Origin of the sequence: Burkholderia sp. Bp9012 (genome assembly GCF_003853825.1) — a bacterium.
Classification (GTDB): Bacteria; Pseudomonadota; Gammaproteobacteria; order Burkholderiales; family Burkholderiaceae; genus Burkholderia; species Burkholderia diffusa.
Map to the genome: position 1 here is coordinate 57,672 of NZ_QTQA01000023.1, position 55,301 is coordinate 112,972.

Consider the following 55,301-nt stretch of genomic DNA (forward strand, 5'->3'; position numbering starts at 1 on the left):
TGTTGCGCGAATAGCATCTTTATTCGATGGCCAAGCCGGCAGCATTCGCCCGCCGTGCAACCGCATCGGACGTCTGCGACGGCACGGGCGTACCGCCGCGACGACGATCCCGACGCCACGGCGGCACTCCCCCGGACCGTCCGGATTTCTCCCACTTCCTGCTCTGTCTCTGGAGGCAACCATGGCAAGCGAACCGATTCGCGATCCCGCGAACGACCACCTGCTCACCCCGCAGAACGCGGCGTTCATCGTCATCGATTACCAGCCGGTCCAGGTGAACTCCATCGCGTCGATGGATCGCCAGCTGCTGATCAACAACATCGTCGGCGCATCGAAGGCCGCGGTCGCGTACAACCTGCCGATCGTCCACTCGACCGTCAACGTGAAGACCGGCCTGAACAAGCCGCCGATCCCGCAGTTGCGCGCCGCGCTCGAAGGCTATCCGACCTACGACCGCACCAGCATCAACTCGTGGGAAGACGTCGAGTTCCGCAAGGCCGTCGAGGCCACCGGCCGCAAGAAACTGATCATGACCGCGCTGTGGACCGAGGCATGCCTGACCTTCCCGGCACTCGACGCGCTGAAGGCCGGCTATGAAGTCTATGTGGTCGTCGACGCGGTCGGCGGCACGTCGGTCGCCGCGCACGAAGCCGCGCTGCGTCGCATCGAGCAGGCCGGCGGCCAGATGATCAGCGTCGCGCAGCTGTTCTGCGAGCTGCAGCGCGACTGGGCGCGCAGTGAAACCGTTCCCGCGTTCATGAAACTGTTCATCGAAACCGGCGGCACCGCGGGCATCCAGTTCGCGTACGACAAGAGCTGATTCCGGCGCGGACCCGATACGCGTCGCGGCCGCAAGCGCGCGTTGCGTAACTTGACCCGCCCGAGCCGGTCGGCCCGGGCGGGTAGCTCGCTGATGGGGAAGCCGTCTCCAGCGCGGCCCCGAGATCCGCGTCTGACGCCGTGCCCGCCCTCCCAGGCACCTTCGATGCCGCACCGCGCGCTTCACTCGCGACGACACGGCCAGCCGCGTTCGCGGATACGTGCTTCAATGTCGTTCGAACCGGCGTCGCGCGTTGCCACCCCGCCGCGCATCGCCTCCCCCGACCGACCTGCACGGAATCCCATGACGAACCCTGCCGACATCAAGGCGCTCGTTTTCGACGTGTTCGGAACGATCGTCGACTGGAGAAACGGCGTCGCGCGCGAAGCTGCCACGTTCCTGGCGCGCCATGCGCCGGATCGCGATCCGTTCGAATTCGCCGATACATGGCGCCGCGAATATTCGCCGTCGATGGAGGAAATCCGCAGCGGGCGCAGGCGCTACGTGCGGCTCGACGTACTGCATCGCGAGAACCTCGTGCGCACGCTCGACCGCTACGGGATCGACGGCGTGCCCGACGCGGAGATCGACGCGCTCAACCTCGCGTGGCACCGGCTCGATCCATGGCCCGATTCCGTCGCCGCGCTGCAGCGGCTGAAACAGCGCTACATGATCGCGCCGCTGTCGAACGGCAACATCCGGCTGATGGTCGACGTCGCGAAACACGGCGGGCTGCCGTGGGACGCGATTCTCGGCGCCGAAGTCGCGCACGCATACAAGCCGTCGCCGAAGGTCTATACCGAAGCGGTCGAGATTCTCGGCGTCGCGCCGGCCGAGCTGTGCCTGGTCGCCGCGCACAACGGCGATCTGGCCGCCGCGCGGCAACTGGGGCTCGCGACCGCGTTCGTGCTGCGGCCGACTGAACACGGGCCGAACCAGACGACGGATCTGAAAGCCGACGGCGCGTGGGATTTCGACGTCAAGGACCTGCACGAACTCGCGGACCGGCTCGGTTGTCCGGGTTGACGCACGGCCACGTGCCCGGATGGCGTTCGCGACGTGAGCGTGCAAGCGTCACCGCGGCCCGGGTACGTTCGTCGTCGTAGCTGCTCGACACGGAACGGATCGCCCGTGACGCACCGCCGCGCTCAATCCCCGATGAATCGCAATTGCTCCGACTCTCCCATCAGCAATGCCCGATTCGCGTCCGCCGCCGCGCGCAGGTAATCCCACAGCGCCGTCACGCGCCGCAGCTTGCGCAGGTCCTCGCGACACGTCAGCCAGAAGCACCGCGTGACCACCACGTCGTCCGGCAGCACCGGCACCAGCGCCGGCTGCGTGGCCGCCATGAAGCACGGCAGGATCGCGAGCGCGCCGCCCTGCAACGCCGCGAACACCTGCGCGATCACGCTCGTCGTGCGCAATCCGGCGGTCGCGCCGGGCACGGCGCGCTCCAGGTACAGCAGCTCGCTGCTGAACGCGAGATCGTCGACGTAGCTGATGAACGCATGGTGCGCGAGATCGTCGGTGCAGGTAATCGGCGCGTGGTTCGCCAGATAGTCGCGCGTCGCATAGAGCCGCAACTGGTAGTCGCACAGCTTCGTGACCACGTAAGGCCCGCGTTCGGGCCGCTCGAGCGTGATCGCCAGGTCGGCCTCGCGCTTCGGCAGGTTGACGAAATGCGGGACCGGCAGCAGATCGACCGTCACGTGCGGGTGCTCGACGCGAAACCGCGCAAGCTGCGGCGCAAGGAAAAAGCAGCCGAACCCTTCGGTCGACCCGATCCGCACGTGGCCCGACAACGCCTCGCCGGTATTCGCGACCTGGTCGCACGCGGACTGCACGGTCGTCTCCATCGCATCCGCATACGCGACGAGCCGCTGCCCCTCGGCCGTCAGCGTGAAACCGCCGGAGCGTGACTTGTCGAACAGCAGCGTGCCCATCGCGGCCTCGAGCGCGCGAATGCGCCGCGCGACGGTCGTGTAGTCGACGCCGAGACGCTTCGCCGCCCCGCTCGCGCGCTGCGTGCGGGCGACTTCGAGGAAGAAGCGCAGGTCGTCCCAGTTCAGGTTGCCGGAAACCGGCTCGGTGGCGTGTCGCATCTGCGGGAAAAAGGGCAGGAATCTCCGGGCCGGCCGTCGATATGCATAAATGCACATCCAACCGGTTTTCTTGTCGGTACATTGTGGATCTGCGCATAACTATACTCGACCGTGACCTGCGGACCATGAGCCGCGGGCAAAAAATACGGAGACACCATGCAGACACGATCCACCCTCGATGAGCATGCAGCCGTCGCGACGCCGGCCCCCGCCCGCACCGCGAGGCACTACCTGCTGGCCGGCTGGGCCAGCATGGCCGGCACCACGATCGAGTGGTACGACTTCTTCCTCTACGGCACCGCCGCCGCGCTGGTGTTCAACCGCATCTTCTTCCCGTCGCTGGACCCCGTCGTCGGCACGCTCGCCGCGTTCGGCACGTTCGCGGTCGGCTTCATCGGGCGGCCGATGGGCGGCATCGTATTCGGCCACTTCGGCGACCGCATCGGCCGCAAGTCGATGCTGATGATCACGCTGCTGCTGATGGGCGTGCCGAGCATGATCATCGGGCTGATCCCGTCGTACGACCGCATCGGCTACTGGGCCGCCGCCTTGCTGATCGCGATGCGCTTCCTGCAGGGGATGGCGGTCGGCGGCGAATGGGGCGGCGCGGTGCTGATGGCCGTCGAACACGCGCCGAAGGGTCGCAAGGGGCTGTTCGGCAGCCTGCCGCAAACGGGCGTCGGGCTCGGGCTGATCCTCTCGTCGGTCGCGATGGCCGCGGTGGCCGCGCTGCCGGAAGCCGACATGCTGTCGTGGGGCTGGCGCGTGCCGTTCCTCGCGAGCATCGCGCTCGTCGGCCTCGGCTGGTTCATCCGCGCGAAGGTGCCCGAGTCGCCGGACTTCGAGAAGATGCAGCGCCAGGGCAAGGCCGAGAAGTCGCCGGTGACGGCCGCGCTGCGTCGCCATCCGCGCGAGGTGCTGACGATCGTCGGCGCGCGTGCCGCCGAGAACACGTGGTTCTACATGGTCGTCACGTTCGCGCTCGCCTATGCAACGCAGCAGTTGCATCTGCCGAAGGCCGAAATGCTGCACGCGATCACGGCCGGCGCGGGGCTGTCGCTCGTCACGATGCCGCTGTGCGGACATCTCAGCGACCGCATCGGCCAGCGCCGGATGTTCGCGATCGGCCTCGTGCTGATGTGCGCGTTCGCGGCACCGTTCTTCATGATGCTCGGCACGCAGCAGACGTCGTACGCATGGTGGGCGATCGTGCTCGGCCTCGGCGTCGTGTTCCCGATTCTTTATGCACCGGAGTCGCTGCTGTTCGCGCAGCAGTTCCCCGCGGAGATCCGCTACAGCGGCATCTCGCTGTCGGTGCAGCTCGCCGGCGTGATCGGCGGCGGCTTCGCGCCGATGATCGCGACGTCGCTGCTCAAGGCCGGCGGCGGCCAGCCGCACTACGTGATCGCGTACCTCGTCGGCTTCGGTGTGTTCGCGCTCGTGTGTACCGCACTGATGCGGCCGGCACGTCCTTGACGCATCGACATACGCCGGCCCGTCTTTACCCGGTTTTCCATACGACTTGCCGTCCGCCGTGGCTACACGCGCGACGGACGCAAGCCACCCCTTTTTCGTCGCACCATCGTTTCCCGGAGAGTTCCATGAACGCCGCAGTTCCCCAGACCACCCTCGCCCTGCCCACCGCCAAGCTGCTGATCGACGGCGCGTTCGTCGATTCGCAAAGCGCCGAATGGGGCGACATCGTCAACCCCGCGACGCAGGAAGTGATCGGCCGCGTGCCGTACGCGACGCTCGACGAGGTCGATGCCGCGATCGCGTCCGCGCAGCGCGCTTTCCAGACCTGGAAGACGACGCCGATCGGCGCGCGGCTGCGCATCATGCTGAAGTTCCAGGATCTGGTGCGCCGCAATCTCGAACGGATCGCGCACACGCTGACGGCCGAGCAGGGCAAGACGCTGCCCGATGCGCAGGGCGACATCTTCCGCGGCCTCGAAGTGGTCGAGCACGCATGCTCGATCGGCACGCTGCAGCAAGGCGAATTCGCGGAGAACGTCGCGGGCGGCGTCGACACCTACACGCTGCGCCAGCCGATCGGCGTGTGCGCGGGCATCACGCCGTTCAACTTCCCCGGCATGATCCCGCTGTGGATGTTCCCGATGGCGATCGTGTGCGGCAACACGTTCGTGCTGAAGCCGTCCGAACAGGATCCGCTGTCGACGATGCAGCTCGTCGAGCTCGCGATCGAAGCCGGCGTGCCGCAAGGTGTACTGAACGTCGTGCACGGCGGCAAGACAGTGGTCGATCGCCTCTGCACGCACCCGGACATCAAGGCGATCTCGTTCGTCGGCTCGACGCGCGTCGGCACGCACGTGTACAACCTCGGCAGCCAGCACGGCAAGCGCGTGCAGTCGATGATGGGCGCGAAGAACCACGCGGTCGTGTTGCCGGATGCGCATCGCGAGCAGTCGATCAACGCGCTGGTCGGCGCGGGCTTCGGCGCGGCCGGTCAGCGCTGCATGGCGACGTCGGTCGTCGTGCTGGTCGGCCGCGCGCGCGACTGGCTGCCCGATCTGGTCGAGAAGGCGAAGGCGCTGAAGGTCAACGCCGGCGCCGAAGCCGGCACGGACGTCGGCCCGGTCGTGTCGAAGGCGGCGAAGGCGCGCGTCCTGTCGCTGATCGACGCGGGCGTGAAGGAAGGCGCGACGCTGCTGCTCGACGGCCGCGACGTGAAGGTGCCGGGCTACGAGCAAGGCAACTTCGTCGGCCCGACGATCTTCTCGGGCGTGACGACCGACATGTCGATCTACACGGAAGAAATCTTCGGGCCAGTGGTGGTCGTGATGGAAGTCGACACGCTCGACGAAGCGATCGCGCTCGTGAACCGCAACCCGATGGGCAACGGCGTCGGCCTCTTCACGCAGAGCGGCGCGGCCGCGCGCAAGTTCCAGAGCGAGATCGACGTCGGCCAGGTCGGCATCAACATCCCGATCCCGGTGCCGGTCCCCTACTTCAGCTTCACCGGCTCGCGCGGCTCGAAGCTCGGCGATCTCGGCCCGTACGGCAAGCAGGTCGTGCAGTTCTATACGCAGACGAAGACGGTCACCGCGCGCTGGTTCGACGACGACGCGACGGCCGGCGGCGTGAACACGACGATCGCGCTGCGCTGATTGCGAAGCATGGGACCGGGCGAAGCGCTTAAGCGTCTAGTTCGGTTGATCGTGAAGCATGGGACCGGGCCAAGCGCCAAAGCGTCAAGTTCGGTTGATCGCGAAGCATGGGACCGGACCAAGCGCTGAAGCACCAAGTCCGGTCGACCGCGAAGCATGGGACCGGGCCAAGCGCCAAAGCGTCAAGTTCGGTTGATCGCGAAGCATGGGACCGGACCAAGCGCTGAAGCGTCAAGTTCGGTTGATCGCGAAGCATGGGACCGGACTAGGCGCTGAAGCGTCAAGTCCGGTCGACCGCGAAGCATGGGACCGGACTAGGCGCTAAAGCGCCAAGTCCGGTCGACACTGGAGCCTGTACATGGAAATTGCATTCATCGGACTCGGCAACATGGGCGGCCCCATGGCCGCCAACCTGCTCAAGGCCGGACACGCCCTGACGGTGTTCGACCTCGACGCGAACGCAGTCGACGCCGCGACGCGCGCGGGCGCGACGGCGGCCGCGTCGCCGCGTGACGCGGCCGCCCGCGCGTCGCTGGTGATCACGATGCTGCCGGCCGCGCAGCACGTGCGCGCGGTTTATCTCGGCGACGACGGCGTCCTGGCCGGCGCGCGCGCCGGCGCAACGTTCGTCGACTGCAGCACGATCGATCCGGGCACCGTGCGCGCAGTGGCCGACGCCGCCGCGCAACGCGACTTCCCGCTCGCCGATGCGCCAGTGTCGGGCGGCACCGGCGGCGCTCAGGCAGGCACGCTGACCTTCATGGTCGGCGCGGAAGGCGCGCTGTTCGAGCGCATCCGCCCGGTACTGCTCGACATGGGGAAGAACGTCGTGCACTGCGGCGGCACCGGCACCGGGCAGATCGCGAAGATCTGCAACAACCTGCTGCTCGGGATCTCGATGATGGGCGTGTCGGAATCGATGGCACTCGGCGCCGCGCTCGGCATCGATCCGGCCGTGCTGGCCGGCATCATCAACACGTCGACCGGCCGCTGCTGGAGCTCGGACGCATATAACCCGTACCCGGGCGTGAACGACGCGGCGCCCGCCGCGCGCGGCTACTCGGGCGGTTTCGCCGCAAACCTGATGCTGAAGGATCTCGGGCTCGCGACCGAAGCCGCGCGCAGCGCACGGCAGCCGGTGTGGATGGGCGCGCTCGCGCAGCAGCTTTATCAGTCGATGAGCCAGCAGGGGCTCGGCACGCTCGACTTCTCCGCTTGCGTGAAGCTGTACGAAGCGCACCCCGCGTAACGCGGCCGACGGACGTGCGCCGACCCGCGATGCCCATCAACGGCATCGCGGGTCGATTCACTTCCGGAGCAACGCGGGCGCGCAGGCCGCGGCCGCACGGGCGACGCGGCGCTTATCCGCGCGGGTTCGACGCCGTCTCGAAGGTCGGATGGCACTCGAACGCGAGTTCCGAGCGCGCGTCGACGCGGCGGCCGCCGGTCACGGACTCCTGCTTCAGGCTCGCGCGCATGCCGCGCTGCGTGCAATAGTTGGTCGCTTCGTTGACAGCTTTTTCATGGGCGTCGGCCCACGTCGTCGACACGCCGAGCGTGCGCGTCGTCACGGTGAAGACGTTCGGGTTCGACGTCGTGGTCACGTCGGAAGCGGTCGAACACGCGGCGAGCAAGCATGCAGCGGCCGCGATGGTCAACCCTCGCAGGGATCGAAAAGGTACAGGGATGGACATGGGAGGCAAGCGCACGTCGATTCGACGGCATTGAGCAACATAGGCGACAGTATGCCTGCCCGATTGCCGGAGATCATGCCCTTTTCGGTGAACACATTGTTTCGAATGGTTAAACGATGGGTGATCCAGGCAAGATTTACGGGCCGCGTCGCGCCTGGCGTTGCCCCGTGAGTCGCTTTTCCCGGCCGCCGTGCGCCTTCTTCACGTACGCCGGTTAGTGCAAGCGCGCCTGCCGGATTCTCGCCGAGGCCTCCTCCAGGTTTTGCCACGCCGGTTGACCGGGCGCGTAGCGCGCGCGGATATATGCGGCGAGCTCGGCCATCTGCCGGTCGTCGAACGCGTCGCGGAAGCCCGGCATGTAGCCGAGCGCGTCGGTGGCCGGATGGTCGATCCCGTCGTGCAGCACACGCAGCAGGTTGTCGGGCGCCGCCTGGCTGACGCTCGTGTTGAGCCCCATCAGCGGACGCACGCCGAAATGCCCGACCCCGCCCGATTCCGCGTGACACACCGCGCACGCGGCATCGAACGCACGCCGGCCGCTCTCGAGGCCGAGCGTCGCGACGGCTTCCGCACCGTGCGCACGGCGGGTCGCCGCGTCGGCCGCCATGGCCGCATCGACGGGCGGTGACAGCGACGTCAGGTAATGCGCGATCGCCCGAACGTCCGATTCGGGCAGCGCCGCGAGCCCCGTGACGACCGGCGCCATCGGCCCGGCCGCGACGCCGTGCTGGGCGGAGAAACCGGTGCGGAGGTAGTCGAACAGCGCGCCTTCGGTCCACGGCACCGGCGACGCCGGCGACGCGATGAGCGGCGGCGCGACCCATCCCTCGGCCTCGCCGCCGGCCAGGTACGCGCGCCCGCCCTGTTCCGCACCGAGCGCGTTGCGCGGCGTGTGGCACGCGCCGCAGTGCCCGGCGCCGTCGACCAGATACTTGCCGCGATTCCACGTCGCGGAGCGCGCCGGGTCCGGTGCTAACGGCCGCGCATCGTGAAACAGCCAGTTCCATCCGGCGACGAGGCGCCGCTGGTCGAGCGGGAACGGCAGCTTCGTTTCCGGCGGTGCATGCGTCACCGGCGGCTGCGACATCAGATAGGCATAGAGCGCGAGCAGGTCGGGCTCGCTCAGCTTCGCGAATGCGGTGTACGGAAACGCCGGATACAGATGCGATCCGTCGCGGCCGATGCCTTCGCGCATCGCACGCGCGAACGCCGGATACGACCATGCGCCGATGCCGGTTTCCGGATCGGGCGTGATGTTGGTCGTGTAGATCATGCCGAACGGCGTGTCGAGCGCGAGACCACCCGCGTTGGGCGCCCCGCCGGGCGCGGTATGACAGACCGCGCAATCGCCGGCGAGCGCAATCAGGCGGCCGCGTTCGAGCGTCGCCGCGCTCCACATCGCGCCCTCCGCACCGCCCGTCGCAATCGGCGCAATCGGCGCCGGGCCCGGCAGGATCGCGCACGCGAGCCCGATCAGCCCGCCGACCACCCCGCCCGCGCCGCCACCGGCCAGCCAGCGGCGCCAGCGCGATGACGCACGACGCGGCGTGCCGGAATGGCTCTCACCTGAATCGACCGGCACCGGCCGGGCCAGCGCCTCGCGAATGCGCGCGGCATCGAACGGCGGCGCGCGAAAACGCACGCCCGTCGCGTCATGCAGCGCGTTCGCGATCGCAGCCGCGGCCGGCGCAGCGGCCTGCTCGATCCGTTGTGCATCGTATGCCGACAGCGAACGGATGCGATCCGCGCCCGGCGCGGCATCGTCGAACGCAACGAGTTCATGCGCGATCGCATCCGGCGCGACATCGCCGCCGGTCTCGTCATGCGCCGGCCGTGCGGACAGCCGCGCGCCCATCACGCGCGAAATCGCCGCCTCGATCTGCCATGCGGGCAAGCCCGCCATCGACGCCTGCCCGGGTTCGCCCGCGCCCTGCCCGGCGACGACGCGGCGCACCGCGACGTCGCCCGTCGCGCGATCGACGTCGAGATCGACGACCCACGCGGACCAGTGGGGAGCCTTGTCACCGCCCGCATCGGTTTGCGGGTTTTCGTCCGCGGACAATGCATCGGGCGCACCCGCACCGTCGAACGCAAAACCGCGTCCGCTCAAGCGGTCAGGCATGCGCGCCGTCGCCGGTTCGCCCCATGCGGCGCGTTCGCTGACCATCCGGATAATCTCGCGCGGCCCTGCATCGCGCGACGCATCGAGATGCTGCAGACGCAATGCGACCGGATCGCGCTTCAGCGCACCGGCCAGCTCGTCGACGAACGATTCGCGCGCGAATGCGTGCGCGTGGCCGGGAATCGTGTGGTGGGTGTCGGCCATCTCGATCAACGTCTGCGCATGTCGATAGACGAACGGCGACGATGGCGTCGACGCCCCGCCCTCCGCCGTCGTCCGCCGCGCGTCCGCCACCGTGCCGGCCTGCGCGCGATAGCGCCACGTCGTCATCCTGCCGTCGGCGGCGGTCCGTGTTTCGACATCGAACGACGCCTGCGCGCGCGCATCGCCGATCGGCCACTCGTAACGCGCGCGATGCATGCGCGCCGCGTCGTCCGCACGCCGCGCCGAACCGGCCGCCACTTCATCGCATCGCACATCGCCTGCATCGGTTTCGGGCTGCGCGAGCACGCTCGGGTCATGCTTCATCGCCGTCGTCCCGCAGATAGCGCGCGGCCCGATGCACCGCGCGGATGATCTCCAGGTGCGTGCCGCAGCGGCAAAGATTGAAGCGCAGTGCGTCGCGGATCGCTGCATCGTCCGGCGACGGATTGCGGTCGAGCAGCGCTTTCGTGCTCATGATCATCCCGTTGAGGCAATAGCCGCACTGTGCGGCCTGCTCGTCGATGAAGGCGCGCTGGATCGGATGCGGCGCCTCGCGCGCGCCGAGCCCTTCGAGCGTCGTCACGTCGCGCCCGTGCGCGGCGGCGGCCGGCACGACGCACGCGCGTGTGGCCTGCCCGTCGACCAGCACCGTGCACGCGCCGCACTGCCCGAATCCGCAGCCGTACTTCGGGCCGTTGAGCGCGCAGTCGTTGCGCAGGATCAGCAGAAGCGGCGCGTCGGGCGCGGCTGCGTCGAACGTGTGCGGCATGCCGTTCACGCGAAAAGCGAGCGGCCGCGACGGGGAAGCGGGATGGGACATGAACGGGTCCGGAATGGGGGCGCGGGCCGGAAGACCGGCGGGCCGATGCCTGGGGCCGGCGGCGGGCACGGCCGCCGGCTCGCGATGGCCGGCGTCGCGCACAGCGCTCAGGTATAACACGCCGAAATGCGCGCGTATCGCCGCATCGATCGACGATGCGGCGGCGTTGCATCCGGCTCGGACACGGCGCGTGTCAGGCGACGGCCGCCACGTTGCCACGCGACGGCGACGGCGACACGAGCGGCACGTCGAACACGTCGTAGCCGAACACCCACGACGGATCCTCGTTCGTGCGCAGCCACGTGTTGTTGTGCGACACGAGCTGCACCTTCGACGCGCGTGCCGCGCGATTCGCCTCGTACAGCGCGAACGCGCCTGCGTGATCGCCGATGCCGACTTCGTCGAGACAGCGCGCGAGCATCGCCGCATCCTCGATCGCCATCGCCGCGCCCTGCGCCATGTGCGGCTTCATCGGATGACACGCATCGCCGAGCAGCACGAGACGGCCTCGGCTCCACAACGGAAGCGGGTCGCGTTCGAGCAGCGGCCACTTGGTGATCGACGGCGACACGTCGATCAGATGCTGGATGTCGGCATGGAAACCCGCGAACGCCTCGCGCATTTCATCGCGGCTGCTGTCGACCATCGACACGCCTTCCGGCCACTCGGCCTGCGGCACGCCCGTCACGTAGTAGTACTCGTCGCGCTTCTCGGTCACGTAGTAGACCATCATGTGACGATCCTCCGACCACCACTTCACGCACGTGTCGTACGGCTTGTTGCCGAGCAGCGATGCCGGGAACACCGCGCGATGCGCAACGTAGCCCGTATAGCGCGGTGGTTCCGCGCCAAGCAGATGCTCGCGGATCCGCGAATTCACGCCGTCCGCGCCAATGACGATGTCGGCCGTCTCGACGCTGCCGTCGGTGAATGTCAGGCGCACCGCGTCGCCGGTGTCCTCCACCGACGCGAGCCGCTTGCCGAAGCGGATCGTGCCGGGCGTCACCGCCTGCGTCATCAACGCATGGAAATCGCCGCGATGCACGGTCAGGTAGCTCGCGCCATAGGTCGTGCGCGCGTAGTCGCCGAGCGGAATTTTCGACAGCACGTCGGCCGTCCGCCAGTCGCGGCTGTACCAGCAATCCGGATGGGAACCCATCTTCTCCAGCGCGTCTTCGCAGCCGATGCGCCGCATGATCTTCATCACATTCGGGCCGAGATGAATGCCCGCGCCGAGGCGCGAGAACGCCGGCGCCTGCTCGTAAAGCGCGACATCGTAGCCGCGGCGCTGCAGCAGTGCCGCGGCGGCCGTGCCGCCGAGACCGGCGCCGATGATTGCGATACGGGGTTTGCTCATGCGGATCTCCTGATCGTGAGCCCGTCGCCGAACGCGGGACGAGAACGGGCGGATTGAATGGCGTGCATGTAGCGTACACACTTAATTTATTCAGGACAAGCGGATTGTTTTTGGCAATCCCGTTATCCGGGAAAACACCAATAAATTCACGAATTCATGCAGTCATTAACGATGACCGCCGGACGGAAATCTTTTTGATCCATTGTCATTTTCAAATGTACACACTAGACTTTGCTCGAAACCAGGCGATCTCGCGCCAGCGTGCCGCCCCACTCTTACCGACACGGAGCCTCCCGTCATGAACAAGACCTACCGCATCGGCCAGATCGTGCCGAGTTCCAACACGACGATGGAAACCGAGATTCCCGCGATGTTGCGGTTGCGCGAGGCGATCCGGCCCGAGCGCTTCACGTATCACTCGAGCCGGATGCGGATGAAGAAGGTCGTCAAGGAAGAACTCGCGGCGATGGATGCCGAATCCGACCGCTGCGCGGTGGAGCTGAGCGATGCGCGCGTCGACGTGCTCGGCTACGCGTGCCTCGTCGCGATCATGGCGATGGGCCACGGCTATCACCACGTGTCTCAGGCGCGCCTCACGAAGCACACGGCGGACAACGGCGCGCAGGCGCCCGTGCTGACGAGCGCGGGCGCGCTCGTCGACGCATTGAAGGTGATCGGCGCGAAGCGCATCGTGGTGGTCGCGCCGTACATGCTGCCGCTGACCGAACTCGTGGTCGACTACATCCGCAACGAAGGCTACGAAGTGATCGCGTACCGCGCGCTCGAGATTCCCGACAACCTCGAAGTCGGCCGCCACGACCCGGCACGCCTGCCGGACATCGTGAAGACGCTGCCGTATCAGGAGGCCGATGCGATCGTCCTGTCTGCGTGCGTGCAGATGCCGTCGCTGCCGGCGGTCGCGAAGGTCGAGGCGATGACGGGCAAACCCGTGATCACGGCCGCGATCGCGACGACCTACGCGATGCTGCGCGAACTCGATCTCGAACCGGTCGTACCCGGGGCCGGCGCGCTGCTGTCCGGCGCGTACTGAGCATCCCGCCACTTCGGAGCCTCTCCATGCCCTCGACTTTCCTGTACGGCGCGAACGTCCGCGCGAACGGCATCCGCCAGCACTATCTGCGCTACGGCGGCGCGACGGGCGCACGCGCGTCGCGCCCCGCGATCGTGCTGATTCCCGGCATCACGAGCCCCGCGATCACGTGGGGCTTCGTCGGCGACGTGTTCGGCGCGGCGTTCGACACCTATGTGCTCGACGTGCGCGGCCGCGGGCTGTCCGACGCGTCGCCGTCGCTCGACTACGGCCTCGACGCGCAGGCCGACGACCTCGCGGCGCTCGTCGCCGCGCTCGGCCTGCCGCGCACGAGCCTCGTCGGCCATTCGATGGGCGCGCGGATCGCCGCGCGCGCGGCGCTGCGCGGCATCGGCGGGCTCGAGTCGGTCGTACTCGTCGATCCCCCGGTGTCGGGCCCGAACCGCCGCGACTATCCGGGCAAGCTGCCGTGGTACATCGACTCGATGGCGCTCGCGCGCGCCGGCACCGACGCCGAAGGGATGCGCGCGTTCTGCCCGACCTGGACCGATGCCGAACTGCAACTGCGCGCCGAATGGCTGCATACCTGCGACGAGCGCGCGGTGCGCACGTCATACGAAGGCTTCCACACCGACGACTTCCACGCGGATGCCGCGCGACTGACCGTGCCGTCGCTGCTGATCACGGCCGAGCGCGGCGACGTGGTGCGCGACGACGACGTCGCCGAACTGCAGCGCGCGACGCCGTCGATGCGGCACGTGCGCGTGCCCGATGCCGGCCACATGATTCCGTGGGACAACGCGGCGGGCTTCTACGCGGCGTTCGGCGATTTCCTCGGCGCGCCGCTCGCGGCCTGATCGCGCGGCGCCCGCCCATTTCTCTCACGCCTTTACCGGAGCCGACGATGCCAGTCAGCGATACCCAACTGATCGACGCGTGGAAGCAGGTCCTCACGCTGTCGCGCCTCGAACCGGGCCAGACCGTCACGATCCTGACGAGCGCGGCCACCCATCCGCAGACGCTGTCGTGCGCGCTGATCGCGACGCAATCGATGGGCGCGATCGTCAACCGGCTCGACCTGCCGCCCGTCAATGGCGACAAAGCGTTCAGCCGGGACCCGCTCGCGTATCTCGGCACGACGCCGCTGACCGGCAACAAGGCCGCGATCGCCGCGCTGCGCGAGAGCGACCTCGTGCTCGACCTGATGACGCTGCTGTTCTCGCCCGAACAGCACGACATCCTGAAAGCGGGCACGAAGATCCTGCTCGCGGTCGAGCCGCCCGAGGTGCTGGTGCGCATGGTGCCGACGCTGGCCGACCGTACGCGAGTGCTTGCCGCTGCGAAAAAAATCGCTGCCGCGCGCGAGATGCGCGTGACGTCGGCCGCCGGCACCGCGCTGGTATGCCCGCTCGGCGAGTTTCCGCCGACGGCCGAATACGGCTTCGTCGACGCGCCGGGCCGCTGGGATCACTGGCCGAGCGGCTTCGCGCTGACCTACCCGAACGACCGCACCGCGCGCGGCACGATCGTGATCGACCGCGGCGACATCCTGCTGCCTCAGAAGCACTACGTGAGCGAGCCGATCGCGCTGACCGTCGAAGGCGGTTACGCAACGCGCATCGAAGGCGGCGTCGACGCCGACCTGCTGCGCGACTACATGGAAACCTTCGCCGACCCCGAAGGCTATGCGATCTCGCACATCGGCTGGGGGTTGCAGCCGCGCGCCCGCTGGTCGACGCTCGGCCTGTACGACCGCGAGGCGACGATCGGGATGGATGCGCGCGCGTTCGAGGGCAACTTCCTGTTCTCGCTCGGCCCGAACAACGAAGGCGGCGGCAGCCGCACGACGACCTGCCATATCGACATCCCGCTGCGCCGCTGCACGGTCGAGCTCGACGGCGAGACCGTCGTGCGCGAGGGCCGCGTGACCGATCAACCCGCCTGACAGACGAGTGCCCGACACCATGACCGATCTTTCCCACCACGCCGAAGCGAACGTCTACCGCCAGCAGGGTTTCGGCACGCCGCTGCCGCCGCACGGCAACATAGGGCTGCTGATCGTCGACTTCGTGGTCGGCTTCGCCGATCCCGCGACGTTCGGCGGCGGCAACATCGCGCCGGCGATCGCGCGCACGACGCGGGCGCTCGCGCTCGCGCGCGAACGCGGCTGGCCGGTCGCGCACAGCCGCATCGTGTATGCGGACGACGGCAGCGACGACAACGTGTTTTCGCTGAAGGTGCCGGGCATGGCGACGCTGACCGAGCACCATCCGAACAGCGCGATCGTGCCCGAACTCACGCCCGCCGCCGGCGAACTCGTCGTGCGCAAGACCGTGCCGTCGGCGTTCTTCGGCACGCAGCTCGCACCCTGGCTCGCGCAGCGTGCGGTACAAACGCTGCTCGTTGCCGGCGCGGTGACGAGCGGTTGCGTGCGCGCGAGCGTGGTCGACGCGATGTCGCACGGGTTCCGTCCGCTCGTACTCGCAGATTGCGTCGGCGATCGCGCGATCGCGCCGCATGACGCGAACCTGTTCGACATGCAGCAGAAATACGCGGCCGTGATGCCGCTCGACGATGCGATCGCGGCAATCGATGCCGTGCACGCGCGCTGAGCCGCCGCGCCGCGCGGGCGGCGGCCCGGCCGTCGCCCGCACCCACCCGCCCGTGATTGACGTTGAGGTTTTGGCGACCTAGATTGACCGCGTGCGCCGTCGCGCAAGCCCAGGCCGTCACCCCGCGCGCGGCACGCCGCGTCCGCGCACCAAAGCCCGCGCGCCCGCCGACCGCCCCTCCCCGACAGGACACCTCGATCGTGAACCGCTCCGAACTGCTTGCGCGCGACGGCTGCCTGACCGTGATCCGGCAACCCACGCCGCCCGTCAAGCCGGCGCCCGGCCAACCGGGCAGCCTGTCGTCGTACGTGCCGGCGCTGCCCGAGGTGTTCGTCGCGATTCTCGACGACGGACGCATCCTCGCGTTCAACGGCCACGTCGATCTCGGCACCGGCATTCGCACGTCGCTCGCGCAGATCGTTGCCGAGGAACTCGACGTGCCGCCCGCGCGCGTGACGATGGTGCTCGGAGATACGGCCGCGACACCGAACCAGGGTCCGACCATCGCGAGCGCGACAATCCAGATTTCCGCGACGCCGCTGCGTTGCGCGGCCGCGCAGGCACGGCACGCATTGCTGGCGCTGGCCGCCGAGCGTTTCGCCGTCGACCTCGCGCAGTTGAGCATCGACGACGGAACGATCTCCGCACCGGCACACGGGCACGCCGCGACGTTCGCCGCGCTCGTCGCGGGGCACCGCGTCACGCTGACGCTCGATCCGAGCGCCCGCACGAAGGACCCCGCCCACTACCGGATCGTCGGCCGATCGTCGCCGCGCGTCGACCTGCCGGCGAAAGCAACGGGCCAGCTCACGTTCGTGCATGACATGCGCGTGCCGGGCATGCTGCATGGCCGCGTCGTGCGGCCGCCGTATGCGGGCCACGACAGCGGCGCGTTCGTCGGCACGTCGCTGGTCGACGTCGATCGCGCGTCGGTCGCCGACGTGCCGGGGCTCGTCGCGGTCGTCGCGATCGGTGATTTCGTCGGCGTCGTCGCCGAGCGCGAGGAACACGCGATCCGCGCGGCGCGCCAGCTGCGCGTCACGTGGCGGCCGCATCCCGCGCTGCCGCCGCTCGATACGCCCGCAGCCGCGATCGCCGCCGCACCCGCGCAACGCCGCGTGCTGCTCGACGAAGGCGACGTCGACGCGGCACGCACGCAACCCGACACGATCACGGTGTCGCGCACCTATGCATGGCCGTTCCAGATGCACGGCTCGATCGGCCCGTCGTGCGCGCTCGCCGACTATCGCGCGCCGGGCGACGGCCGGATCACCGTATGGTCCGGCACGCAGAACCCCGTATCGCTGCGCTACGACCTCGCGACGCTCGTGGCGCGCGACGAGGCCGATTTCGACATCGTGCGAATGGAAGCAGCCGGCTGCTACGGCCGCAACGGCGCGGACGACGTATGCGGCGACGCGTTGCTGCTGTCGCGCGCGGTCGGCCGTCCGGTGCGCGTGCAACTGTCACGCGCGGACGAACATCTGTGGGAACCGAAGGGCGCCGGGCAATTGATGCGGGTGACGGGCACCGTGACGCGCGACGGCCGCCTGCTGGGCTACGACTTCACGACGCGCTATCCGTCGAACGACGCGCCGCTCCTCGCGACGCTCCTGACCGGCGCGATCGCGCCCGAGCCGCGCGTATTCGAGATGGGCGACCGCACGGCCGTGTCGCCGTATGAAAGCCCGAACCGTCGCATAGTCTGCGAGGATCTCGCGCCGCTCGTGCGCGCATCGTGGCTGCGTGGCGTGTCGGCGTTGCCGAACTCGTTCGCGCACGACGCGTTCGTCGACGAATGCGCGGCGCTGGCCGACATCGATCCGCTCGCGTTCCGGCTTCGGCATCTCAAGGACACGCGCGCGCGCGAACTGCTGCAGGCCGTGGCCGATCGCGCGGGCTGGACGCCGCGTGCGGGCCGCAACCATGAACACGACGGATCGCACGTCGTGCGCGGACGCGGCGTCGCGTATGCGCGCTACGTGCACAGTCGCTTCCCCGGTTTCGGCGCGGCATGGTCCGCATGGATCGTCGACCTGAGCGTCGATCGCGTGTCCGGCGAAATCCGCATCGAACGCGTGACGGTCGGCCAGGACACCGGCACGATGATCAACCCGGACGGCGTGCGCCACCAGATTCACGGCAACGTGATCCAGGTATTGAGCCGCACGCTGAAGGAGCGTGTGCGGTTTGCCGAAGGCAAGGTCGCGTCGCGGGAATGGGCAAGCTATCCGATCCTGACGTTCGACGAAGTGCCGGAGGTCGACGTGGTGCTGATGCCGCGGCAAGGCGAGCCGCCGCTCGGCGCGGGCGAATCGGCGTCGGTGCCAGGGCCCGCCGCGGTCGCGAACGCGCTGTTCGACGCGACCGGCGTGCGCTTCTACGCGCCGCCGTTCACGCCCGAGACGGTGCGCGCCGCGCTTCGCGAGGCCGGCCGGCTTCCCGGTATGAAAGCGCCTGTCCCAGCACGCGCCGTGTAAGGGTGGTATGCGTCGAGGGCCGCGCCGCGCGTCACGCGTCGCCGTCGGCCTCCATCATCTTGCGCAGCAGGTACTGCAATGCGACGCGCTCGCCCGGATTGAGCGGCCCGTACGTGCGCTCGGTCACCTGCCGCGCGAACGGCACCGTGCGGTCGATCAGCGCGAGGCCTGCCGCGGTCGCGCGCACGATCAGCTTGCGGCCGTCGTTCGGGTCGGGCAGCACCTCGATCAGCGCGCGCGTCTTCAACCGATCGACGACGCCGCGGATCGTCGCCTGGTCGATCGCGGTCGCCTTGACGATGTCGTTCAGCGAACACGCCTGCTTTTCCTTGACCGCGCACAGCGCGACGAACTGCGCGGCCGTCAGGTCCGAATCGGGGATCGCCTCCTGGAAGATCGCAACGTGCCGCTGGTAGGCGCGGCGCAGCAGGTGCCCGACCTGGTCGTGAAAGTCGTAGGAATCCTTGGAAGACGCCATGAAGATGAAGGCCCGCGCGGCATGAATGAGAAAGGCAAGCAGTGTACACCCTCGAATCGGCACGATCGTTCGCGCGCCGGCCGCTTCGTTGCGGTACGTCAGGTTCGTCGCGCCCTTTCCGTCTTTCACCTGACGATTGCCCGACCGTGCAGGCCCGCTCACGAACATCGCACCGCGGGGCCAGCCATTCGCGCCGTTCGGCGGATTGCCGGATGCACGAAGCCGGGCGCACGTATGCGCAGCGCCGGAGCACTTGCGTGCATACACTTCACTTTTGAGTGCACACGCACGAATTTCGTGCATCCGGACCCGTTCACGACGCTCACCGAGATACGTGCATTTTTCCGAATAATTCCCCGAAAAACATGAGGTTTATCCGGCCCATCGAGCGATCTTTATCCGTCCGTTTTCGTGCCTGTGCGATTCCGTATTTTCTAGTGTGTACGCTATGTAATTGGCGTGCTATACAGACTCCAGCGCGCGGTGAATCTTCGCTCGCGTCGAACGGCCACCCACTTCATCCGTCACATTCGAACAGGGGCAATCCCATGTCTACCGCACACCCGAGCGCCGCCGTCTCCGCCGACGACACGCTGCACGGCGCGCTCTACCGCAAGGTCACGCTGCGCCTGATCACGCTGTTCTGCCTGTGCTATTTCGCGGCCTATCTCGACCGCATCAACATCGGGCTCGCGAAGCTGCAGATGCTCGACGCGCTGAAGTTCAGCGACACCGTGTACGGGCTCGGCGCCGGCCTGTTCTTCGGCGGCTACATCCTGTTCGAAGTCCCGAGCAACCTGGTGCTGCAGCGCGTCGGCGCGAAGCTGTGGATTGCGCGGATCATGATCACGTGGGGCTTGCTGTCGGGCGCGACGATGTTCGTGCAGACGCCGATGCAGTTCTACGTCGTGCGCTTCCTGCTCGGTGCCGCCGAAGCCGGCTTCCTGCCCGGCGTGCTGTTGTACCTGACGCAGTGGTATCCCGATGCGCGCCGCGCGCGGATCGTCGCGCTGTTCATGGTCGGCCTGCCGCTGTCGAGCATGATCGGCAGCCCGATTTCCGGCTGGATCATGCGCGCGTTCGACGGCGCACACGGGCTCGGCGGCTGGCAGTGGCTGTTCCTGCTCGAGGCATTGCCGTCGGTGCTGCTCGGCTTCGCGGTACTGCGCTGGCTGCCCAACGGCATCGAAACCGCGCACTGGCTGAACGCCGACGAGAAGCGCGCGCTGCGCGCGAACCTCGACGCCGACCCGTCCGGCAACAAGAGCCATGCGCTCGGCCGTGCATTCACCGACCCGAAGGTGTGGGCGCTCGGCCTCATCGACCTGTGCGTGCTGCTCGGGCTGTATGCGGTGAGCTTCTGGCTGCCGACGATCCTGCGCGACACCGGCGTGAAGGACGCGTATCACATCGGCTGGCTGATGGTGATCCCCAATGCCGCGGCCGTTCTCGCGACGCTATATTGCGGCGCGAGCTCCGACCGTGCGCGTGAGCGCCGCTGGCATATCGTCGTGCCGTTCCTGGTGTCGGCCGTCGCGCTCGCACTTGCCGCCGCGTCGTCGCACGGCACGCTCGCGACCGTGCTGCTGTTCTCGTTGATCAACGCGGGCGCGGCCGCCGCGATGCCGGTCGTCTGGGCGTTGCCGTCCACGTTCCTGAAGGGCTCGGCCGCGGCCGGCGGGATCGCGTTCGCATGCTCGATCGCGAACCTCGGCGGCTTCGGCAGCACTTACTTCATCGGCTGGCTGCGCGACACGTTCCATTCGCAAAGCGCCGGACTGTATGCCTTCGCCGCATGCATGCTGGTCGGTTGCGCGCTCGCGCTCGCGTATCCGGCGAGGCTCGTGAATCGCTGATGCACATCACGCGCGCGGCGCCGCCAGGTCGTCGCGCGACCGCACGATTCTCCTCATATCGATGCGCACGCAACGATATGAGGAGAATCGTCGCCCGCAGCGCACAACGGACGACGTTTGAAACGCCCTTGCGGCGCGCGTCACTCTCTCGCTGGTTGCATCGCCTTTTTACAAGCATGCAACCCGGACTCGCACGATCCGGCACGGCACGCCACTGCACTGCGTGCCACACCTTCGCCATACGGGCGCGCGCGCCGATTCCGTCGCGCGGGCACGTCGCTTGCGACATCCGTGCGCCCGCCACCCCGGCGGACGGCAATTCCTTCCTTCAATCCGGCGCTGCGTACCGCGCGATGCCTCGCGCGGCAACACCGCATCGCAATCAGGCTCCCTGAACGAGAGGACGACAATGAAATCCATTCGAACGATAGTGGCCCTGTGCTCGGTCATTTCCGTGCTCGCGGCATGCGGCGGAGACGGCAACGACGTCGGCACCGAACTCGGCATCTCGAAACCGCAGGCGCGCTTCATCAACGCGGTGCCGGCCGGCCCGAATCTCGATTACTACCTGAATGCGAAGGTCGACGCGTCGGGTGTCGCGTACAAGGGCGTGACCCGCTATCACGACATCGACTCGGGAACGACGACCGCAAGCTACGACATCTCGGGCACGACCGCGACGGTCGCGTCGCAATCCTTCGGCGCGGCGAACGGCCATCACTACACCACGATCGCGTTGCCCAGCACGTCGTCGGCGATTTCGGTGATCGACGATCCGTTCGACAAGAAGCTCCTGTCCGACAAGGCGCGCGTGCGCAGCTTCAACGCGTCGCCGAACGCGCAGAACGTCGACGTGTACGTCGTGCCTCCCGGCACCGACATCAACGCGCAAAGCCCGACGCTGGCGGGCGCGGCGTATCAGAACGCCGTGCCGGCCTCCGGACAGGATTCGATCTACCTGAACGGCGGCAGCTACCAGGTGATCGTCACGACGGCCGGTAGCAAGACGCCGATCCTGAAGACCGCGCCCGTGAGCATCAACAACAACGCCGACTGGCTGCTGGTGACGATTCCGTCGGGCGGCATCGGCGACGTGACACCGAACGACATCCACGTGCTCGTCGCGCAAGGCAACGATGCGGACACGTCCGCGCAGGAACTCGGCCCGCAGTAATGGCCATCGGCGGACCGCCGGCCGGCGGTCCGCCCGGCACCCGTCGATACGTCAGTCGGTCCGCTCGAGGCGGATCACGTGCTCGGCCCGCGTGCTGTCGCCATGCTCGACATCGACGTCGCCGACATACCGGACGCGCCAGCCCGGCCGCGTCGCGATCTGCGGCACGTTGCCGCCCGGCCGGCTCTCGATCCCGCCGAGCCCTTCGTCGGGCGTGTCGACCGCGTCGTCGAGCGACGCGTTCGAATAGATCACGTTGTCGTGCCACTCGGTCGCGCCTGCGCGCGCCTCCAGGCCCTTGCCGTCGACGTCGACCGTGTTGTCCGTCATCGCCATGTTGGCGTTGTCGAGCGTGACGATCCGGCCGGCCGCGCGACGCACGGGGTCGCCGCTGTCGACCGCATGTGCGTCGACGTCGATCGGCGGCAGGCCGGTCGGCATTTTCGCCGCGACCGCCTCCGGCGTCAGCGGCCGCTTCGCGACCTCGGCAGCCTGGGTCGCCGCATCCGGCATGTCGCCGGCCGCCGGCGTCTTCACCGGGCTCTTCTCGATCTGTTCTCGCTGCTGTTCCGGGGTTGGATTCGATTCCGCGTTCTGCATCGCACCTCCTGCTCCCGACGGCGTGCGCCGGCATGACGCATGCCGGCGCCGCGCCGGGAATCGCTACAACGGTCCTTGCAAATCTTTCACGCGCGGCGCACTGTCCGCGCGTCCTGGGACGCACGGACCGAGCCGCAATGCCGTCACGGCGGCACGGGCAACCTGCCCGCGCACGCCGCGCGCACCCGCCGATCAGCCGCCGCTTGCGCCCGTTGGCGCGGATGCCGCGCCCGGCATGCTCGCCTCGCCGCCGGCCGCGCCGCTGCCCGGCATGCCCGACGGTGCGGTGGACGGCGCCGGCGCCATGCCGCCGGTGGCGCTCGTGTCCGAACTCGCGCCGGTGCCCGTGTCGCTCTTTTTCTGACAACCCGCACCCGCTGCCAGACCGGCGATCAGGATGCCGGCGAAGACGGCCCGCGATACGTGACGAATGGAATATCGCTGCATGACACCTCCGCTGATGTCGATGTGGATGGAACCCGCCGATACGCAATTCGCATGCCTCGCCGCCGATCCAGCCCCATTCATTTTTCAAATGACGCCTACCCGAATATTTAATTTCCCATCGCCGTGCCCGCCGCCCATACTCGCGAACAAATCCGAGACATAACGTCCACGGCGGCCGGGCCCGCGCTGCGTGCACACGCTGCCGGTTCGCGCCCCGCACATGGAAGGAGACAAGGCGTGCAACTGGAAGCCACCCACCGCGCGGGCATCGTGCCCGGCGCGGACGACGCATTGCATCGAACCGATACGGCCACGCGCGATCCCGCGCTGAGCCCGCGACTACACAATGCCGACCTTGCGCCCACCAAGGCCGAGGGCCGCACCTGGGGCCGCTACAGCATCTTCGCGCTGTGGACCAACGACGTGCACAACATCGCGAACTACTCGTTCGCGATCGGCCTGTTCGCGCTCGGCCTGTCGGGCTGGCAGATGCTCGCGTCGCTCGCGATCGGCGCCGTGCTCGTGTATTGCTTCATGAACCTCACCGGCTACATGGGCCAGAAGACCGGCGTGCCGTTCCCGGTGATCAGCCGGATGAGCTTCGGCATCTACGGTGCGCTCTTGCCCGCGATGATCCGCGCGGTGATCGCGATCGCATGGTTCGGAATCCAGACCTATCTCGCATCGGTCGTGCTGCGCGTGCTGCTCACCGCGATCTGGCCAGGCCTCGCCGCCTTCGACCAGGATGCGATCCTCGGGCTGTCCACGCTCGGCTGGATCACGTTCGTCGCGATCTGGCTGGTGCAGATCGGCATCCTCGCTTACGGGATGGAGATGGTCCGCAAGTACGAGGGGCTCGCCGGCCCGGTCATTCTCGTCACGACGCTGTCGCTCGCCGCATGGATGTTCAGCCGCACCGGCGGCCATCTTGCAATGTCGATCGGCAAGCCGATGACCGGCCTGAAGATGTGGATCGAGGTGTTCGCGGGCGGCTCGCTGTGGCTCGCGATCTACGGCACGCTGGTGCTCAACTTCTGCGATTTCGCGCGCTCGTCGCCGAGTGCGAAGACGGTGCGGGTCGGCAACTTCTGGGGCCTGCCGGTGAACATCCTGGTGTTCGCGGCGATCAGCTTCGTGCTCGCGGGCGCGCAGTTCAAGCTGAACGGCCAGATCATCCACAGCCCGACGGAAATCATCGCGACGGTGCCGAACAAGCTGTTCCTCGTGCTCGGCTGCCTCGCCTTCCTTATCGTGACGGTCGCGGTGAACATCATGGCGAACTTCGTCGCGCCGGCCTTCGTGCTGACGAGCCTCGCGCCCCACCGCCTGACGTTCCGCCGCGCGGGCCTGATCAGCGCGACGGTCGCGGTGCTGATCCTGCCGTGGAACCTGTACAACAGCCCGGTCGTGATCGTCTATTTCCTGTCCGGCCTCGGCGCGCTGCTCGGCCCGCTGTACGGCATCATCACGGTCGACTACTGGCTCGTGCGCAAGCAGCGCGTGAACGTGCCCGATCTCTATACCGAAGCGCCGACCGGCGCCTATTTCCATACGCGCGGCGTGAACCGCAAGGCGCTTGCGGCCCTCGTGCCGTCCGCGCTGATCTCGATCACGCTCGCCGTCGTGCCGGCCTTCAGCGCGATGACGCCGTTCTCCTGGCTGCTCGGCGCGGCCATCGCGGGCAGCGTGTACTGGCTGACGGCCGATCGCAAACGGCAATACGAGGAGCGCTCGGGCGAACACATCGCGGTCGCCTGCGCCCGACACTGAACGCAGCATACGGAGTGCACCGATGAGAATACTGGTAGTCAACGTCAACACGACCGAATCGATCACCGACGCCATCGCCGCGCAAGCGCGCGCCGCCGCATCGCCCGGCACGGAGATCGTCGGGCTGACGCCGCGCTTCGGCGCGGAGTCGGTCGAGGGCAACTTCGAGAGCTACCTCGCGGCGATCGCCGTGATGGACCGCGTGTTGAGCTACGACGAGCCATACGACGCGGTGATCCAGGCCGGCTACGGCGAACACGGCCGCGAAGGGCTGCAGGAACTGCTGACGGTGCCCGTCGTCGACATCACCGAAGCGGCCGCGAGCGTCGCGATGCTGCTCGGCCACCGCTATTCGGTCGTCACGACGCTCGACCGCACGGTGCCGCTGATCGAGGATCGCCTGAAGCTCGCCGGACTCGATGCGCGTTGCGCATCGGTGCGCGCGAGCGGTCTCGCGGTGCTCGAACTCGAGGAGAACCCGGCCCGCGCGATCGAGTCGATCGTCGACCAGGCCGCGCGCGCGGTGAAGGACGATCACGCGGAAGTGATCTGCCTCGGCTGCGGCGGGATGGCCGGCCTCGACCGGCAGATCGAGGAATGCACGGGCGTGCCCGTCGTCGACGGCGTGTCGGCCGCGGTCGCCCTCGCCGAGTCGCTGGTGCGACTGAAGCTGAAGACGTCGAAGGTGCGCACGTATGCGCCGCCGCGTCCGAAGCGGATCGTCGGCTGGCCGGGCACCTTCGCCAGATGACGGGCCGCGCAAACGCGTAGCGACATGCGGGACGCACCGGAGCCGAACGGCCTTGCCCTCGACGCGTCCGACGCAACGGGCGCGCTCGACGTGCTGGACGCGCGGCTGATGCGCATCCTGCTCGTGCTGCTCACCGAGCGCACCGTGTCGCGCGCAGCCGTGCGGCTGAACATGTCGCAGCCGGCGACGAGCGCCGCGCTCAAGCGTCTGCGCACGCTGCTCGGCGATCCGCTGCTAGTGCGCAGCCGCTACGGGATGGTGCCGACCGAGTTCGGCGCGCGGCTGACCGAGCCGCTGCGCAACGCGCTGCGCGTGATCGACTTCATCCGCATCCAGCAGCCGACCTTCGACGCGCGCACGTCGGTGCGCACCTACCGGATCGGCTGCCCCGACTACCTGAACGTGCTGTTCGTGCCGAAGCTCGTCGCGCTGTTCCGCGAACGCGCACCGAACGCGCAGCTCGTGTTCCATCCGCTCGGCGACGGCTTCGACGACGAACGGGCACTCGCCGATGGCGAGCTCGACGTCGTGATCGACAACCGCCCCGCCCGCTCGTCGCGGTTCCGGCAGGACGACCTGTTCGACGATCGCGTCGTGTGCCTGATGCGCGCGACGCATCCGCTCGCGCGGCGCGGCGCGATGACGGCCGCCGAATTCGCGCAGGCGCCGCAGCTGTGCCCGACGCCGTCGTGGCTCGAAGCATCCGGCGCGATCGACCGGCAGCTCGAACGCGTCGGCCTGCAGCGGCGGATCGTCGTCACGCTGCCGCACTTCGAACTCGCCGCGCATGCGCTGGTGCGCTCCGACCTGATCCTGACCACCACGTACCGGCTCGCGCGCCACTACGCGAAGCTGCTGCCGCTCGGCGCGGTTGCGCTGCCGGCCGAGCCGCCCGACATCGTGTACCGGATGACGTGGAACGAAGCGGGATCGTGCGTCGACGGCGTGCGCTGGCTGCGCGCACTGATCGCCGAAGCGACGCGCAGCTGGCTCGACGCGGACGCCGCACAGCCGTCCGTTGCGGCGGTCGCCGCGAACGTGGACGCGGATGCGGACACGCGAACGAACGCGCCGATCGCCGATGCCCCGCCCGAACCGACGCGGCGCACACGCCGCCGGCAGGCGACGCATTGCGGTACATCGCAGCGATCGCGCGTCGCGCGCGCGGCGCGCATCCATCGCCTCGCGACGAAGCCGCGCTGAATCGCACGCTCGATGGCTCGGCGCCGTCGCGTGCAACGGGTGGTGCGCGCATCGCGGCATGCGTCACGCATCGCGCATCGGTTGCGCAAGCAATTTGCATGCAATGGCGGCGGCAGCGAGCACGCCGCTCGCCGTCAGCGCGGCGGCGAATCCGCGCGCAAAGGCCACGGGTGCCGCATTCGCGAGCGTGCGCGCGGCCGACGGCGGCACATGCGCAAGCGCCTGCGCGAGATCGCCGGCCAGCAGGCTCGACATGAACGGCACCGTAGCGGCCGCGGCCTTGGCCTCTCCCCGCCGCCATGCACCGCACTCACGCGAATAAACGAATAAGCATTTCGCGATTCGATGTTTGCCGGCGCGAAACCGATTCCGTAACCTGCCCGGCAGCCGCGCGGCGTGCGCGCGGATCACCGAGGACCCGCCGTCGATGACTTCTTCCCCCGCCCCGGCCCGCCGCCGCGCCCTGCTGCGCGTGGCCGCCCTGGCCGCCGCACCGCTGCTCGGCAGCGCCGCACTGCCCGTGCGCGCGGCCGACCCCAACCTGTCGAACGTCACCCTGGTGCTCGGCGATCAGGCCGGCGGCCTGCGCGCGCTGGCCGACGCCTCACGCGTGCTCGACGGCGTGCCGTACCGGTTTCGCTGGGCGAATTTCCAGGGCGCGGCACCGTTGTTCGAAGCGCAGCGCGCGGGCGCGATCGATCTCGCGCCGGCCGGCGACCTGCCCGTCCTGACGGCCGCGCTCGGCGATCCGGCGTTGCGGATCGTCGCGACGCGCGTCGGCTCACCGGCGTCGCTCGGCATCGTCGTGCAGCCCGATTCGCCGGTGCGCACCGTCGCCGACCTGAAGGGGCGCACCGTCGTCGTGTCGTCGGCGCGCGGCAGCATCTCGCAATACCAGCTGTACGGCGCGCTCCGCGAACATGGCCTGGCACCAGGCGACGTCGACGTGCGCTTCGTGCTGCCGGTCGATGCGTTCGCCGCGTTCGAGGCGAAGCAGATCGGCATCTGGGCGACCTTCGATCCGTATTACGGGCACGTGGTGCGGCGCGGTGCGCGCATCGTGCGCGACGGCAGCGGGATCAATTCGGGGCTCGCGTTCCTCACGTCGCCGGTCGACACGCTCGACGATCGATCGAAGCGCGCGGCGCTGTCGGACGTGCTTGCGCGGCTGGCGCGCGCCGGCCAGTGGGCCTTGTCGCACCCTGTCGATTACGCGGCCGTCTATGCGTCGCTCACGCGCCTGCCGCGCGATGCGGCCGCCGACATCGTGCGCCGGGCGGCGCTCGCGCAGCGCGGCGTCACCGGCGCGGACATCGACGTGCTGCAGCGTGTCGCCGACCGTGCAGCCGCGGACGCGATCCTGCCAAAGCGCGTCGACGTCGCGTCGATCGCGGTACGCAACCTGTCGGCCGCATGACCGGCTTCACGCGCGCTCAACGCGGCTTCGACATGTCGAGATCCGGCACGTCGTCGCCGAACGTCGACGCGACCAGCGTGCGCATCGCGGCGACCAGCAGCGTCGGCCCCGACTGGTTGAACGTGCAGCGCTCGCCCGCCGCCGGCACGGCCCGATGCAGCACCGCGCGCCACGCGCCGTGCCCGCCGTCGCGCTCGAACGCGCCGAACGGCAAGCGCTCGACCAGCGGACCGCCGTCCGCCCACGACGACGACGGCGCGTACGGCACCGGCATGCCACCCGGTTCGTGAATGACCGTGCACCCCGCGGCGTCGACGCGCGGCGCGCCGAGGTCTTCCGCCATCGCCACCCAGAAATCGAGCGACGCACCGGCCAGGTCCTGAACCTGCATCGCGCCCTCCAGCGGTCTCGAAAACGTCATCCTAGCGCCACCGCGCGCGATTCGCAGACAACCGCCGTCCGATGTCTTCCCCGGTGAACCAGTCCGGCGCGCAAATCAACCGATACGTGTTACGAATCGGCGATTCCTGCCTACAATGAACGCAACGCCTGTCGCCCGCTACGCAGTGGACGAGCAGGCCGGAACCGACTTCACGCCGAACCGGGCCGCGCGCGTTCGGCAAACGACAACCGGAATCATACGGTGCAGCGCCGGCCGGATCTCTCGGGGGACCGCAGCATGTCCACGCACGCCAGGAAGCCGCTGATATCGCTCGTCGTGCCGTTTCACGACGAAGAGGAAACGATCGACGCATTCTTTGCAGAAACGCTGCCCGTTCTCGAGTCGATCGCCGGGGTCCGCTTCGAGATCGTCTGCATCAACGACGGCAGCCGCGATCGCACGCTCGACCGGCTGGTCACGGTCGCCGGCCGCGACCCGCGCGTGCACGTCGTGGATCTCACGCGCCGCTTCGGCAAGGAAGCGGCGCTCACCGCGGGCCTCGACGAGGCCGCCGGCGCCGCGGTGATCCTGATCGACGCCGACCTGCAGGACCCTCCCGCGCTGATTCCCGCGATGATCGAACACTGGCGCGGCGGCGCCGAAGTCGTCGCCGCGAAACGCACCGACCGGATGTGCGATCCGTACCTGCAGCGCGCGGCGGCGACGCTCTACTATCGCGTGCACAATGCGCTGTCCGAAGTCGAAATGCCGGAAAACGTCGGCGATTTCCGCCTGATGGATCGCGAGGTCGTCGATGCGCTGCGCGCGCTGCCGGAGCGGCGGCGGTTCATGAAGGGGCTGTTCGCGTGGGTCGGCTTTCGCACCGCGATCGTCGAATACACGCGCGCGCCGCGCAGTGGCGGCCGCTCGAAGTTCTCCGGATGGCGCCGCTGGAACTTCGCGCTCGAGGGCATCACGAGCTTCAGCACCGTTCCGCTGCGCGTATGGACCTACGTCGGCCTCACGTTCGCGATGCTGTCACTCGTGTATGGCACCTTCATCGTGGTGCGAACGCTGCTGTTCGGCAATCCGGTGCATGGCTACCCGTCGCTGATTTCCGTCGTGCTGTTCGTCGGCGGCATCCAGCTGATCGGCATCGGCGTGATCGGCGAATACCTCGGCCGGATCTATCACGAGTCCAAGCAGCGCCCCGTCTATCTCGTGAGGCGACGCTACCGTGCCGAGCGCGATGCCGCCGGGCAGCCGGCATCGAAGCTGCTGCAGTTCCCGATGAAGCGTGCAAACTCGGCACGTCGCCGGACGGCGCTGCCGGCGGCAACCGGCGCCGCCGCTCGCAAAGCGTCGTTCAAGTAGAACCGGGCGGCGGCAATTGGACATTCCCCGGCAATCATTGCGCTCGGCGGAGCGCCCGGTCGTCGCGTGGCTCACACCGCGACGCGTCGTCCTGTACAGCATGCTGATGCTGGCGTTGTCCGCGCTGTTCATCGCGATCTGGATATCCGTCGTGCGTCATGCACATGGCGGCGTCCTGTCACGCGCCGGCGCCGACTTCTCGGTGTTCTGGTCCGCGTCGTACGTCATGCTGCACGGCTCGCCTTCGCAGGCATACGATTTCTCGGTATTCTCGCGGCTGTCGGCCGAGCTGTTCCCCAACCTTCGTCGCGACGCCTTCGCCCCGTGGCTGTACCCGCCCACTTATCTGCTGCTCGTGACGCCGCTGGCGCTGCTGCGCTTCGCACTCGGTTATCCGCTGTTCGTCGCGTTCGGCGTCGCCGTGCTCGGTCTCACCGCGTGGCGCGTATCCCGTCTCGGCATGATTCCCGGCGCATGGCGCGCCGGCATGGTTGCGCTGCCCGTCGCGCCGTGCGTGTTCGTCACCGCGGCGCTCGGGCAAAACACGTTCCTGACAGCATCGTGCGCGGCGCTGGCCGTCCACTGGGCCGAGCGGCGGCCGATGTTGGCGGGGCTTTGCATCGGACTGCTGTCCGTCAAGCCGCAGATGGCGCTGCTGTTCCCGTTCGTGCTGGTGGCGACACGCGCATGGCGCACGATCGCGTGGGCTGCGCTCGCCACCGGCACGTTCGTCGCGCTGAGCGTCCTGGTCTGCGGCATCGAGTCGTGGCGCCAGTTCGTCGCCAGCGCGGGCCTCGCACGCTCGATCGTTCTCGAACACGGTGTCGTGTTCTGGCTCGCGTCGCCGACGCCGTTCGCGGCGTTCCGGCTCTCGGGCGTGCCGCTCGGCGCCGCGTATACGGCACATGCATGCATCGCCGCGATTACGATCGCGGCCGCCTGCATCGCATGGACGCAGTCGCGCGACACCCGCGTGCGCGCGGCCGTGCTGACGGTCGCGACGCTCGTGGCCAACCCGTACCTGTGGCACTACGAACTCACATGGCTCGCCATCGCGATCGCCTGCATGCTGTCGATCGGCTGGCGCGAAGGCTGGCTGCGCGGCGAACAGACCGCGATCGCGCTGATGTGGGCGCTGCCGATCGCCGAATACCTGAACCCGTGGCTGCAACTGCCGCAGATCGGCCCGGCCGTGACGCTCTTCGCGCTGCTCGTGCTGCTGCGCCGCGCGCGCCACGACGCTCACAGCGCGAGCCGCGGCGGCACGTATACACCGTAGTACGGCCCGACGCCCGTCGCAACGCCGGTCATTTTCACGCCGGCGACGAAGTGCCCCTGGATGTACTTGTATGTGCCTCCGAGCGACACGTCGATGTGGAACGCCGCGAACGCGACGATCGGCACGTAGGTGCTGCTCGCCGTCTGCGTAACGACCGGCAGCACGACCGTCGTGCCGACCGGCACCGACGTGTAGAGCGTCGCCTTCACGCCGGTCGCGAGATAAATGCTGTCGCCAATATTGAGCGTCGTCGGATTGCCGGTCACCATCAGGCCGCCCATCGTCGTCGTGTCGCTCGCGGTCGACTGGAACGACGTCCACTGGCCGCCCATGCACAGCGAGCCATAAGTCTGGCCGTTCGTGATCGTAAACTCGTACGGCAAACCCGTCAGCGGATTGATCAGCGGCTGATTGGTCAGCGTGTTCCAGTACTGGTTGTACACGCACTGGTCGATCGCGACCGGAAAGAGCCCACCCGCCGCGACCCCGCCCGGCGCGGCGAGCACCGCGATCGCGGTCGCGCTGCCGGACGCGCCGGCAATGCCGAGCAGCCCGCCGAGCAGCAGCGGAATCGAGCCGCCGTTCACACCCGGCGCGCGCGATACCGTGACCTGCACCGCCGGCACGTCGTACGAGCCGGGCGTGATCGTGGTCGGCTGCATCGTTGCGGGACTGCGCGTCACGTTCCAGTACCCGGTCGTCACCGCGCCGGTCGCCAGCGGTGCGCCGGCCGCCGCGTTCTGCGCGATCACACCGTTCGCAGCCGGCGCGGCCTGCGACCAGTTCAGCGCGCCGCCGCTCGGCGACATCATCGCGTCGGCCGCCGCAAGTGCGGCCGCGTCGGCGGCGTTCTGCAGCTGGTTGCGTACCGTGGCTACCCACGCGATGTCGATCGCCAGCGCGCCGAACGAGAGCAGCGGAATCAGGAACATCAGGAAGAACAGCGCGACGGAACCGCGCTCACGCACTGCGCCGATCCCCGGCGTGTCGGCTGCGTCATTCATAGAGCATCACCGAGCTGGCCGAGATCGTCACCGGGCCGGTCAGCGCACTGAATGCCGAACCCAGCACCAGCCCCGAATATGTGTAGGTCACCGTCACCGTCAGTGCGGTGCCCGACGTCGTGCCGTTCGCCTGCGTCACGGTCACCGTCGGCGTCGTCGCGGTGCCGCCGGTGATCAAGCTGTTCTGCGTGTAGCTCGATGCGACGCTTGCGATCTGCGCCGTGGTCAGCATCGGCACGCGCAGCACGACGCCGGCACGCGCGGCTTCGCGGCTCGCGTTCGTGATGACGGCCTTGTCGCATAGCAGCAGGCTCGTGTCGATGATGCCGATCAGCACCATCAACAGGAACGGCAGCATCAGCACGAATTCGAGCGATACGACGCCGCGCGCGCGGCGCGCGCCCATCGCCCCGCGTGTCATTTTCCAGCCTCCGCGGTGTGCGGCACCGCGCGCGGCTCGAGCACGGCGCCCGTCGACGGTCGTGCGGCGGCGGACGCAGGGCGCGACGCGAGTTGCGCGCGCACTGCCTGATACACGCGCAGATTGTCAGCCACCGCCGAAGCGGGCAGATCCGCGGCCAGCAGCTTCTTCGCCGAATCGGTGTTGCCGAGCACGCCATACGCGAACGCGAGATTCTGGCGCGCCTGCCACGGCGCATCGGGCAGCCCGGCCACGTCGAGCAACACGTTCACACCCTCGCGCGGCCGGTTGCCCAGCACGAGCGAAAGCCCGAGGTCGACGCGCAGCCCCTGCGCGTCCGGATGCGCGCGCAGCGCATCCCGGTACACGGCCTGCGCGTCCTCGTGGCGGCCCTGAAGATCGAGCACCGTGCCGAGCCCTTCCGCCGCGAGCGGAAGGTTCGGCTGCGCGGCCAGCAGGTCACGGTAGCGCCGTGCGGCCTCGTCGAGCCGACGCTGCCGCAACGCGACCCGCGCAAGCCCGATCTGCGGCCCGAGTTCGGCGGGTGCCTGCTGCCGTGCCTGCTCGTAGAGAATTCGCGCGCGCTCCAGATCGCCGGCGCGGTAGTTGACGTCGCCGAGCCCCAGGCGCGCCGGGAGCGAATCGGGATGCCGGGCAAGCACCTTCTCGTACAGCGTCGACGCGAGATCGACGTTGCCGCCGGCAAGCGCGCTATCGGCAATGCGCAATTCGGCCTGCGGGTCGTCGCTCTTGTGCGACAGCGCCGGCCGCGTCTGGATGCCCGGCGCGCAGCCGCCGGCCAGCACCGGCAACGCGGCCGCGAACGCGAACGCACGGATGGCGGATCGTGTCATTTGAATACCTCGAGCAGGCGGATCGCCGCCGGGCCCGCCGCGATCAGGCCGACCGTCGGCAGAATGAACAGCATCATCGGCAGCGTGATCTTCGGCGCGAGCTTCGCGGCCTGTTCCTCGAGCGCGACGATCTGCTCGGTCCGCTCGCTGCGCGACAGCGTCCGCAACGCCTGCGTGATCGGCGTGCCGAATCGCTGCGATTGCGTGAGCGTCGTGGCAAGCGAACGCGCCGACGCGAAGTCGACGCGCATCGCAAAGTGCGTGAGCGCTTCGGCTACGTTGCCGCTCAGCGTCAGCTCGTCCGCGCACACCTTCAGCTCGTCGGCGAGCGGCGGGCAAATGCGCTCGAGTTCGCGCGCGACACGCCGTACGCCCGATACGAGGCTGTTGCCGGCCATCGTGCAGATCACGAGCAGGTCGAGCGCATCCGGAAAGCACGCGGAGATGATGCGCCGGCGCCGTCGGATCATCGCGCCGAGCACGTATTCGGGCACGATCACGCCGATCACGAACGCGGCGACCATCGCCAGCGCCCGGATCACGAAGTATTCGCCGAAGCGTGGAATGTACGGGCTGAACACGATCGCGACGCCGGCGAACAGCACGCCGCAACTCAGCTTGATGCCGATCATCGACGACACCGCACGCCGCTCGCGAAAACCCGCGCGCGTCAGTTGCAGCCCGAGCTTCACGCGCTGCATCGGGTCGAGCACGGGCAGCCGCTCACCGAGCTGCGCGAGCCGCCGCGTCAGGTCCTGACGCACCTCGCCCGGCTGCAGCCGCCCCGACGCCAGCGACAGCGAACGTTGCCCGGCCGCCTGCTGCACACGCTCCGCGATCCGCCGGCGTGTGCCGCCGCCGGGCGGCACGAGCGCCGCCGCGACGCACGCGAGCAACAACAAAAGTTCAAGGCCGCGGGCGGCCAGCATCGACATCGTCATCGCGCGGTATCCAGTTTCGAGATCTTGCGAATCGTCAGCAGTCCGATCGTCAGCAGGACCGCGGCGATCGTCAGCATCACGCGTCCGGCATGCGTGTCGAACAGGAGCATCACATACGCGCGATTCACGAGAAACAGCGCACCGATCATCACGAACGGCACCGCCGAAATGATCTTCGTCGTGATCCGCCCCTCGGCGGTCAACGCGCGCGTCTTCAGGCGGATGTCGCGGCGCGTGCGGATGATGCTCGACAACTCGTCGAGCGTTTCGCCGAGACTGCCGCCCGTCTCGCGCTGCAGCAGCAGGTAGACAGTGAAGAACGAGAAGTCCGCGATCATCAGCCGGTCCGCCGCGAGCGTCAGCACGTCCTTCAGATCCGCGCCGACGCGCAGGCTGTCGCCCATCGTGCGGAAGGTCGAGCGCACCGGCTCCGCCGCGCTGTCGCCGACCGTGCTGATCGCCTGCGTGACCGGAATGCCCGCGCGCACCGCCCGCACGATCAGATCGATCGCGTCCGGGAACGCTTCGAGAAAGCGCAGCCGGAACCGCTCGACCAGCGCGCGGTAGCTGGCGCGCATCGTCACCAGCGGCAGCCCGACGTAGATCAGCGGATGAACTACGCGCGGCAGCGCGACGAGCTCCACCACCACGATCGCGGCGATCGCTCCGGCGAGCGTGCCGGCGACGACGATCCGCATCCCGCGTTCGCCGCCGACCGCACGCACGCGCGTCACATAACGCTGCAGCCACGCGCGCGCGCGGCTTTGCCGGCGCGGCAGGTTGAACAGCGCGACGCCGGGCGCCGCGGCCGCACCGGACTCCCGGCCGGCCAGCGATGGTGCAAGGTGCCGCATCCGCGCGCGTATGCGCTGCTCCGGCGTATGGCGCGCACGCTCCAGCAATGCGGACAGCGCGAGGCCCGCCGCGAGGATCACGACGAACGCGCCGATCGCGAACAGATCCGCGGCCCTCATTGCCGGAATACCTCGGAAAGCGCGTCCTCGACACCGTAGTACGCGGCACGCGGCGCGAACGCCGGCCGCAGCGACGACGCTTCGAACACGCCCTTCACCACGTCCCGCGTCGTGTCGTCTCCCTGACGGAATGCGAACAGATCCTGCGTGATCACCACCTCGCCCTCCATCCCGACGATCTCGGTGATCCGGGTCACGCGGCGCACGCCGTCGCGCATCCGCTCGACCTGCACGAACAGGTGCACGGCGCTCGCGATCTGGCGCCGGATCGACAGCAGCTGCAGGTTCGCGTTCGCCATCATGACCATGCTTTCGAGCCGGCTGATCGCGTCGCGCGGCGAGTTCGCATGGATCGTCGTCATCGAGCCGTCGTGCCCCGTATTCATCGCCTGCAGCACGTCGAACGCCTCCGCGCCGCGGATTTCGCCGAGGATGATGCGATCGGGCCGCATCCGCAGTGCGTTGCGCACGAGGTCGCGCTGCGAGATCCCGCCGAGCCCTTCCGTATTCTCCGGCCGCGTCTCGAGACTGACGACGTGCGGCTGCAGCAGTTGCAGCTCGGCCGCGTCCTCGATCGTCACGATCCGTTCGTGCTCCTCGATATGTTGCGAAAGCGCGTTGAGCAGCGTCGTCTTGCCCGAACCGGTACCGCCCGATATCACGATGTTCAGCCGGCACGCGCACGCGATCTTCAGCACCTGCAGCATCCCGTGCGAGATATTGCCCTGGTGCGCCATGCGCGCGAGCGTGATGTCGCGCTTCGCGAACTTGCGGATCGAGATCGACGCGCCGCGCATCGCGATCGGCGGCAGGACCACGTTCACGCGGCTGCCGTCGGCGAGACGCGCGTCGACCATCGGGCTGCTTTCGTCGACGCGACGCCCGACCGCCGCCGCGATCCGCTGCGCGACACTCGTCACGTGCGCGTTGTCGCGAAACTTCAGCGGCGTGAGTTCGAGCCGGCCTGCGCGCTCGACGTACACCTGGTCGGGTCCGTTCACGAGAATGTCCGAGACGGTGTCGTCGGCGAGCAGCGGTTCGATCGGCCCGACACCGAACATGTCGTTCAGGATCGCGTCGACGATCAGCACCTGCTCGCCCGTCGTGATCTTCAGACGTTCGCGCTCGACGGTGTGCGCGGCCACCTGTTCGATGCCCGCACGCACTTCGTCGCGCGTCTTCATCAGCGCCGCCGACATGTTCATCGACGAAAACACCGCGTTGCGAATCGCATCGAACTTGCCGGAGCGAATGAGCGCCTCCTGGGTTTCGGCCGCAGCGAGCGCGCGCGCGGATGCGGGCGCCGGGCTCGCGGTCGGACCCGTGCCTGAGCCCGCGCTTGGGTCCGGTCCGGGCGCGCCGTCGCGCGGCGCGGCGGGCGCTCCTGCCGGCGCACGGTCCGGCGTCGACTGCTTGCGGGTACCGAACGTCACGATCCCTTTCTCCATTTGACGAAGCGCGCGTACCACGGCTCGGCGACGGCCATCGATTCGCCGGTGATGCCGTTCGCGAGCAGCCGGATCTCGTCCAGGAAGCCATGACGTTTCGCGCGCTCGATCGGTTCGCCGAGGTTCTCGGCGACTGCGAGCGGCTGCGGCTCGTGCGGCAGCTCGCGCAGCCTCACGCCGCCGAATGCGTCCTCGAAGTCGGTCTGCGCGACGCGCCCCTTGACCGGTTCGAGCGGGTTGTTCAGCATCATCGACAGCAGCCGATCGCCGGGCAGCTCCTTCACGAAGCGCGCAAGCCGCGCGGCTTCGTACGCGGCGTGCACCGAGCGGTCGGCGACGATATAGACGAGATCGGATACCCCCAGCGCGTCCTCGAACAGCTTGCCGGCGCGGATACCCACGTCGAACAGCACGTAGTGAAAGCGGTCCTTCAGCATGTCGACGAGCAACGCGAGCGCATCGTCGCGCAGCGGCGCGTCCTCGCCGTACGCCAGTTCGGCCGATAGCACATGCAGGCGGTCGCCCTTCGTGACGAACATGCGGTCGAACAACGCGTCGTCGGGACGCTGCTCCATGTTCAGCAATTCGATCAGCCCGTTGTTGCTCGACAGCCCGAGCATCGAGTTCGCGCCGCCGCCATGCAGGTTGAGATCGACGTACGCGACGCGGCGGCGCTTCTCGCCCGCCAGGCAGCGCGCCAGACTCACCGCGATCGTGGTCGCGCCCACACCGCCGCGCGCGCCGACGAAGGCGACGATCTTGCCGGTCCGCGCCTGCACGACCGATTCCGTTGCGGTCAGCGCGCGCCGCATCAACTCGACGGTCAGCGGCTTCACGATGTAGTCCTGCACGCCGATGCCGAGCAGGTTGCGGAACAGCCCGACATCGTTCTGCGTGCCGATCGCGATGACCCTCACCGACGGATCGCACACGTCGGCGAGCCGCATCAGGTCCGATACCGGCAGCACGGAATCCGACACGTCGACGATCAGCTGGCGCGGTGAGCGCTCGTGCTGCTGCAACAGCCGGATCGCGTCGTCGCAGTTGCCCGGCTGCACATGGGCGCGCGTGATCGACAGATCCTGTGCGACGCGCCGGATCACGTCTTCGCTGCCGGCATCGGACACGACCGCGACGAGATCCGCCGCTCCGGCTGCGGCGGCGCGTTTGGCGTTCTGGCGGTCGAGGACGTTCATGGGCGGCATCGCGCTTCGCATCGGGAGTGGGTCAATGGCCGGGCGAGCCGGTCGTCGTCAACGTCTTGTCGGGTGCGGGCTGCTTCACGCGATCCTCGACGTAGCGGCGCACGGCATCGGCCGCGACCTGCGCGTCCGCGCCGCCGTACGGCACGGGCGCGACGAGATCCTCCGGGCGCGCGAGCATCGTCGCGAGATTCGTGTAGGTCGCGCAGCCGAACGGCACGCCGGGCCGCCCGAACCCCGCATCGACGAGATGCGACGGCTGCATCAGCTTCGCGCAGTCGGGCGGCACCGCGTGCACGCCGTCGAAGCCGATCGCGCGCGCATCGGGCAGGTTGATCGGCGGCGGCGCCGACAGGCAGCCCGCCAGCGCCGGCGGCAACAGGACGAAGACGATGGTTCGAATTCGCATGCGCGCTCCTCCGGTCAGTAGACGAAGCCCGCGGCGCCGACGAGGCGCGGCGTGTCGCCCGACAGCAGGTCGATCCCGAGATTGCGCTGGATCGCGAACTCGAGATCGCTGCTCGGCCGCGCGACGGTGTCGAGCGCCTGCTCGAGCTGGCCGGGGCCCGTCGGCTGCACGATGTACGGCGTCACGATCACGACGACCTCGGTCTTGTTGTCCTGGAAGTTCTTCGAAGAAAACAATCGGCCGATGATCGGCAGCCGGCCGAGCCCCGGGATCTGCGACACGGTATCCGCCGTCTGGCTCTGCAGCAGCCCGCCGATCGCGAAGCTCTGCCCGCTCGACAGCTCGACCGTCGTGTCGACGCGTCGCACGGAGAGTCCCGGCACCGTGACGCCGCCCGTCGTCACGCTGTTGCTCGTATCGATTTCGCTCACCTCCGGCCGCACCTTCAGGCTGATCCGGTTGTCGGCGAGCACAGTCGGCGTGAAATCGAGCGACACGCCGAACGGCTTGAACTCGACCGTGATCGCGCCGGTCGTGGTGCCGGCCTGCGCGACCGGAATCGGAATTTCGCCGCCGGCGAGGAAGCTCGCGGTCTGCCCGGACATCGCGGTGAGATTCGGCTCCGCCAGCATCGTGATCAGCCCTTCCTGGTCGAGCGCATCGAGCACGACGTCGATCGACCAGCGCCCCGCGTGGAAACCGCCGAGTATCGAATACGCGCCGGTCGGCGACAGGTTGAACAGCTTGGTCGTCGGATCGATCAGCGTGCGCCCGTTGAACAGTCCGCCGACGAAGTTGCCGGCCGCGCCGAGCGAGCTCCAGTTGATGCCGAGCTGCTGCGTGACGTTGCGGCTCACCTCGGTCACGCGCACGCGCAGGTTCACCTGGATCGGGCGCGACAGCGTGAGCCGGTTGACGATCTTTTCCTTGTCGTTGAGATAAGGCGTGAGCGACTGCATCACGGCGTCCGCGTCGGCTGCGCTCGGCACCTTGCCCGACACCATCAGCGAGCCCGGCGCGCCGGACACCGACAGCTTCAATTGCGGAAAGCGGCTGTCGAGCACCGCCTGCAGCGACGCGGTGTCGACCTGCACGATCACCGTGCGGCGCAGGATCGGTCGATGGTTCGCACCGAGCGCGATCAGCGTGGTGGTGCCGGCCTTCTTCCCGAACACGAACACGGTGCGCGGCGACGGCACCTGGATGTCCGCGATGCTCGGGTCAGCGACGAACATCGCGGTCGCGGGTTCGGGCAGCGACAGCATCTCGCCCTTGCCGGTCGCGATCGACAACGCCGCGCCGGCGTCCACCGCCTGCGCGCGCTGCGCGAGCGCGACGCCAGGCGCGACGATGCAGGCCAGGCACCAGAAAGCGATCCAACGAACCATGCGCACCATGCGTCTTCCCGTCAAATGCCGGCCGCCGGGCGGCCAGCCCGAATCGTCATCCCGTCACTGCGGCACGGACGCCCGCGGCGCTTGCGCCGTTGCGTCCGCGGCGACATTGCCGCCCGCAAGCGCAGCCGGCGCAACCGGCATGCCTGGCGTGGCTGGCATGCCCGGCCAACCGGACGGCAGCGGCGGCAAGCCCGGCGTGCCGATGCCGCTGCCGCGCGACCCGTCGTCGACCGACGAGCCGCGATAGATCACGACCGTATTGCCCTGCGATGGCGGCCGCGCGCCGCCGTCCGTTCTCCCGGACGGTGCCCGCGCCGCGTCGCGGGCCGCGCGCGACACGTCGCCGGCCCACACCGGCGGCGTATCGGGCTCCTGTTCGTCGCCGCCCGCCGCCTGGCGGCGATCGCTCGTCGCAAAGCTGCGCAACGCCAGCGACAGCGAGCCGAGGCGCGTCGCGACCAGCACGACCTGGGCGGTGCGCGGCGCGACCTCGAGCGTGACCGTGCGCGCGCGGACCGGCACGTCCGGCGCGCTCGCGGGCGTCTTCGCACGCTGGAATTCCGAGCCGACCGCGAGCACGCGCGCGCGCCGCACGACCGTCTCCGCTTCGAACGTGCCGGGCGTCGTCGCGGAACCGCCGATCTCCTGCGTGAGCACCACGTCGACGAAGTCGCCCGGCTGGATCAGCCCCGCATTGCCCGACACGTCGTCGACCGGCACCGAGATGGCGCGCATGCCGGGCTGCAGCGCGGCCGCGAGAAAATCCGGCGCGCCGGCCGCAATCACGTTGTCCGCGCGGATCGGCGCACCGGCGTCGACACGGTTGCGCAGCAGCGCGCCTTTCAGGTCCGCGCCCGGTTGCGACTCGACGAACGCACCGGCCGGCACCTGCGTGCGCGGCATGCGCTTCCACGCGAGATCGTTGTCGCGCAGCAGCAGCCCTTCGGGCAGGTCCGCCGCAGCGACGCGCACGCTCACCTCGGCCGTTTCGCCGGGCGCCGACGGCGTGGACGCGGCGACATACAGCTGGCGCAGGATGAACGCGCCGATCGCGGCGGCGATGATCAGCACGGCCATTCTCAGGGGTTTGGGCATGGCGGCGCGCGTCCCCCGGCCTAGGTAAGCGAAACGGCGTGAGGAAACGGCACCCAGACGGCCAGCGCGCCGCCGAGCGCGAGCGCGATGCCATACGGCACGCCGCGCGGCGCGATCGCACGTGCCGGCGCGGTGTGACGCCGCCATGCGACGACCGCGAGCGCAGCGACGCCGTACAGGGCGCCGCTCGCGGCGACGATCGTCAACACCGGGAACGCGAGCGTCGGGCCGGCCCACAGGAACACCGCCGCCGCCAGCTTCACGTCGCCGCCACCGATCCAGCCCGCATGATGCAGGCCGGCAAACAGCAACAGCATCGCCGCGGCGGTCGCCACGTGAGCGGCGAGTTGCGCGAGCCCGTCGTGCGCGAGTGCCGCCGCGATCAGATACAGCATCGCGAACGCCAGCACGGCGCCATTGGACAAGCGCCGCTCGCGCAGGTCCTGCGTCGCGAGCAACGCCAGCACGAGCGTCGCCGCCGACTGTACGAGAAAGAGCATCGGAGAGCCGTCCGTCGGCGCGCCCCGGCTGGATACGTCGTACCGCTGCGGATCCGTGTGTCCGCCGACGGCGCGCGGGTTCAGGAGATCAGATCAACGCCGTGACCTTGTTGATCAGCGCGGTGAACACGGCCGGCAAGCCGCCGGACGTGCTGCTGAGAATCACCCCGACCGCCGCCAGTGCGACTACGACGATGCCGGCCAGAACCGCGTATTCGAGCGAGCTGACACCACGTTCATCGCGCAGCAAGGTCTTGACGTATTGCAGCATGACAACCTCCGTGTGGCGGGGTCGGTGATCGACCGTTGAATGTAATGACGCGGTGTTACACGGGGTGGTGCGCACGGCGTTCCCCCATTCGTGACTCATGCGGCGGCCCCGGCATCGGCCGTGCACATTCCCCGCAATCCATTCGATCGCTGCACGAGCGGTGTGCGGCAACGGCATTGGCCGCTACATTCGCTCGTCTGTCGCAAGGCCGCATTGACACGATGCGGATCCCGCTTATTCGTCTAGGGTATAGACAATTTTTGGGATGAATTCAAATAATTTGGCGTCGGAATGCATTTATGGGCGGAGCGCGTCAGCGATGAAATACGCGCACGTCATTTACCGCTTTTTCCTCGTGGCGCGGCAGACCGGTCATGGCTCGAAGTAAGAATGTTAATGCCCGGACGCGTCATTTCTGCCGCCGTGCAATTCGATGATTTTTATTCAGTTTTTCGAAATGAAGCATGCTCCGCACTTGCGAATTCAGAATAAACTCTCGCGTGCGTTGCCCGGCAATCCTTTCGTGCACGCCAGCACGATCAGGAAAATATTGCACGCCGCGGTCGCACTGAACCGACCTCTGCGCCGACAGCCGGCGCACGCGCGCCGGCTTCCCTTCCTCAATCCAGCCAGACACCGTCGAACCGGTGCCCGCCGAGCGGCGAGAACGTCACCCCGTGCACGCGCTTCGAGATCGGCAGCGACACGATCGACGTCGCGATCGGCGTGAACGGCACCTGATTCTTGAACACGACCTGGGCCTGCTCGTAAAGCGACGTGCGTTTCGCGACGTCCGCGTTCGTGCGTGCCGCACCGACGAGCCGCTCGAAATCCGCATTGCACCACTTCGCGAGGTTGCTCCCGTGCACCGCGTCGCAGCCGAGCAGCGTGCCGAGCCAGTTGTCGGGGTCGCCGTTGTCGCCCGACCAGCCGTACAGGATCGCATCGTGCTGCCCGTCGCGTTTCGCGCGGCGGTTGTACTCGCCCCACTCGTAGCTGACGATCTTCGCGCGCACGCCGATCCTCGCCCAATCCTGCTGGATCAGTTGCGCCATCAGCTGCGCGTTCGGGTTGTACGGGCGCTGCACCGGCATCGCCCACAACGTCAGGTCGAAACCGTTCGGGAATCCTGCTTGCGCGAGCAGCGCCTTCGCCGCGGCCGGATCGCGCGGCGCGTCCTTCAGGCGCGGGTTGTACGACCATTGCGCGGGCGGCATCGGGTTCGTCGCGATCGTCGCGTCGCCGTTGAATACGGTCTTGATGATCGCCGTCTTGTCGATCGCGATGTCGAGCGCGCGCCGCACGTCGACACGATCGAGCGGCGGATGCTGCGTGTTGTACGCGACGAAGCCGACGTTGAAGCCCGTCCCCGAAAACAGCGTCAGCTTCGGATCACGCCGCACCGTCTCGAGATCGGCCGGCCGCGGGAACACCGACACCTGGCACTCGCCCGCCGTGAGCTTCTGCAACCGCACGGCCGGATCGGGCGTGATCGCGAACACGAGATGCGCGAGCTTCACGTCGTCCGGCTTCCAGTAGTCGGGGTTCGCGTCGTAACGGATCGTCGCGTCCTTCTGGTACGCGCGCAGCTGGAACGGCCCCGTCCCGACCGGGAACTGGTTGATGTCGGCCTCGCGATGGCGCGCCGTCAACTGCGACGCGTATTCGGCCGACAGAATCGACGCGAACGCCATCGCGAGATTGCGCACGAACACGACGTCGGGTGACTTCAGCACGAAGCGTGCCGTATCGTCGTCGACTTTCTCGATGCGCTCGATGTTGCGGTCGAATCCGAGATCGCTGAAGTACGGGAAGCTGACCGGATAGGCCTTGCGGAACGGATCATCGGGGTCGAGCATGCGGCGGAACGTGAACACGACGTCGTCCGCCTGGAACGGCCGCGTTGGCCTGAACCACGCGGTCGTCTGGAACTTCACGCCGCGCCGCAGGTGAAACGTGTAGACGCGCTGGTCGGACGACACGTCCCAGCTCGTCGCGAGCGACGGCGCGAGCTCGAGCGTGCCGCGCTTGAACTGCACGAGCCCGTTGTAGACGGTGTACGTGCTCGCGTCGAAATCGGTGCTGGTCGTGTGCTGGCCGGGGTCGAAGCCGGCCGGGCTGCCTTCGCTGCAGAATACGAGCGTCTTGCCGGCCGGCGCCGCGAACGCGTGCGCGACCGCGCCGGCGAGCAGCAGCGACGCGGCCATGCCGCGCAGCGCTCCAACCGCAACGGATGCGGGCCGCGCACGATGCGCGGCGAACGAGACGAATGGAATCTTCATGGTGGCGGTCGAGAAAGGACTGTCATGCGAATGACGACCGCCGATATTCGCGCGCCGCCCGCCGATCGCTTACCAATTAATTCCGCGTTGCTTATCGCAGGGGATGCATCCCGCTGCCGCTGCATGAAGATGTCCGCGCGAGCGTCGAGGACATGCCGGCGGAGTCCGGCTGCCATGCGCCGCCGTTGTGCGTCATGCAGCGACGCCGTTCGCGCAATGCCTTCCGGCCCCCTGCAGGTTCTCCGGAATTGGCGCATCGTATCGGCTGGTCAACGCCAGCACCGGCGTGCGGGGATTCGCCCGCGCGCACGTTGCGGCACGGCGTGCCTGTCGGCGCGCCACCCCTTCCTGGAGGACCCACGATGTCGATCAGCCCCGATACGCCCTCTCGTCCGGTGAAGTCTCCGGGCCCCGATCACCCGATCACGATCGAACCGCATCCATCGCGCGTCGTGGTCAAGGTGGCCGGCAAGATCGTCGCCGATACGCGCCACGCGCTGGCGCTGCGCGAAGCCAGCTATCCGGTCGTGCTGTACGTTCCGCGCGAGGACGCCGACATGGCGCTGCTGCAACGCACCGACCATGCGACGTACTGCCCGTACAAGGGCGATTGCGCGTATTACTCGATTCCCGTCGGCGGCGAACGCGCGACCAACGCGGTGTGGACGTACGAGCATCCGAACCCGGCCGTCGAATCGATTCGCGCGCACCTCGCGTTTTACCCTGATCGCGTCGACTCGATCGAGGAAAGCCCGCTCGGCACCGATTGAGTGCGGCGACGCCCTGCCTGCTCGTCGTTCACGTATCGTCCGGCCGCTAATTTGCATATGCGGATTCATTGGTTGGCCGCCGATTCGCGCGGCCGTATCGTCGTGCATCCGGCGCGGGCCGGCCGGCCGCGCGCAGCGCACGCATCCGGCTGCGTCCAGTGCCGGTCGCGCCTCAAGTGCGCTTCCGTGAACCCGTCAGCAGGACGCCTCGATGAACGACACACCGTACGCAGATCTTGAAACGACCCCGGCAAATCCGCGACGCCGCCAGTGGCTGCACGGCGCGGCCGCCGGACTGGCCGGGCTCGCGCTCGGCCCGCTCGCGGGCACGCCTGCACTGGCGCAGGGCAGCGACAAGCGGCTGCGCATCGGTTTTCAGAAATATGGCAACTTCGTCGTGCTCAAGGCGCGCGGCACGCTCGAGAAGCGGCTCGCGAGCCAGGGCGTGACGGTCCAATGGCTCGAGTTCCCGGCCGGCCCGCAGTTGCTCGAGGGGCTGAACGCCGGCGCGATCGACGTCGGCACGGTCGGCGAGACGCCGCCGATCTTCGCGCAGGCCGCGGGCGTCGATTTCGTCTATCTCGGCAACGAACCGCCCGCGCCGCACGGCGAGGCGATCGTCGTGCTGCCCGATTCGCCGATCCGAACCGTCGCGCAGCTGCGCGGCAAGAAGGTCGCGTTCAACAAGGGTTCGAACGTCCACTATCTGCTCGTGAAGGCGCTGGAGCATGCGGGCCTCACGTATGCCGACATCCAGCCGATCTATCTGACGCCCGCCGACGCGCGCGCCGCGTTCGTGCAGCGCAGCGTCGACGCGTGGGTGATCTGGGATCCGTACCTGGCGGCCGCCGAACGGCAGCTCGGCGCACGCGTGGTCGCGAACGGCGACGGGCTCGTGCGCAACACACAGTACTACCTCGCCGCGCGCAAGTATGCCGCCGCGCAGCCGCAGGTGCTGCGCACGCTGCTCGACGAAGTCGACGCGGTCGATCGCTGGGGACGCGACCACGTTCAGGAAGTCGCCGCGCAACTGTCGCCGCTCGTCGGCCTCGACGCGCCGACGCTCGAAGTCGCGCTCAAGCGCACCGGCTATGGCGTGCAGCCCGTCACCGATGCGACGCTCGCGTATCAGCAGAACATCGCCGACGCGTTCAGCGCACTGAAGCTGATTCCCGGCAAGGTGACCGTGGCCAACGCGCGCTGACGCAGCGTCGCGTCAGGGCGAACACGTCGCGCCGGTCCGCCGCCACTCGTCGTAATCGGTAACGAGGCCCGCATCGTCGACCGCGATATCGGCCGCATACGCGCCGCTCTCGTAGCGGTAAACGTGCTCCGCCGTGCGCGTATAGCGCTGCTCGCCGCGCACGATCTCGAACGCGGGAAATCGCAGCCAGGCCGTGTGGATGACGGCCGACGCGCCGACCGCCAGCCCGAGACGCCGGATCGGCAGCGTATTGGTCGACGGACTGAAGCCGAGATCGATGTCGGTCGCGCCCGCGAGGGCCGGCGCGTCGACGCCGTCGATCGTCCAGCGCCCCGCGTCGCGCTCGATTGCGAATCGCCGGGCCGGCGCTGCGCCGAGCCAGACCGTCACGTGCACCGATCGCGTCAGCCAGTCGGCGCCGCACGCGATCGTATAGTCGACGCGAAACGGCGTGCCGTCGATCGCGCCCGCCACCGCGCCCGACAGGTCGATGCCCGCGCGCGTCTCGACGAGCCGGCACCATTCCGCCGCGTGCCAGGTCTGCGTGACCTGCCACGCGACGCATCGCGTGCGCGCTGCTTCGTCCTGTTGCGTCATGTCGTCTTCCATCGATTGCATGAACCGGATTTTCGCTCACGGTCTCGGTGATCTCATGCGCCTTTGGCGCGTGCCGCCGAACCACTACCGAGTATCGGTTCGTCGCGCATCCGCTCGGCACAGTCGACCGCGTGCTCGTGGCCGCCCCCGCCTGTCTCGACCGCTTCGGCCCGATCGCAACGAAGGCCGATCTGGTGGAGCACCCGTTCATCCACGTCAAGGGCATCTTCGCGAACGAGCAGTTGCCGCTGCAGAGCGAAGACAACAAGCTCGAATACGCGCGGACCCGGACGGTGACGACGACGAGCCATTGGCGTCCGATGTTCGACACGATCCTGGCCTGCGGCGGCATCGGCGTCGTGCAGGCACAGGCCTGCGTCAATGCGCTCGCGCGCGGCAAGTCACGCGCGCCGCGTCACCACGCCTGCCGATAGATCGCCAGCGCATCGGCTTCCGTGACTTCGCGCGGATTGTTCACGAGCAGGCGCGTCTGCAGCATCGCGTCCGACGCCATCCTCGGCAGGTCGCCCTCGCCGATGCCGACCTCGCGCAGCGTGCGCGGAATGCCCGTCGCAACGATCAGGCGATCGATCTCGTCGATCAGCGCCTGCGTCCTCGCTTCGTCGCTACCGCTCGCCGACGGCGCGACGATCGCCGCGAGCTCCGCATACAGCGGCGCGGCAGCCGGTGCGTTGAAGCGCAGCACATGCGGCAGCACGAGCGCGTTCGACAGCCCGTGCGGCACGTGGAAAATTCCGCCGACCGGATAGGCCAGCGCATGCACGGCCGCGACCGGCGCGTTCGCGAATGCCTGGCCGGCGAACATCGCGCCGACCAGCATCGCTTCGCGCGCGTGCCGATCGCGGCCGTCGTCACAGGCCTTCAGCAAGTTGCGCGACAGCAGCGTCAATCCCTGCACGGCCAGCATGTCGGACACCGGATTCTTGAGCCTCGACGACGTATAGGCCTCGATCGCATGCACCATCGCGTCGATGCCCGTCGCGGCCGTTGCCGCGCGCGGCAGCCCGAGTGTCAGCTCGGCGTCGAGGATCGCGACGTCCGCGAACAAGTGCGGCGACACGACGCCCATCTTGCGCGCCTCGCCGACCGTGACGATCGACACGGCCGTCACTTCGGAGCCGGTGCCGGCCGTCGTCGGCATCTGCACGAGCGGCAGCCGCGACGTTGCAACCTTGTCGACGCCGTACATGTCGGCCAGCGCCTGCCGCCCCGGCGCGAGCACCGCGATCAGCTTCGCGACGTCCATCGACGAACCACCGCCGAGGCCGAGCACGATTTCCGCATCGGCCGCCACCGCCCGCGCGGTCGCCTCGAGCACGACGTGCTCGGGCGGATCGGCGATCACGTCGTCGATCACGGTCACCTGCCAGCCGTGCGCGGCGAGGCTCTCCAGCGCGGGCGCAAGCACGCCGCTGCGATGCAGGAACGCGTCCGTGACGACGCACAGCCGCGCGAGCGCCGGAAAGCGTTCGCGCAACAGCGGGCCGAGCCGGCGCGCGGCGCCGAATTCGACGATCTGCGTCGGAACGGTACGGAATTGAAACGGGTTCATCGGGCGTCTCCCGGTGGCGTCGCCGTGCCGGTGTCCGGCTGCACCATGTAGCGCGTCACGTCGCGGCGATCGAGCAGCGGAATGATCGCGCCGACACCGATCCGCTGGAAATGCGGCGTTTCCCGATGGACGTCGAGGCCGTCGGCATCGCTGTAGCGTTCGAGGATCACGATGTGGTCGGGATCGACCGGCGACCGGAAGTACGCATAGTCGAGGTTTTTCGGCTCGGTGCGCGTGGCCGGCGCGAGTTCGGCCAGCAGTTCGATCACGCGGTCGCCGTTGCCGGGTTTCGCGAAGAAATGCGCGATGACCTGCAGGTAAGGTTCGTTCATGCTGCGCTCCGTATTCGCCAGCGCCCGTCATGACGGGTCGTCATTCCACAATGCGCGGTTGCTCGTCGAAGGTGGCGGTCGGCGGCCCGACACGATGCCGACGCCCAGACGTCGCATTGTATTGAATCGGCGCCGTGCGCGCAGCGCATCGTCACGCACGCGGCGGCAGCGCTCCGCGCGACCGGTTCGCGGCAGGTTCGTCGCATGCCGGCGCGATGCCCTGGCCGGCCGGCTTTGCCCGCGTCACGCGCGCCGCTGCTCCGGCCGCTACCACGGCACGGTGCGCCCCTGGTAATCGAGGTATTCGAGCCCCGCGCGCGGATGCTTCTCGATCAACACGTTCACGAGGCTCGGCACGCTTTCGTCGATCGTCAATCGCGCATCGGGCCCGCCGAGTTCCGTGCGGACCCAGCCCGGCGCCATCAGCACCATCGCGCGCGGCGTGCCGGCCTGGCGCGCCGCGAAACTGCGCACGAACTGGTTCAGCGCGGCCTTGCTGCCGCGGTAGACCTCGCGCATTCCGCTCACGTTGTTCGCGACACTGCCCTGCCCCGACGACATCGCGCCGATCAGGCCGTCCGCGGTCACGAGATCCTGCAGCGCCTCGATCACGCGCATCGGCGCCAGCGCATTCGTGATCATCACGCGCACGAATTCGGCGGTCGTGACTTCGCCGATCGTTTCGTTCGGATCGTTGGTCGTGCCGGCGTTCACGAACAGCATGTCGAAGCGCCGGCCCGACAAGCGCGCGCGCAGCGCGGTCAGCTGTTCCGGCTCGCAGATGTCGAGCGTCTCGACCTCGAGCCGTCCGTCGAAGCGTTCGGCGAGCGCGTGCAGCTGCGTGTGCCCCGATGCCGCGCGCACGGTTCCAGTGACGTGCCAGCCCTTGTTCAGGAACTGTTCCGCCATCGCAAGCCCGAGGCCGCGCGAGGCCGCGACGAGCAGGATCGATGGTGTCTTGGGGTTCGATAAAGTCGATTGCATGGATTTCACCTTTGCCGGCGTTCGTCATCCAGCCACTATAGGCGTGCACCTTCACATGCACCAGACGCACCGAACTCAATCAATAGTTGCATTAAACGCCCTGTCACGGCGTGCGATACCGTATGCTGTCCGGATGGAAGACATCGACCTGAACCTCGTCACCGCGCTCGACGTGCTGCTGACCGAAGGGAGCGTGACCGGCGCCGCGCGCCGGCTCGGACTGAGCACCTCCGCGATGAGCCGCACGCTCACGCGGCTGCGCACCGCCACGGGCGACCCACTGCTCGTGCGCGCCGGACGCCGGCTCGTGCCGACGCCGCACGCATCGGCGTTGCGCGATCGCGTGCATGCCATCGCGAGCGATGCCCGTGCCGTGCTTCGTCCGGCCACGGCCGATCTCGACATGGCCACGCTGTCGTCCACGTTCACCATTCGTGCGGCGGCGTCGTTCATGGACATGCTCGCCGGCCCGGTGGTCGCGGCGATCGGCGAAATCGCACCCGGTGTGCGCGTGCGTTTCGTCGCCAGGCTCGACCGCGATCCGGGGCCGCTGCGCGACGGCATGGTCGACCTGGAAATCGGCAAGCGCGGCGACGACGCGCCCGAACTGCACACGCGCGAGCTCTTTCACGACGGACACGTCGCGGTGGCACGCGCCGGGCATCCGCTGTTCGCGGCGGCCAGGATCACGCCTGCGCGCTACGCGGCCTGCCGTCACGTGATCGCATCGCAACTCGGCGACTTCGGCGGGCCGGCGAACGATCCGGCAGGCACGCTCGCGCCCGCCCAAATCGTTCAGGTCGTGGTGCCCGGCTATCCCGATGCGATACGCGTCGCGGCCGGCACCGACCTGATTGCGCTCGTGCCGCGCTCGAGCCTCGGCAACGCATTCACGCCGGGGCTCGTGGACGCGCTGGGGCTGCGCACCTTCGCGATACCGGTCCGGCTGCCCGAGATCCTGATCTCCGCGCTCTGGCATCCGCGGATGCAGCGCGACCCGGTGCATCGCCGTCTGCGCGATGTCATCATCGACGTGTGCAAACGCGCGTATCCGGCGGCCCGCGCACCGCGCGCACGGGTGCGCGGCACGAAAACGGGCGCCGCCGACTGAAGCATCACGATCCGCACGCAACGCCCGCGCCTCACACCAGCCGGCCGCCCCCGTCGATGTGCAGGATCTCGGCGTTCATGAAGCGGTTGCCCAGCAGGAACGCGATCGCTTCCCCGACTTCATCGGCGCGACCGACGCGGCCGCCCGGCAACGACGACGCGGCCCCGCCGAGGATCGCGTCGCGCGCTTGCGGGCCGAATGCGTCGTACAGCGGCGTGTCGACGAAACCGGGCGCGACGACGTTCACGCGAATCGGCCTGAGCTCGAGCGCAAGCGACTGTGCCAGCGCCTCGACGCCGCGCACGGCGGCCGCGATGACCGACGTGCCCTGCCCGGACGGACGGTCCGCCAGTTGCCCGCCAGCTGTCCGCCGGAGCGCCCGCCGGGCCGCACGCGCTGACAAACCGGGGCGGCGCCACGCCCTCGACGACACGGATCCGGCACCGCTTTCCCGAATTCCAACCATTGCATCGCGCCGGGCGGCGCCGGCCGGCCCTTCGGCTAAAATGCCGCACTTTCCATCCTGTCCGGCCCGCTCGCCATGCAACCCGCCTCCCCCGCCCGATCTGCCTCCCACGGCACCGACGACGCCGATTCGTCGCGCGACCTCGTTTATGGCCCCAATGACCGGCCCGCGCCGATGGTCGCCTTCGTCGCCGCGCTCCAGCACCTGCTGGCGATCATCGTGCCGATCGTCACGCCCGGCCTGCTGATCTGCCAGGCGCTCGGCGTATCGAGCCGCGATACGACCCTTATCGTGTCGATGTCGCTGGTGATTTCCGGTATCGCGACCTTCGTGCAGTGCAAGCGCTTTGGTCCGCTCGGCGCCGGCCTCCTGATCGTGCAGGGCACCAGCTTCAACTTCGTCGGCCCGCTGATCGCCGGCGGCAGCGTGATGGTCAAGCAGGGCACGCCCGTCGAGACCGTGATGGCCGCGATCTTCGGCGTCGTGATCGCCGGTTCGTTCGTCGAGATGGGCGTGTCGCGCATCCTGCCGTTCGTGAAGCGCCTGATCACGCCGCTCGTCACCGGCATCGTGGTGTTGCTGATCGGCCTCACGCTGATCAAGGTCGGCCTGATCAGCATGGGCGGCGGCTACGGCGCGATGGCCAACGGCACGTTCGCGAGCGCCCAGAACCTGACGCTGTCGTGCCTCGTGCTCGGCACGATCATCCTGCTGAACCGCGTGCCGATCGTGTGGGTGCGCAGCACCGCGCTCGTGATCGCGCTCGTGATCGGCTATGCCGCGGCCGCGGTGCTGGGCCGCCTCGACTTTACCGGCGTGCATCAGGCCGCGCTGTTCCAGGTCCCGACGCCGCTGCACTTCGGCATCGGTTTCTCGTGGTCGCTGTTCGTGCCGATGCTGATCATCTACCTCGTCACGTCGCTCGAGGCGATCGGCGACGTCACCGCCACCAGCAAGATCTCGAAGGAGCCGGTCGAGGGACCGGTGTGGATGCAACGGATCAAGGGCGGCGTGCTCGTGAACGGCGCGAACTCGCTGCTGGCCGGCGTGTTCAACACGTTCCCGAGCTCCGTGTTCGCGCAGAACAACGGCGTGATCCAGATTACCGGCGTCGCAAGCCGCTACGTCGGCATCTGGATCGCGGGCATGCTCGTGGTGCTCGGCCTGTTCCCGGTCGTCGCGGGCGCGCTGCAGGCCGTGCCCGAGCCCGTGCTCGGCGGTGCGGCGATGGTGATGTTCGGCGCGGTGGCCGCATCGGGCATCAACATCCTGTCCGGCATCCATCTCGATCGCCGTGCGCTGCTGGTCATCGCGGTGTCGCTCGCGCTCGGCCTCGGCGTGTCGCAAGTGCCGGATATCCTGAACAGCCTGCCGCATGCACTGAAGAACGTGCTGGAATCGGGCGTCGCGACGGGCGGCATCTGCGCGCTCGTGATGAACTGGTTCTTGCCGGAACAGAAGTAACGCTACGGATTCCATCGCAACGCGGCCCGACCGACGGGTCGCGGCGCGCTCGGCGGCTCCCGCTTGGACGGGCGGCCGACTCTCGCTAGAATCGGATCATGCCTCAAGCTCCCGTCTCCACGAATACGCCGGAAGCCAGTGCGGTTCCCGTCAAGGAACGCGCAACCGTCGTCTGCTACCGCGAAGAACAGGTCTTGCTCGTTGCGCGCGTATCGTCGCGCTGGGCGTTGCCCGGCGGCACGATCAAGCGCAGCGAAACGCCGCTCGAGGCTGCACATCGGGAACTGCTGGAAGAAACCGGCATCGTCGGCCAGAATCTCGTCTACTCGATGCAGTTCACCGGGCTCGCGAAGGTGCACCATGTGTTCTTCGCGGAAGTCGGCCCGGAGCATACGGCCCAGGCCAGCAACGAGATCGAGACGTGCAAGTGGTTTCGTATCGACAACGTCGATGCGCTGCGCGCGAGCATCCCGACGAAGCGCATCGTCGAGCTCGTCTACCAGCACGAAATCCTCAAGTAGGTAGACACCCCATCCCCACCGGCTCGCACGAGCCGATATCATGCGCCCACGGTCCGTCGTCGCGTTCCCTTCCGAGCGAGCTGCAGATGAACAGTGCGTACACCTACCGCGGATACACCATCGATGTCCGCTGCGAATTCCGGCTAGACGAACCGCGCGACCACGCGCCACCACCCGCCACGCTTCGGTTCGGGTTCGTGGCGGTCGTGCAGGTTCGCGCGGCCGGCTGCGCGCCGCGCCTGCTGGCGCCGGTCCGGCTCGGCGACGATGGCGGCCGCCTGTTCGACGACACCCTCAACGCGTTACGCGCGGGCCGGGCGGCCGGCGAAATCATCGTCGACGACCTGCTGGTCGATGCCGGCTCCACCGACGGGCGCGCGCATTCCTGAGCCGGCGTTCGGCCTGGAGCGTTCGGCGCGGAGACGGTGCCCCGACGCTCAGTTCAGGCGTTTTCGTCGTAGTTCGTGCGTGGAATAGACGACGAGGAAGATCCCCAGCATCGCGACGCCGGATGCCATGAAGTCGTTTACGGTTCCCATGCTGTTCAGCGATTTCGGGAAAATGCCGAGACTCAGTCCCGCGGCAGCCAGGATTACGCCTGCCGCCACACCCCACACCGGTCCGGTGGTCTTTTCGATTGTGTTTTTCATACAGCACCCGTCTACAGTCGTTACCTGAACGGTCGCGGCGCATGGCGCACGCGACTACCGTTCGTGCTTCGACTATAGCGGCGAAATAATCGGGGTGGATTCAGTGCTTTCACCGATCAAGTTTTCGCCAATCGCGAAACGGGCCGTGTTCCCGGACGTGATTCATTCGCCGCGAACTGCATTACCGGCCCTTGCATCGCGAATACCGATCGAGAAGCGTCAGTCCTTACGCTCCGACGCAGAATTTACGGTTCGTTTCAAAACTGTCCATACTTTGGGCACTTCCCGACGCTATGCTTCGTTGCACCCACAATAACTTCGGAGGGGGACAAAACAATGAACAAGACGTTCTGGAAGGCCGCACTATGTGCGGCAGCGGTGCCGTTGGCGCTCGCAGGATGCGGCGGCGGCGATGACGGCAGCCCGCAAACCGGCACGCTGCATGTCGCGATGACCGATGCGCCTTCATGCGGCTTCGATCATGTCTTCATAACCGTCTCGCAGGTCCGCGTCAATGCGAATGGGAATGCTTCCGACAACGACGCCGGCTGGTCGACGATCACGCTGGCGACACCACAGAAGATCGACCTGCTGTCGCTGACCAACGGCGTGCTCGCCGATATCGGTCAGACCGCGCTGCCGGCGGGCCAGTATCAACAGGTCCGCCTGGTTCTCGCGCAGAACCAGGGCAATACCCTCGCGAACTCGGTCGTTCCGACCGGCGGCACGGAACAGGCGCTCGCGACGCCGAGCGCAACGCAAAGCGGCTACAAGATCATCCAGCCTTTCACGGTTCAGCCGAACACGCTCGTCGACCTCGTGCTCGACTTCAACGCGTGCAAGTCGATCGTCCAGCGCGGCAACGGCACGTACGCACTGAAGCCGGTCGTCACCGCGATCCCGACCGTCGTGAGCGGTGCGATCTCCGGTTACGTCGCATCGGCCGAAGCAGGCGCGACCGTGTATGCGGAACAAGGCGGCAAGGTGGTCCGCGGCACGGTTGCCGACGGTACCGGGAAGTTCGTGCTGTCGCCGCTGATCCAGAGCTCGACGCAAGGCAACTACGACGTCGTGATCGTGCAGAACAACTTCGCGTCAGGCATCGTGCGCTCGGTTCCTGTCGTCGTGAACACAACCACGGCGGTGTCGGCGTCGAACGCGCCGATCACGCTGCCGGCATCGACGATGAGCACGGTCAGCGGCACGGTGACGGCAAGCGCCGATGCGTTCGTGCGTGCATTGCAGACCGTCGATGCAAACGCGTACGAGATCACGTCGATCAACGCGAACATGGATACGGGCGCCTATGCGCTCAATGTACCCACGGCCGCGCCGATCGTCGGCACTTACTCGGGCTCGCTGCCGGTCGCGCTGGCTGCGTCGCCGGGTGCCGCGGCACAATACACGATCGAGGCGGACGCAGCGTCGGGCGCAACGCAATCGACGAACGTCAACGCAACGACCAGCCAGTCGAACGTCAATTTCAGCTTCTGACGCGTCGGCAGCATCACCGAAAGGGCCGCACGGCCCTTTCCTCAATAAAACGGGAGAACGAAGTGAAGAAAGGGGTTATCGCATTGCTTGCAGCGGCGAGCGTGGTCGGCGCGCTCAGCGGGTGCGTCGCATACGTGCCGGGCCCACCGGTGGTCATTGCGCCGCAAGGCGGCCCGGGGAACGGGTTCTGCCCGCCCGGACAGGCAAAGAAAGGCA

Annotated in this window: 55 protein-coding genes and 1 pseudogene (1 of these 56 only partly in view); 26 read left to right on the top strand and 30 right to left on the bottom strand. The window is 68.2% G+C overall.

The features are described from left to right. Window positions 1-181: 181 nt before the first annotated feature. The gene (locus DIE11_RS27210; protein ID WP_059679170.1) at window positions 182-820 is read left to right on the top strand and encodes a hydrolase; all 639 of its coding nucleotides are present in this window, start codon (window positions 182-184) and stop codon (window positions 818-820) included. 303 nt (window positions 821-1,123) lie between these two features. Beyond that, the gene (locus DIE11_RS27215) at window positions 1,124-1,846 is read left to right on the top strand and encodes a haloacid dehalogenase type II (protein ID WP_059598787.1); all 723 of its coding nucleotides are present in this window, start codon (window positions 1,124-1,126) and stop codon (window positions 1,844-1,846) included. Between the two features lie 122 nt (window positions 1,847-1,968). Here DIE11_RS27215 and DIE11_RS27220 read toward each other — a convergent pair whose 3' ends face one another. Then, the gene (locus DIE11_RS27220) at window positions 1,969-2,922 is read right to left on the bottom strand and encodes a LysR family transcriptional regulator (protein ID WP_124628345.1); all 954 of its coding nucleotides are present in this window, start codon (window positions 2,920-2,922) and stop codon (window positions 1,969-1,971) included. A gap of 156 nt (window positions 2,923-3,078) precedes the next feature. Between DIE11_RS27220 and DIE11_RS27225 the strand changes: the two genes are divergently transcribed. The 3 genes from DIE11_RS27225 (at window position 3,079) to mmsB (ending at window position 7,299) form a co-directional block, all read left to right on the top strand. Beyond that, on the top strand, window positions 3,079-4,398 hold the full coding sequence (locus DIE11_RS27225) for an MFS transporter (protein WP_124628346.1): 1,320 nt from the start codon (window positions 3,079-3,081) through the stop codon (window positions 4,396-4,398). Window positions 4,399-4,523: 125 nt separating this feature from the next. After that, window positions 4,524-6,050, top strand: coding sequence for a CoA-acylating methylmalonate-semialdehyde dehydrogenase (locus DIE11_RS27230; RefSeq protein ID WP_124628348.1), 1,527 nt, complete (start codon window positions 4,524-4,526; stop codon window positions 6,048-6,050). 358 nt (window positions 6,051-6,408) lie between these two features. Next, window positions 6,409-7,299 carry a 3-hydroxyisobutyrate dehydrogenase gene (gene mmsB / locus DIE11_RS27235; protein ID WP_124628350.1) on the top strand — a complete coding sequence of 297 codons (891 nt, stop codon included), beginning with the start codon at window positions 6,409-6,411 and terminating at the stop codon, window positions 7,297-7,299. 112 nt (window positions 7,300-7,411) lie between these two features. Here the strand turns inward: mmsB and DIE11_RS27240 are convergent, their stop codons facing one another. From DIE11_RS27240 to DIE11_RS27255, 4 genes are all read right to left on the bottom strand, one after another. Next, window positions 7,412-7,744, bottom strand: a complete 333-nt coding sequence (locus tag DIE11_RS27240) for a hypothetical protein (RefSeq protein ID WP_059524879.1) — start codon at window positions 7,742-7,744, stop codon at window positions 7,412-7,414. A gap of 214 nt (window positions 7,745-7,958) precedes the next feature. Beyond that, window positions 7,959-10,394: a c-type cytochrome gene (locus DIE11_RS27245; RefSeq protein ID WP_124628352.1), complete on the bottom strand. Its 2,436-nt coding sequence runs from the start codon at window positions 10,392-10,394 to the stop codon at window positions 7,959-7,961. Next, on the bottom strand, window positions 10,384-10,890 hold the full coding sequence (locus tag DIE11_RS27250) for a (2Fe-2S)-binding protein (RefSeq protein WP_124628354.1): 507 nt from the start codon (window positions 10,888-10,890) through the stop codon (window positions 10,384-10,386). The genes DIE11_RS27245 and DIE11_RS27250 overlap by 11 nt, the downstream gene beginning before the upstream one ends. Window positions 10,891-11,083: 193 nt before the next feature. Then, window positions 11,084-12,247 (bottom strand): FAD-dependent monooxygenase, encoded by a 1,164-nt coding sequence (locus DIE11_RS27255; protein ID WP_124628357.1) that lies wholly within the window; start codon window positions 12,245-12,247, stop codon window positions 11,084-11,086. 298 nt (window positions 12,248-12,545) lie between these two features. Between DIE11_RS27255 and DIE11_RS27260 the strand changes: the two genes are divergently transcribed. The 5 genes from DIE11_RS27260 to DIE11_RS27280 all read left to right on the top strand — a co-directional run bounded on the left by DIE11_RS27260 (window position 12,546) and on the right by DIE11_RS27280 (window position 18,390). Then, entirely contained in the window at window positions 12,546-13,298 is a 753-nt protein-coding gene (locus DIE11_RS27260; RefSeq protein ID WP_124628359.1) for an Asp/Glu racemase, read from the top strand. A 26-nt stretch (window positions 13,299-13,324) separates the two neighbouring features. Then, on the top strand, window positions 13,325-14,155 hold the full coding sequence (locus tag DIE11_RS27265; RefSeq protein WP_124628361.1) for an alpha/beta fold hydrolase: 831 nt from the start codon (window positions 13,325-13,327) through the stop codon (window positions 14,153-14,155). A gap of 47 nt (window positions 14,156-14,202) precedes the next feature. After that, complete coding sequence (locus DIE11_RS27270) at window positions 14,203-15,243, top strand: hypothetical protein (RefSeq protein WP_059598778.1); 1,041 nt, start codon at window positions 14,203-14,205, stop codon at window positions 15,241-15,243. Between the two features lie 19 nt (window positions 15,244-15,262). Beyond that, window positions 15,263-15,910 carry an isochorismatase family protein gene (locus DIE11_RS27275; RefSeq protein WP_124628362.1) on the top strand — a complete coding sequence of 216 codons (648 nt, stop codon included), beginning with the start codon at window positions 15,263-15,265 and terminating at the stop codon, window positions 15,908-15,910. Window positions 15,911-16,110: 200 nt separating this feature from the next. Further along, the gene (locus DIE11_RS27280; protein ID WP_124628364.1) at window positions 16,111-18,390 is read left to right on the top strand and encodes a molybdopterin cofactor-binding domain-containing protein; all 2,280 of its coding nucleotides are present in this window, start codon (window positions 16,111-16,113) and stop codon (window positions 18,388-18,390) included. Window positions 18,391-18,421: 31 nt separating this feature from the next. Here DIE11_RS27280 and DIE11_RS27285 read toward each other — a convergent pair whose 3' ends face one another. After that, window positions 18,422-18,868 carry a MarR family winged helix-turn-helix transcriptional regulator gene (locus DIE11_RS27285; protein WP_059598821.1) on the bottom strand — a complete coding sequence of 149 codons (447 nt, stop codon included), beginning with the start codon at window positions 18,866-18,868 and terminating at the stop codon, window positions 18,422-18,424. Between the two features lie 548 nt (window positions 18,869-19,416). On the opposite strand from DIE11_RS27285, the gene DIE11_RS27290 reads away from it, so the two are divergent. After that, window positions 19,417-20,724, top strand: coding sequence for an MFS transporter (locus DIE11_RS27290; RefSeq protein ID WP_124628366.1), 1,308 nt, complete (start codon window positions 19,417-19,419; stop codon window positions 20,722-20,724). Window positions 20,725-21,133: 409 nt separating this feature from the next. Further along, entirely contained in the window at window positions 21,134-21,898 is a 765-nt protein-coding gene (locus DIE11_RS27295) for a DUF4397 domain-containing protein (RefSeq protein ID WP_124628368.1), read from the top strand. Between the two features lie 51 nt (window positions 21,899-21,949). Here DIE11_RS27295 and DIE11_RS27300 read toward each other — a convergent pair whose 3' ends face one another. Further along, window positions 21,950-22,498 (bottom strand): DUF3005 domain-containing protein, encoded by a 549-nt coding sequence (locus DIE11_RS27300; RefSeq protein WP_124628370.1) that lies wholly within the window; start codon window positions 22,496-22,498, stop codon window positions 21,950-21,952. 192 nt (window positions 22,499-22,690) lie between these two features. Next, the gene (locus DIE11_RS36560; RefSeq protein WP_082728785.1) at window positions 22,691-22,945 is read right to left on the bottom strand and encodes a hypothetical protein; all 255 of its coding nucleotides are present in this window, start codon (window positions 22,943-22,945) and stop codon (window positions 22,691-22,693) included. A gap of 237 nt (window positions 22,946-23,182) precedes the next feature. On the opposite strand from DIE11_RS36560, the gene DIE11_RS27315 reads away from it, so the two are divergent. From DIE11_RS27315 to DIE11_RS27325, 3 genes are read left to right on the top strand one after another with little or no spacing between them, the layout of a single operon-like run. After that, window positions 23,183-24,715, top strand: coding sequence for an NCS1 family nucleobase:cation symporter-1 (locus DIE11_RS27315; RefSeq protein WP_124628372.1), 1,533 nt, complete (start codon window positions 23,183-23,185; stop codon window positions 24,713-24,715). 22 nt (window positions 24,716-24,737) lie between these two features. Continuing rightward, on the top strand, window positions 24,738-25,466 hold the full coding sequence (locus DIE11_RS27320) for an aspartate/glutamate racemase family protein (protein ID WP_124628374.1): 729 nt from the start codon (window positions 24,738-24,740) through the stop codon (window positions 25,464-25,466). A 24-nt stretch (window positions 25,467-25,490) separates the two neighbouring features. Then, complete coding sequence (locus tag DIE11_RS27325) at window positions 25,491-26,669, top strand: LysR family transcriptional regulator (RefSeq protein ID WP_124628376.1); 1,179 nt, start codon at window positions 25,491-25,493, stop codon at window positions 26,667-26,669. A 63-nt stretch (window positions 26,670-26,732) separates the two neighbouring features. Here the strand turns inward: DIE11_RS27325 and DIE11_RS27330 are convergent. Then, window positions 26,733-26,945, bottom strand: a pseudogene (locus DIE11_RS27330) (MFS transporter); the annotation flags it as partial. 151 nt (window positions 26,946-27,096) lie between these two features. Here DIE11_RS27330 and DIE11_RS27335 point away from each other — a divergent pair. Then, window positions 27,097-28,086, top strand: coding sequence for an ABC transporter substrate-binding protein (locus DIE11_RS27335; RefSeq protein WP_124628379.1), 990 nt, complete (start codon window positions 27,097-27,099; stop codon window positions 28,084-28,086). 16 nt (window positions 28,087-28,102) lie between these two features. Here DIE11_RS27335 and DIE11_RS27340 read toward each other — a convergent pair whose 3' ends face one another. Further along, complete coding sequence (locus tag DIE11_RS27340; RefSeq protein WP_124628440.1) at window positions 28,103-28,477, bottom strand: phage protein NinX family protein; 375 nt, start codon at window positions 28,475-28,477, stop codon at window positions 28,103-28,105. A gap of 288 nt (window positions 28,478-28,765) precedes the next feature. Between DIE11_RS27340 and DIE11_RS27345 the strand changes: the two genes are divergently transcribed. Beyond that, a complete protein-coding gene (locus DIE11_RS27345; RefSeq protein WP_059598769.1) occupies window positions 28,766-29,842 on the top strand; it encodes a glycosyltransferase family 2 protein in 1,077 nt (358 codons plus the stop codon). A gap of 16 nt (window positions 29,843-29,858) precedes the next feature. Beyond that, window positions 29,859-31,121 (top strand): glycosyltransferase family 87 protein, encoded by a 1,263-nt coding sequence (locus DIE11_RS27350; protein WP_185633827.1) that lies wholly within the window; start codon window positions 29,859-29,861, stop codon window positions 31,119-31,121. Here DIE11_RS27350 and DIE11_RS27355 read toward each other — a convergent pair. The 13 genes from DIE11_RS27355 to DIE11_RS27415 form a co-directional block, all read right to left on the bottom strand. Then, window positions 31,085-32,125: a TadG family pilus assembly protein gene (locus DIE11_RS27355; protein ID WP_124628380.1), complete on the bottom strand. Its 1,041-nt coding sequence runs from the start codon at window positions 32,123-32,125 to the stop codon at window positions 31,085-31,087. The two genes, DIE11_RS27350 and DIE11_RS27355, sit on opposite strands and share 37 nt — an antisense overlap. Next, window positions 32,118-32,546: a TadE/TadG family type IV pilus assembly protein gene (locus tag DIE11_RS27360; RefSeq protein ID WP_059598766.1), complete on the bottom strand. Its 429-nt coding sequence runs from the start codon at window positions 32,544-32,546 to the stop codon at window positions 32,118-32,120. The genes DIE11_RS27355 and DIE11_RS27360 overlap by 8 nt, the downstream gene beginning before the upstream one ends. After that, on the bottom strand, window positions 32,543-33,400 hold the full coding sequence (locus tag DIE11_RS27365; protein WP_124628382.1) for a lipopolysaccharide assembly protein LapB: 858 nt from the start codon (window positions 33,398-33,400) through the stop codon (window positions 32,543-32,545). The genes DIE11_RS27360 and DIE11_RS27365 overlap by 4 nt, the downstream gene beginning before the upstream one ends. Next, window positions 33,397-34,341 carry a type II secretion system F family protein gene (locus DIE11_RS27370; protein WP_124628384.1) on the bottom strand — a complete coding sequence of 315 codons (945 nt, stop codon included), beginning with the start codon at window positions 34,339-34,341 and terminating at the stop codon, window positions 33,397-33,399. Before DIE11_RS27370 ends, DIE11_RS27365 begins: the two co-directional genes overlap by 4 nt. Beyond that, window positions 34,338-35,315, bottom strand: coding sequence for a type II secretion system F family protein (locus DIE11_RS27375; protein ID WP_124628386.1), 978 nt, complete (start codon window positions 35,313-35,315; stop codon window positions 34,338-34,340). Before DIE11_RS27375 ends, DIE11_RS27370 begins: the two co-directional genes overlap by 4 nt. Further along, the gene (locus DIE11_RS27380; protein WP_409364584.1) at window positions 35,312-36,763 is read right to left on the bottom strand and encodes a CpaF family protein; all 1,452 of its coding nucleotides are present in this window, start codon (window positions 36,761-36,763) and stop codon (window positions 35,312-35,314) included. The genes DIE11_RS27375 and DIE11_RS27380 overlap by 4 nt, the downstream gene beginning before the upstream one ends. Beyond that, window positions 36,745-37,968 carry an AAA family ATPase gene (locus DIE11_RS27385; protein WP_124628390.1) on the bottom strand — a complete coding sequence of 408 codons (1,224 nt, stop codon included), beginning with the start codon at window positions 37,966-37,968 and terminating at the stop codon, window positions 36,745-36,747. Before DIE11_RS27385 ends, DIE11_RS27380 begins: the two co-directional genes overlap by 19 nt. A gap of 22 nt (window positions 37,969-37,990) precedes the next feature. Next, entirely contained in the window at window positions 37,991-38,374 is a 384-nt protein-coding gene (locus DIE11_RS27390) for a CpaD family pilus assembly lipoprotein (protein ID WP_124628392.1), read from the bottom strand. Window positions 38,375-38,388: 14 nt separating this feature from the next. Then, window positions 38,389-39,771, bottom strand: a complete 1,383-nt coding sequence (locus DIE11_RS27395; protein ID WP_124628394.1) for a type II and III secretion system protein family protein — start codon at window positions 39,769-39,771, stop codon at window positions 38,389-38,391. A gap of 54 nt (window positions 39,772-39,825) precedes the next feature. Continuing rightward, on the bottom strand, window positions 39,826-40,866 hold the full coding sequence (gene cpaB, locus DIE11_RS27400) for a Flp pilus assembly protein CpaB (RefSeq protein WP_124628396.1): 1,041 nt from the start codon (window positions 40,864-40,866) through the stop codon (window positions 39,826-39,828). A gap of 20 nt (window positions 40,867-40,886) precedes the next feature. Next, a complete protein-coding gene (locus DIE11_RS27405) occupies window positions 40,887-41,366 on the bottom strand; it encodes a prepilin peptidase (protein WP_124628398.1) in 480 nt (159 codons plus the stop codon). An 88-nt stretch (window positions 41,367-41,454) separates the two neighbouring features. Then, entirely contained in the window at window positions 41,455-41,637 is a 183-nt protein-coding gene (locus tag DIE11_RS27410) for a Flp family type IVb pilin (RefSeq protein ID WP_044843866.1), read from the bottom strand. 620 nt (window positions 41,638-42,257) lie between these two features. After that, window positions 42,258-43,919, bottom strand: a complete 1,662-nt coding sequence (locus DIE11_RS27415; protein ID WP_124628400.1) for an ABC transporter substrate-binding protein — start codon at window positions 43,917-43,919, stop codon at window positions 42,258-42,260. A 362-nt stretch (window positions 43,920-44,281) separates the two neighbouring features. Here DIE11_RS27415 and DIE11_RS27420 point away from each other — a divergent pair, with 362 nt between their 5' ends. Both DIE11_RS27420 and DIE11_RS27425 read left to right on the top strand, forming a co-directional pair. Continuing rightward, window positions 44,282-44,689 (top strand): DUF427 domain-containing protein, encoded by a 408-nt coding sequence (locus DIE11_RS27420; protein ID WP_124628402.1) that lies wholly within the window; start codon window positions 44,282-44,284, stop codon window positions 44,687-44,689. A 211-nt stretch (window positions 44,690-44,900) separates the two neighbouring features. After that, window positions 44,901-45,893 (top strand): sulfonate ABC transporter substrate-binding protein, encoded by a 993-nt coding sequence (locus tag DIE11_RS27425; protein ID WP_124628404.1) that lies wholly within the window; start codon window positions 44,901-44,903, stop codon window positions 45,891-45,893. A 12-nt stretch (window positions 45,894-45,905) separates the two neighbouring features. Here the strand turns inward: DIE11_RS27425 and DIE11_RS27430 are convergent, their stop codons facing one another. Beyond that, entirely contained in the window at window positions 45,906-46,490 is a 585-nt protein-coding gene (locus tag DIE11_RS27430) for a putative glycolipid-binding domain-containing protein (protein ID WP_124628406.1), read from the bottom strand. A gap of 47 nt (window positions 46,491-46,537) precedes the next feature. On the opposite strand from DIE11_RS27430, the gene DIE11_RS27435 reads away from it, so the two are divergent. Continuing rightward, on the top strand, window positions 46,538-46,924 hold the full coding sequence (locus DIE11_RS27435) for a LysR substrate-binding domain-containing protein (RefSeq protein WP_124628407.1): 387 nt from the start codon (window positions 46,538-46,540) through the stop codon (window positions 46,922-46,924). Here the strand turns inward: DIE11_RS27435 and DIE11_RS27440 are convergent. The 3 genes from DIE11_RS27440 to DIE11_RS27450 all read right to left on the bottom strand — a co-directional run bounded on the left by DIE11_RS27440 (window position 46,906) and on the right by DIE11_RS27450 (window position 49,379). Then, window positions 46,906-48,063 (bottom strand): iron-containing alcohol dehydrogenase, encoded by a 1,158-nt coding sequence (locus DIE11_RS27440; protein WP_059598752.1) that lies wholly within the window; start codon window positions 48,061-48,063, stop codon window positions 46,906-46,908. The two genes, DIE11_RS27435 and DIE11_RS27440, sit on opposite strands and share 19 nt — an antisense overlap. Then, the gene (locus DIE11_RS27445) at window positions 48,060-48,395 is read right to left on the bottom strand and encodes a putative quinol monooxygenase (RefSeq protein ID WP_124628409.1); all 336 of its coding nucleotides are present in this window, start codon (window positions 48,393-48,395) and stop codon (window positions 48,060-48,062) included. Before DIE11_RS27445 ends, DIE11_RS27440 begins: the two co-directional genes overlap by 4 nt. Before the next feature lie 267 nt (window positions 48,396-48,662). Further along, window positions 48,663-49,379: an SDR family oxidoreductase gene (locus tag DIE11_RS27450; RefSeq protein WP_124628411.1), complete on the bottom strand. Its 717-nt coding sequence runs from the start codon at window positions 49,377-49,379 to the stop codon at window positions 48,663-48,665. A gap of 133 nt (window positions 49,380-49,512) precedes the next feature. Between DIE11_RS27450 and DIE11_RS27455 the strand changes: the two genes are divergently transcribed. Further along, window positions 49,513-50,490: a LysR family transcriptional regulator gene (locus tag DIE11_RS27455; protein WP_124628444.1), complete on the top strand. Its 978-nt coding sequence runs from the start codon at window positions 49,513-49,515 to the stop codon at window positions 50,488-50,490. A 31-nt stretch (window positions 50,491-50,521) separates the two neighbouring features. Here the strand turns inward: DIE11_RS27455 and DIE11_RS27460 are convergent, their stop codons facing one another. Further along, complete coding sequence (locus DIE11_RS27460; protein ID WP_226114912.1) at window positions 50,522-50,893, bottom strand: SDR family oxidoreductase; 372 nt, start codon at window positions 50,891-50,893, stop codon at window positions 50,522-50,524. A gap of 138 nt (window positions 50,894-51,031) precedes the next feature. On the opposite strand from DIE11_RS27460, the gene DIE11_RS27465 reads away from it, so the two are divergent. The 3 genes from DIE11_RS27465 to DIE11_RS27475 all read left to right on the top strand — a co-directional run bounded on the left by DIE11_RS27465 (window position 51,032) and on the right by DIE11_RS27475 (window position 53,330). Next, window positions 51,032-52,420, top strand: a complete 1,389-nt coding sequence (locus DIE11_RS27465) for a nucleobase:cation symporter-2 family protein (protein ID WP_124628413.1) — start codon at window positions 51,032-51,034, stop codon at window positions 52,418-52,420. Between the two features lie 98 nt (window positions 52,421-52,518). Further along, the gene (locus DIE11_RS27470) at window positions 52,519-52,941 is read left to right on the top strand and encodes an NUDIX hydrolase (RefSeq protein ID WP_124628415.1); all 423 of its coding nucleotides are present in this window, start codon (window positions 52,519-52,521) and stop codon (window positions 52,939-52,941) included. Window positions 52,942-53,027: 86 nt separating this feature from the next. Further along, window positions 53,028-53,330 (top strand): hydrogenase maturation factor, encoded by a 303-nt coding sequence (locus tag DIE11_RS27475; RefSeq protein WP_124628418.1) that lies wholly within the window; start codon window positions 53,028-53,030, stop codon window positions 53,328-53,330. Window positions 53,331-53,378: 48 nt separating this feature from the next. On the opposite strand, the gene DIE11_RS27480 is transcribed toward DIE11_RS27475, so the two are convergent. Beyond that, window positions 53,379-53,591, bottom strand: a complete 213-nt coding sequence (locus DIE11_RS27480) for a hypothetical protein (protein WP_059598746.1) — start codon at window positions 53,589-53,591, stop codon at window positions 53,379-53,381. A gap of 336 nt (window positions 53,592-53,927) precedes the next feature. Between DIE11_RS27480 and DIE11_RS27485 the strand changes: the two genes are divergently transcribed. Continuing rightward, window positions 53,928-55,085, top strand: a complete 1,158-nt coding sequence (locus DIE11_RS27485) for a DUF4382 domain-containing protein (protein ID WP_124628419.1) — start codon at window positions 53,928-53,930, stop codon at window positions 55,083-55,085. 41 nt (window positions 55,086-55,126) lie between these two features. Here the strand turns inward: DIE11_RS27485 and DIE11_RS36565 are convergent, their stop codons facing one another. Next, window positions 55,127-55,301: the end of a hypothetical protein gene (locus DIE11_RS36565; RefSeq protein WP_185633828.1), read on the bottom strand. It continues 548 nt past the right edge of the window; the window shows 175 of its 723 coding nt (coding positions 549-723); its start codon lies beyond the right edge, outside the window — the gene reads right to left on this strand; the stop codon is at window positions 55,127-55,129.

What these genes read in the sequence shown, in the direction of transcription:
- DIE11_RS27210 (WP_059679170.1), top strand. Translation starts at nt 182, where the DNA reads ATGGCAAGCGAACCGATTCGCGATCCCGCGAACGACCACCTGCTCACC.
- DIE11_RS27215 (WP_059598787.1), top strand. Translation starts at nt 1,124, where the DNA reads ATGACGAACCCTGCCGACATCAAGGCGCTCGTTTTCGACGTGTTCGGA.
- DIE11_RS27220 (WP_124628345.1), bottom strand. Translation starts at nt 2,922, where the DNA reads ATGCGACACGCCACCGAGCCGGTTTCCGGCAACCTGAACTGGGACGAC.
- DIE11_RS27225 (WP_124628346.1), top strand. Translation starts at nt 3,079, where the DNA reads ATGCAGACACGATCCACCCTCGATGAGCATGCAGCCGTCGCGACGCCG.
- DIE11_RS27230 (WP_124628348.1), top strand. Translation starts at nt 4,524, where the DNA reads ATGAACGCCGCAGTTCCCCAGACCACCCTCGCCCTGCCCACCGCCAAG.
- mmsB (WP_124628350.1), top strand. Translation starts at nt 6,409, where the DNA reads ATGGAAATTGCATTCATCGGACTCGGCAACATGGGCGGCCCCATGGCC.
- DIE11_RS27240 (WP_059524879.1), bottom strand. Translation starts at nt 7,744, where the DNA reads ATGTCCATCCCTGTACCTTTTCGATCCCTGCGAGGGTTGACCATCGCG.
- DIE11_RS27245 (WP_124628352.1), bottom strand. Translation starts at nt 10,394, where the DNA reads ATGAAGCATGACCCGAGCGTGCTCGCGCAGCCCGAAACCGATGCAGGC.
- DIE11_RS27250 (WP_124628354.1), bottom strand. Translation starts at nt 10,890, where the DNA reads ATGTCCCATCCCGCTTCCCCGTCGCGGCCGCTCGCTTTTCGCGTGAAC.
- DIE11_RS27255 (WP_124628357.1), bottom strand. Translation starts at nt 12,247, where the DNA reads ATGAGCAAACCCCGTATCGCAATCATCGGCGCCGGTCTCGGCGGCACG.
- DIE11_RS27260 (WP_124628359.1), top strand. Translation starts at nt 12,546, where the DNA reads ATGAACAAGACCTACCGCATCGGCCAGATCGTGCCGAGTTCCAACACG.
- DIE11_RS27265 (WP_124628361.1), top strand. Translation starts at nt 13,325, where the DNA reads ATGCCCTCGACTTTCCTGTACGGCGCGAACGTCCGCGCGAACGGCATC.
- DIE11_RS27270 (WP_059598778.1), top strand. Translation starts at nt 14,203, where the DNA reads ATGCCAGTCAGCGATACCCAACTGATCGACGCGTGGAAGCAGGTCCTC.
- DIE11_RS27275 (WP_124628362.1), top strand. Translation starts at nt 15,263, where the DNA reads ATGACCGATCTTTCCCACCACGCCGAAGCGAACGTCTACCGCCAGCAG.
- DIE11_RS27285 (WP_059598821.1), bottom strand. Translation starts at nt 18,868, where the DNA reads ATGGCGTCTTCCAAGGATTCCTACGACTTTCACGACCAGGTCGGGCAC.
- DIE11_RS27290 (WP_124628366.1), top strand. Translation starts at nt 19,417, where the DNA reads ATGTCTACCGCACACCCGAGCGCCGCCGTCTCCGCCGACGACACGCTG.
- DIE11_RS27295 (WP_124628368.1), top strand. Translation starts at nt 21,134, where the DNA reads ATGAAATCCATTCGAACGATAGTGGCCCTGTGCTCGGTCATTTCCGTG.
- DIE11_RS27300 (WP_124628370.1), bottom strand. Translation starts at nt 22,498, where the DNA reads ATGCAGAACGCGGAATCGAATCCAACCCCGGAACAGCAGCGAGAACAG.
- DIE11_RS36560 (WP_082728785.1), bottom strand. Translation starts at nt 22,945, where the DNA reads ATGCAGCGATATTCCATTCGTCACGTATCGCGGGCCGTCTTCGCCGGC.
- DIE11_RS27320 (WP_124628374.1), top strand. Translation starts at nt 24,738, where the DNA reads ATGAGAATACTGGTAGTCAACGTCAACACGACCGAATCGATCACCGAC.
- DIE11_RS27325 (WP_124628376.1), top strand. Translation starts at nt 25,491, where the DNA reads ATGCGGGACGCACCGGAGCCGAACGGCCTTGCCCTCGACGCGTCCGAC.
- DIE11_RS27335 (WP_124628379.1), top strand. Translation starts at nt 27,097, where the DNA reads ATGACTTCTTCCCCCGCCCCGGCCCGCCGCCGCGCCCTGCTGCGCGTG.
- DIE11_RS27340 (WP_124628440.1), bottom strand. Translation starts at nt 28,477, where the DNA reads ATGCAGGTTCAGGACCTGGCCGGTGCGTCGCTCGATTTCTGGGTGGCG.
- DIE11_RS27345 (WP_059598769.1), top strand. Translation starts at nt 28,766, where the DNA reads ATGTCCACGCACGCCAGGAAGCCGCTGATATCGCTCGTCGTGCCGTTT.
- DIE11_RS27355 (WP_124628380.1), bottom strand. Translation starts at nt 32,125, where the DNA reads ATGAATGACGCAGCCGACACGCCGGGGATCGGCGCAGTGCGTGAGCGC.
- DIE11_RS27360 (WP_059598766.1), bottom strand. Translation starts at nt 32,546, where the DNA reads ATGACACGCGGGGCGATGGGCGCGCGCCGCGCGCGCGGCGTCGTATCG.
- DIE11_RS27365 (WP_124628382.1), bottom strand. Translation starts at nt 33,400, where the DNA reads ATGACACGATCCGCCATCCGTGCGTTCGCGTTCGCGGCCGCGTTGCCG.
- DIE11_RS27370 (WP_124628384.1), bottom strand. Translation starts at nt 34,341, where the DNA reads ATGACGATGTCGATGCTGGCCGCCCGCGGCCTTGAACTTTTGTTGTTG.
- DIE11_RS27375 (WP_124628386.1), bottom strand. Translation starts at nt 35,315, where the DNA reads ATGAGGGCCGCGGATCTGTTCGCGATCGGCGCGTTCGTCGTGATCCTC.
- DIE11_RS27380 (WP_409364584.1), bottom strand. Translation starts at nt 36,763, where the DNA reads ATGGAGAAAGGGATCGTGACGTTCGGTACCCGCAAGCAGTCGACGCCG.
- DIE11_RS27385 (WP_124628390.1), bottom strand. Translation starts at nt 37,968, where the DNA reads ATGCCGCCCATGAACGTCCTCGACCGCCAGAACGCCAAACGCGCCGCC.
- DIE11_RS27390 (WP_124628392.1), bottom strand. Translation starts at nt 38,374, where the DNA reads ATGCGAATTCGAACCATCGTCTTCGTCCTGTTGCCGCCGGCGCTGGCG.
- DIE11_RS27395 (WP_124628394.1), bottom strand. Translation starts at nt 39,771, where the DNA reads ATGGTGCGCATGGTTCGTTGGATCGCTTTCTGGTGCCTGGCCTGCATC.
- cpaB (WP_124628396.1), bottom strand. Translation starts at nt 40,866, where the DNA reads ATGCCCAAACCCCTGAGAATGGCCGTGCTGATCATCGCCGCCGCGATC.
- DIE11_RS27405 (WP_124628398.1), bottom strand. Translation starts at nt 41,366, where the DNA reads ATGCTCTTTCTCGTACAGTCGGCGGCGACGCTCGTGCTGGCGTTGCTC.
- DIE11_RS27410 (WP_044843866.1), bottom strand. Translation starts at nt 41,637, where the DNA reads ATGCTGCAATACGTCAAGACCTTGCTGCGCGATGAACGTGGTGTCAGC.
- DIE11_RS27415 (WP_124628400.1), bottom strand. Translation starts at nt 43,919, where the DNA reads ATGAAGATTCCATTCGTCTCGTTCGCCGCGCATCGTGCGCGGCCCGCA.
- DIE11_RS27420 (WP_124628402.1), top strand. Translation starts at nt 44,282, where the DNA reads ATGTCGATCAGCCCCGATACGCCCTCTCGTCCGGTGAAGTCTCCGGGC.
- DIE11_RS27425 (WP_124628404.1), top strand. Translation starts at nt 44,901, where the DNA reads ATGAACGACACACCGTACGCAGATCTTGAAACGACCCCGGCAAATCCG.
- DIE11_RS27430 (WP_124628406.1), bottom strand. Translation starts at nt 46,490, where the DNA reads ATGACGCAACAGGACGAAGCAGCGCGCACGCGATGCGTCGCGTGGCAG.
- DIE11_RS27440 (WP_059598752.1), bottom strand. Translation starts at nt 48,063, where the DNA reads ATGAACCCGTTTCAATTCCGTACCGTTCCGACGCAGATCGTCGAATTC.
- DIE11_RS27445 (WP_124628409.1), bottom strand. Translation starts at nt 48,395, where the DNA reads ATGAACGAACCTTACCTGCAGGTCATCGCGCATTTCTTCGCGAAACCC.
- DIE11_RS27450 (WP_124628411.1), bottom strand. Translation starts at nt 49,379, where the DNA reads ATGCAATCGACTTTATCGAACCCCAAGACACCATCGATCCTGCTCGTC.
- DIE11_RS27455 (WP_124628444.1), top strand. Translation starts at nt 49,513, where the DNA reads ATGGAAGACATCGACCTGAACCTCGTCACCGCGCTCGACGTGCTGCTG.
- DIE11_RS27465 (WP_124628413.1), top strand. Translation starts at nt 51,032, where the DNA reads ATGCAACCCGCCTCCCCCGCCCGATCTGCCTCCCACGGCACCGACGAC.
- DIE11_RS27470 (WP_124628415.1), top strand. Translation starts at nt 52,519, where the DNA reads ATGCCTCAAGCTCCCGTCTCCACGAATACGCCGGAAGCCAGTGCGGTT.
- DIE11_RS27475 (WP_124628418.1), top strand. Translation starts at nt 53,028, where the DNA reads ATGAACAGTGCGTACACCTACCGCGGATACACCATCGATGTCCGCTGC.
- DIE11_RS27480 (WP_059598746.1), bottom strand. Translation starts at nt 53,591, where the DNA reads ATGAAAAACACAATCGAAAAGACCACCGGACCGGTGTGGGGTGTGGCG.
- DIE11_RS27485 (WP_124628419.1), top strand. Translation starts at nt 53,928, where the DNA reads ATGAACAAGACGTTCTGGAAGGCCGCACTATGTGCGGCAGCGGTGCCG.